Here is a 41,017-nt window from a genome sequence, read left to right on the forward strand (position 1 = left end):
TCCTGTAAGGGCGAAGCATTCGGGCGATAAATTATCAATTTTTATCACAGGTTATTTTCCTGTAAGGGCGAAGCATTCGGGCGATAAATTATCAATTTTTATCACAGGTTATTTTCCTGTAAGGGCGTTCGCGAAGCGTGCTGGAAGCATCAGCATTCGGGCGATAAATTATCAATTTTTATCACAGGTTATTTTCCGAATGCTTCGCCCCTACTTCGCCCGACTGCTACACCCTTACATAAGTCAGAATATTTGATAACTTCGTATCTTATCAATTGGTTATTTTAAGAATAACCTGTAAATAACTGACTGCTGACTAATGATAGCTAAATACTAACATTAAACTAACTGCTAAACACTTCCACTGGTAAACGACTAAAAGCTAGACGTTCATTTTGCACATCAACAAAAATTGTATCACCGTCATTAAATTCACCCCGCAAAATAGCTTTAGCAATTTGGGTTTCTAACTCTCTTTGAATGGCACGTTTTAATGGTCTGGCACCAAATACAGGATCATAACCAACTTCTGCTAAAAAGTCTAGTGCAGATGCAGCAAGTCGCAGGGACATTTTTTTATCAGTTAATCTTTGTCTGAGTCTATCTACTTGCAGTTGCACAATTTCTCGCAGTTCTGATTTTTGTAAACCGTGGAAGATGATAATTTCATCAATACGGTTCAAGAACTCAGGACGGAAACTATTCCGCATTGTTTCCATCACTCGATGACGCATTTCATCATACCTTGAATCATCCCCAGCAACATCCAGAATATATTGAGAACCGATGTTACTAGTCATGATGATAATGGCATTCTTGAAGTCTACCGTTCTTCCTTGGGAGTCAGTGACACGACCATCATCTAAAATTTGCAGGAAAATGTTAAATACATCCGGGTGCGCTTTTTCAATTTCGTCGAATAAAATTACTGCGTAAGGACGACGACGAATAGCTTCTGTTAATTGTCCACCTTCTTCATAACCAACATAACCTGGAGGCGCACCAATTAACCGAGAAACTGCGTGTTTCTCCATGTATTCTGACATATCAATTCTGACTAAAGCTTCTTCTGTGTCAAACATATAAGCAGCTAAAGCTTTAGCTAATTCTGTTTTACCAACTCCCGTAGGTCCAAGGAAAATAAAACTAGCAATGGGGCGGTTAGGATCAGCAAGTCCAGCGCGAGAACGTTGAATGGCATCAGCTACCGCAGTCACAGCTTCACTTTGTCCCACTACTCGCTGATGTAATTCATCTTCTAAATGCAGTAATTTTTCTTTTTCTGATTCCACTAATTTACTAATAGGAATACCTGTCCATTTAGAAATGATTTCGGCAATGTCCGCTTCGGTGACTTCTTCTCTTAATAATGATTTTCCTGTTCCTTGGGCGTTAGCTAGTTCCCTTTCTACGGTTTCTAATTGTCGATGTAATTCTGTGAGTTTACCATATTTCAACTCAGCAGCGCGGTTAAGATCATAGTTTCTTTCTGCTTGTTGAATTTCTAAGTTAACTCGATCAATTTCTTCTTTGATAGATTGAATTTTTGTGATAATATCTTTTTCAGATTGCCATTGGGCGCTGAGTGCGCGTTGTTCTTCTTTAAAGTCGGCAAGTTCTTTTTCTAGTCTTTCCAAACGTTCGCGGGAAGCTAAATCACTTTCTTTTTGTAAGGACAGTTTCTCCATTTCTAATTGGAGAATTTTCCGATCAATTTCGTCTAGTTCTTCTGGTTTGGATGTAATTTCCATTTTCAGTCTAGCAGCAGCTTCATCTACCAAGTCAATAGCTTTATCTGGCAGGAAGCGATCGCTAATATATCTACTCGATAAAGTCGCAGCAGCAACTAAGGAACTATCCGAAATTTTTACCCCGTGATGCACTTCATACCGTTCCTTTAAACCCCGCAAAATAGAAATCGTATCTTGTACATCTGGTTGGTCTACATAAACTTGTTGGAAACGTCTTTCTAAAGCAGCATCTTTTTCTATATATTTACGATATTCATCTAAAGTTGTCGCTCCAATACAACGCAGTTCACCCCGTGCTAACATGGGTTTTAATAAGTTACCCGCATCCATAGCTCCTTGGGTTGCACCAGCACCGACAACGGTATGAATTTCATCTATAAATAATACAATATTTCCACCAGATTCGGTAACTTCTTTTAATACAGCTTTGAGTCTTTCTTCAAATTCTCCTCTAAATTTTGCACCAGCAATTAACGCTCCCATATCTAAAGCAATTAATTTTCTATCTTTCAAAGATTGGGGAACGTCACCCGCAACTATTCGCTGTGCTAAACCTTCCGCAATGGCAGTTTTTCCAACTCCAGGTTCACCAATTAATACAGGATTATTTTTGGTTCTCCGAGAAAGAATTTGAATGGTTCTTCTAATTTCATCATCCCGACCAATTACCGGATCTAATTTTCCTTGACGCGCTGCTTCTGTTAAGTCACGTCCGTATTTTTCTAAAGACTGATATTTTCCTTCTGGACTTTGATCTGTCACTTTCTGACTCCCACGAATTTGTTTAATAGTATTCTTTAATTTGCCTTCGTCTAAACCAATTTCTTGCAGTAGACTTTTACCAAATCTGTCATCTTTAGCATATCCTAATAATATATGTTCAACGGAAATATATTCATCTTTAAATTCTTGGCGATATTTTTCCGATCTGTCTAATAATGTATCTAAACTTTTACCCAAATATACAGATGTGCTACTTCCTGATACTTTGGGTTGACGGAAAATAAATTGTTCTGTGTAATCTCTGATTTTTGGGATGTTTGCACCGGCTTTCGTGAAAATAGCGTTAGCAAGTCCATCCTGCTCCAGCAGTGCTTTCATTAAATGTTCACTTTCTAGTTGCTGTTGTTGGTACTGTTTAGCTATTTCGGGAGTTTGCGCGATCGCTTCCCAGGCTTTTTCTGTAAATTGGTTCGGATTAGTCGGTTGCATAGTTTTTTTGATATTTGACTTTCATATCGTCATTGTAAAAATACCCTAGCCTTTTTCTGGATCGGTCTTCCCATCCTCATTATGTAGTATTATCCCAAGTTATCAGTTATTTAGTTTAAGCCGATCATGAGTAATTGATAATTAATTATTTACTGTCACCTGTCACCTGTCACCTGTCACCTGTCACCTCAATAATATATAAGTTTTTTAAATCTCTGATCTATAAAAAAAGTGTGCGATGTGGTTTATTGAGAATTAGCCCCCTTTATTCTCAATAATCTTGAGAATTACTATCAATTATCAACGAGTTTCCGTCGTTTCAGGATTGATATTGACACACAAGATTTTTGTGGTATGATATGTGTACGATCCAAGGGTAAATTATGATTTAAAAAAGAATTAAAAAATATGTAAAACCTTGGTGAAAGTTTTTCTTTTTTGTCTAATTTTGCTTAATGCTTTTTGTTGCACGCAGAGGCGCAGAGTCGCAGAGAAGAGAGTCTATAAATAGAAGTATGTGTTTACCATATTATTGGTATTGGGTTTGAATAACAAAAATATAGTCATATATGATGTTTGGGTGTTCGAGAAATTATATTAATTTAATTTTTACCAATCACCAATCACCAATCACCAATTACCAATGCCGAAAAAACAAAAGTTTCCTCATTTACTGGGTTCTAAGTGGACAGCACAGCAAAAAGTTGATGGTTGGCGACATTTTCAAGTTGTTAACCGTAAAAATCAGGGTAAATGGGTCTATGCTGAAATGGTAGCCGCTTGTGACCCTAATGTACGTTTTTGGATCAATGCCAAATTATTACAGGATAACTCTCAATGGCACGCCGGCTGGCAATCTTTACAGGAAATTAATGATCTGGAAAAAATTAATAACATTACATGATCATACATAAAATTTAACTATTTCATGATTTGATTAACTTTTCTCAGATATTTGAATATTTAATATTAATTAACAACAATGATCGCAGATACTCAGAGATCAAAGATAGATGCAGATTACTTTTGTGTTCCTCCAGTCCCAAAAACCCTAAATTTACCCTAAATTTATATCCTCTCTCAAATCTCAAGTCTATTCTCCTGGTATGCACTGACGATAGTTATGCTCATCATTAATAACATCTTATTTGCTGCTTAATAAACTTGAGCAATGATTGGATAATTCTATGGAAACCATTAATAAAATACTATTTTAGCTAATTTGTCTTTTGTAACTATTTTTATATAAAAAATTTAAAAATAGTAATAAATCAATTTTTTAAGATTTTTTAGAGATTTTAGAGTTTATTTTACGATTAAATATCAAAATATCTTTCTAATAAATCAATTATCTTTGATTTTATGATTTTTAGACCCTTTGCTTTTCTAGGAATTTGCACAATAATGGCACTCACAGACCTCACACATCTCCATAACTGGTTGAGTGCTGGGTAAAGGTACAAGCTAAGAAAAGAAACTATTAGAGGTAAAGAAAAATGAAATTAGCAGTGTATGGAAAAGGCGGTATCGGTAAATCCACAACCAGCTGTAATATATCCGTAGCCCTAGCTAAACGGGGTAAAAAAGTGCTGCAAATTGGTTGTGACCCTAAACACGACAGTACCTTTACCCTGACCGGGTTTTTAATTCCTACCATCATCGACACCCTACAAGAGAAAGACTATCACTACGAAGATGTTTGGCCAGAGGATGTGATTTATAAAGGTTATGGTGGAGTTGATTGTGTTGAAGCTGGAGGTCCCCCAGCCGGTGCGGGGTGTGGTGGTTATGTCGTAGGTGAAACAGTCAAACTCTTAAAAGAACTTAACGCTTTTGATGAATATGACGTAATTTTATTTGACGTTCTCGGTGATGTGGTTTGTGGTGGTTTTGCAGCACCTTTGAACTATGCCGACTACTGTATGATCGTTACAGACAACGGTTTTGATGCCTTATTTGCTGCTAACCGCATCGCTGCTTCCGTCCGTGAAAAAGCCAGAACTCACCCCCTGAGACTAGCGGGGTTAATCGGTAATCGTACTGCTAAACGTGACTTAATTGAAAAATACGTAGAAGCCGTACCGATGCCAGTTTTGGAAGTATTGCCTTTAATAGAAGATATCCGTGTTTCCCGCGTTAAAGGAAAAACGCTGTTTGAGATGGCTGAGTCAGATCCTTCCCTGAGATACGTTTGCGACTATTATTTAAGTATAGCTGATCAGATATTAGCGCGTCCTGAAGGTGTCGTTCCGAACGATGCCCCTGATCGTGAACTTTTTTCACTTTTGTCAGATTTTTATTTAAATCCGAGTAAACCACAGGTAACAAATCCGGAAGAGGAATTAGACTTGATGATTGTATAAAACAATTTACCTCTTCAGGATGGGGGAAATTATGGCCTTCTTTGATAGTTTTACGGATTCAATCAAACAAAAGTGGTTACAGTTCTTTCAAGTCAACCGTGACTGGATTACCTTGCAAATGGCAGTGGAATCGGTTTCTACCCCCGATGGCGGGAAGCGTCCTTCCTCTTACCTCATTCTGGGAGTAGTAAATGCCCTAGAACCTAAATTAGCCCAGTTGATGTTTCCTTTTGCCAAATTAAATCCTGATGCTGATACTCTAATTGACGTGCTAGGGCTGCATTTTGATCCAGATATTGTCCTTGGTAATCGGTTGAGTCCTACCCAAGAACCAAAAATGTATTCTCATGCTTCCCAAGAGGTTACAGAAGACATTTCTGAAGATCAACCATCAGCAGTTGATGATTTCAGCGTTGTTGAGGAAAAAAACTCTGTTCAAGAGTTAACAATGGACGTAAGTGAACATCAATGGCAAGAAGAAGATTCACTGGTAAGTGAAGATGCGTTTGATTCAATTTCTTTATCTGAAGAAAACATCACAGATGAGTTTAAATCAGCACCTGATTTAGAAACAGAAAAAGACTTTAGCGGGATGTCTTTTGAGACTGTCAATTTAACAGCAGATAACGAACATCAAGCTTTAGATGATTTCAATCTATCCGATGAAAATGGATTTGATGATTTAAATCAACCAGATGAAAGTGAATTTCGTGATGTGATTTCTGATGTTTGGGGAGATGATTCATCTCTTCTGGAAGAGGGTGAAGAAAATAATAACCTTTTAGGTGAAGAATTACCTTCTGAGGTTTTTGATGAGTCAGAAATGGCTCGTCTCTTCCCCAACAATTAAATCAGTGAATAGGGGAATGGGGACTGGGAACAGGGAACAAATAGGTAATGGGTAATATTTATCTTTTTCCTGCCTCCTGCCTCTCCTGCCTCCTGATAACTACCTTGTACGCCTTAAAATTAAGGGGAGAAGATTACAATGACTATCGCTACAGAAAATACCGCTTTAAATTTTGAATGTGAAACTGGTAATTATCATACTTTTTGTCCTATTAGTTGTGTGGCTTGGTTATATCAAAAAATTGAAGATAGTTTCTTTTTAGTTATTGGTACAAAAACCTGCGGTTATTTTCTACAAAATGCGATGGGGGTGATGATTTTTGCTGAACCCCGTTATGCAATGGCTGAGTTAGAAGAAGGTGATATTTCGGCTCAGTTAAATGATTATCAAGAATTGAAAAGATTGTGTGAGCAAATTAAACGCGATCGCAATCCTAGTGTTATCGTTTGGATTGGTACTTGTACCACGGAAATTATTAAAATGGACTTGGAAGGTTTAGCCCCCAAGTTAGAAGCGGAAATTGGTATTCCTATTGTTGTCGCTCGTGCTAATGGTTTAGATTATGCTTTTACTCAGGGAGAAGATACGGTTTTAGCTGCAATGGCTAACCGTTGTCCTGATAAAGCACCAGTTTCAGAAACAGAAAAAAATGAACGGAATGCAATTCAAAAGTTATTACATTTCGGGAAGAAAAAGGAAGATGTTGTACAAGAAGAATCAGAATATGTAGATCATCCACCTTTGGTTTTATTTGGTTCTTTACCTGATCCAGTTGTTACCCAATTAACTTTAGAATTAAAGAAACAAGGTGTTAAAGTTTCTGGTTGGCTACCTGCAAAAAGATTTACAGAATTACCTGTGTTAGAAGAAGGTTATTATGTTGCAGGTGTGAATCCTTTTTTAAGTCGCACTGCTACAACTTTAATGAGACGCAGGAAATGTAAATTAATTGGCGCACCTTTTCCCATTGGTCCAGATGGAACTCGCGCATGGGTAGAAAAAATCTGTTCTGTTTTTGGCATTACACCCAAAGGTTTAGATGAAAGAGAAGCGCAGATTTGGGAAAATTTAGAAGATTACGTGCAATTAATTCGCGGTAAATCTGTATTTTTCATGGGTGATAATTTGTTAGAAATTTCTTTAGCTCGGTTTTTGGTGCGTTGTGGAATGACTGTTCCAGAAATCGGTATTCCTTACATGGATAAACGCTATCAAGCTGCGGAGTTAGCTTTGTTAGAAAAGACTTGTCAGGAAATGAATGTTCCTTTACCAAGGATAGTTGAAAAGCCGGATAATTATAATCAGGTACAAAGAATTTATGAGTTAAAACCTGATTTGGTAATTACTGGTATGTCTCATGCAAATCCTTTGGAAGCGCGGGGTATTAATACTAAATGGTCTGTGGAATTTACGTTTGCACAGATTCATGGTTTTGGTAATGCGCGGGATATTTTGGAGTTGGTAACTCGTCCTTTAAGAAGGAATAATAATCTAAAAGATTTGGGTTGGGATAAGTTGGTAAGGGAGGAAGCTAAGGTTTAAAACCTAGATAAGTTTTAAAGTTTGCGTGTTCTTTGGCAATTTTCGGGCGGATCTTTTGGGGTTCGTCCTTTTTTTTGTTTTCTCACGCAGAAGCGCAGAGGACGCAGAGGAAGAGAATATGTTAAAATATGATGATTACAAGAAATATAGTATCAGGTGATGGAATGCCGGAAGTTTGCCGTTTTTTAGGAATTATTATTACCATGTATTATAATGATCATCCTCCACCACATTTTCACGTCCGTTATAATCAACAAAAGGCAATTATTGATATAGAAACATTATCAATTTTAGAAGGTAAACTTAGTCCTAGAGTTTTAGGTTTAGTAATTGAATGGGCAGCAATGCACAAGTCAGAACTTCTCAATAACTGGAACTTGGCTAGACAAAATAATTCTTTAGAGAAAATCGAACCATTGGAATAAATTATGCTGCAAGATATTATAGAAGTCATTCCTCAAAATAACTATAAACTCTATCTGAAATTTGAAGATGGAAAAGAAGGTATTGTTGATGTTAGTCAGTTAATTGAATTTACTGGTGTTTTTCAACCTTTACAAGATTTAGAATTTTTTAAAACCGTGAAAGTTAAACCTGAATGGGGAACAATTTATTGGGATAATGGCGCAGATTTAGATCCTGATGTTCTTTATTCCGTAATTACTGGTGAACCTATTTCTAGCTATCATGGAAATCAATATGTGGAAATTTCTCACTAAGTTAGAATTTATCGCCACAAAACCAGCCTTATTAAAAACTAAAAAGCCTTTTGTAGTAACTAAGTTTCACTTTTTCAAAATGTCTGAAATTATCACCCTCCAACTACCAGAAACACTGGCACAAAAAGCCAAAGAAATAGCCGCTTTCACCCATCGCAGTCTGGAAGATGTATTAATAGAATGGATAAACCGCGCTAGTCATGAATTACCTGTAGAATCATTACCAGATGAGCAGGTTTTAAACTTATGTGATTTGCAAATGGAAAGTCAACAACAAGAATTTCTCAGCGACCTTTTAGCACGTCAAAGAGAAGGACTGTTAAATGAGATAGAAAATAGTCAACTTGACGAACTAATGCAAGTTTACCGACGTGGTTTAGTACGTAAAGCACAAGCCTTAAAAGTGGCTGTTGAACGTGGTTTAATACCTGCAATCAATTAACAGTCATGGCTAGATTTTACATTCCTGTCGAAATAGAACGCCGCGTTAGAAAAGATGCTCAAAATCGTTGTGGATATTGTTTAAGTCCCCAACGTTTAGTAATGGCACGGTTGGAAATAGAACATATTATTCCCATAGCTAAAGGTGGTAGTAATGAAGAGTCAAATTTATGGTTATCTTGTCCTATTTGCAATAGATATAAAATTGATAAAACTACAGGTGTTGACCCAGAAACAGGAGAAACAGTCAAATTATTTAACCCACGTACTCAAGTTTGGAGTGAGCATTTTTATTGGACAGAAGATGGCATACAAATTGTAGGTAAAACGCCGACTGGTAGAGCTACTGTAAAAGCTTTACATTTAAGTGATGATGCAGATACTTTGGAAGTTCGCAGTTATTGGGTTCTTGCTGGTTGGCATCCTCCAAAAGATTAGATAGGGGATATGAATGGGGATAAATGATACTAATTTTATGGGAGTTTACAATTTATTTATGTGTTATAAGTAAGGAATAAAATTTATGAAATCTATGAAAGTGTGGTCTTATTTAAATGAAAATGTTGATTAGGTTGATTCAGTAATTAAGGTATTAATATTTTCATTACCGCCTGTTTTTTTAGTGATTCAAACTGCATTATATTTCTTTTTAAAGGATTTTTTTCTATTCTGAATTTGTGGGGAGTTACTAGGGCATCTAGTGGTAATTATATAGCAATATTTACGCACATTTTTATAATCTTGGGATATAAGTTTAATTGTATTTTCAATTTGTGTAAATGCGTGTTCTACATCAGAACCTTTTAATTCTATATATATTTCAAGATAAGGTTCATTGATAATTAATAACCAATCACATTTAACACCTTGAATATCTAAACAGCCATCTACTTGAATCTTCGTAACTTCTATTAATTTTTCATTGCTGAAAATTATTTTACTACTTTTCTTTTCTTCTATTAAAATATTTTTATGGGTAATCTTTTCAGAACATTTATCTAAATCCACAAATTTTATTCTCCAAATTCCAGGTCTATTAATTTTTCAAAAATCATACTAAATTCGTTGGATACATCATCAATAATATTTGTATCAATTAAGTGGTTTTCTTCATTAATTAAACTTTCAATCATGCCATTTTTGATAGTGTAAGCAGCAATATCATTAATATCTAACATCTGATTTGCGGGAACTATTTTAAATAATTCTCTGAGTAAATCATTTTGTTCAGGTTTTTCTTTTAATGCTTTAAAGGTATTTCCTGCTTGAATGAGGTTATTAAAAGCTGTTAATATGTAAGGACTGTGAGTAGTAATAATAAATTTATGTTTTCTTTCGGTGGTATTGAAAACTTGACTAATTAAACTAACAATCTGTTTTTGTGATGTAGGAAATAAATGTGCTTCAGGTTCTTCAATGATAAAGATGCGATGAGATGAAGTGAAAAAAGGTAAAATTGCTAATATAAGTGCCATAGGTAAAGCCTCTTGTTGTCCAGATGAAGAATGAGACAAGTTTATTTTCCTGTCATCGTCAGTGTATATCCAGTCTTCTCCTTTTTCACGAATATATTTTCCAACAATTATTTTATTTACTAATTCATCAATATCATCTTTATATTCTAATAAATTGATATCTTTTCTGGCTTGATACAAGTTTTTAGCTCTTTCATAGGCTGAACCAAATTCTTTAAGAAAATAGTCAATGGTAATATTTTCTGATAAAAAAGAAAACACATTACTTTGTAAAACGGCAAAAAATGATCTACCTGCGGGAATAAAAGTTAATAAATCAAGATTGCTGATATTTTTTCCTGATAGAATGTATTTTGAAAATATCTCATCTATAAATTCTCCTATATTTAATTTGCTAATACTGGAGGAATTATGTTGAGTTTTATCTGTATCATCAATAATTGTTTTTGTATATTCAGAAAGTAATTTTCTACGAATATTAATTAGATGTTCTGAATATTCTAAAATTAGAGTATATTTGTTTTTGGTGGATTGCTTGGTATACAAGCGAATATAATAATTTTGAAACTCGTAACTTATGTGATATGTGATATCAAATTGTTGAAAATTCCAAGAATATTCAGGAAATATTTCTTTGAAATTCTTAATAATGCTTTTATCAAATTCACTTTTTTTGCGGCTTTTAAAAATGGAATTTCTATATTCAATTAAGAAGTTTTTAAAAAAATAAACTAATTTGGCAATTACGCTTTTACCACTGGCTTCTTGTCCAATAATAATATTTATCTTGGATAAATTAAATTCAATATCATTGATGTTAAGAAAGTTTTTAATTGTTAATTTTTCCATAAGTAAAATTGGAGAATTACTAATATGTTTGTATTTTTTAATATATAAATTCGCAATATATAGCGTTTCCCAATCTGGTGAATTACAAAACCATCTGCGTCTATTTGTATTTAATTATTACTACTTGCACATCACTTGAATGGGAATTTTAATATTATACATAATATTTTGCAAATTTAAAATCCGTAAAAATATCATCATTTAATGTATCATCAAATAGTATAAGCAGGTATCATTCTTAATCATGAAAGCCTTTTCCAGTAACTAAATTGCAGGATGTTGCAGGTTGTTTAAAATATGATGGTGAACCTGCAACCCTGGAAGATATGGAAGATGCTATTCGTCAAAGTGTTGAGGAAATACAGTTTTAAACAGGTAATTCTAAAGTATGAAGAAGCGAAAAGGCTGCTTGAGGATGAATATGAGCGTGTGGAAGGTCGAGTTTTAGCGGAACAGGTAGCTTAATTTTTTTCTAACTTTACTTTGATGTTTTTCAGGTTAGCTTAGTTATATGTTATTATATCAACCATTGACTTTTTATAATTTACCAAATCTTCCCATACATGAAACGTCTTTACTACGGTGATAATCTCCAAGTTCTCAGAGAAAATATTCCTGATGAATCTATTGATTTAATTTACCTTGATCCGCCTTTTAATTCTAAAGCTAACTATAATATTATCTTTAAAAATGCTACTGGTGAAAAATCAGATGCACAAATTACCGCTTTTGAAGATACCTGGAGTTGGGGAATAGAATCAGAAAGATTTTTAGATGAAATTCAAGATAAAAAAGGTGAATTATATCAATTTTTAGATTTATTAGTAAGAACATTAGGTAAAAATTCATTATCAGCTTATTTGGTAATGATGGCAATCAGATTAATAGAATTACATCGGGTTCTTAAATCTACAGGTAGTTTATATTTACATTGTGATACTACCGCTAGTCATTATTTAAAAATGATTTTAGATTTAATATTTGATGCCAGAAATTATCGGAATCAAATTACTTGGAAACGTACTAGCAGTCATAGTGATGCTAAAAAGTATGCGAGAATTACAGATATTATTTTCTACTATGTCAAATCTAACAAATTTACTTGGAATCCTCAACGGTTGAGTTATTCAGATGAATATATCAAACAATATTATTGTAATATTGATAGCGACGGGAGAAGATTTCAATTTGGTGATTTATCAAATACAAAAACTAGCAAAGGTTATTTCTATAAACTGTTAGATTGTGATCCTCCTGAGAATGGTTGGAGAATGCCAGAATCTCGCGCTCAAGAGTGGCTAAGTCAAGGTAAAATTGCCATACCACCAACAGGAAAAACACCACGTTATAAACGTTATTTAGATGAGGTTCAAGGTAAAGTTATCCCTGATATTTGGGATGATATACCACCTATTAATTCTCAAGCTAAGGAAGCTTTAGGATATCCTACCCAAAAACCTTTAACATTATTAGAAAGAATCATTCAAATTAGTAGTAATGAAAATGATATCATTCTTGATCCATTCTGTGGATGTGGTACAGCTATCCATGCAGCAGAAAATTTAGGCAGAAATTGGATCGGTATTGATATTACCCATTTAGCAATTTCTTTAATAGAAAAACGTTTAAAAGATGCTTTTCCGAGTAAATTTGTTGAAGATGAAAATAAAAATCAAAAGTTAGTACCAGGGATAGAATTTGAAGTAGAAGGTACACCACAAGATTTAGCCGCAGCCATAGATTTATTTAACAGAGACGCTTATCAATTTCAATGGTGGGCGTGTTCTTTGGTGAATGCACAACCTTATAAAGATAAAAAGAAAGGTGCAGATGGGGGAATAGATGGTTTAATCTTTTTTGAAGATGTTATAGATATTAAAAAATTAAATAAAACAGCAGTTAAAAAAATCATTGTGAGTGTGAAAGGTGGGAAAAATATTAACGCATCTATGATTAGAGATTTGCGCGGTACTATGGAAACAAATAAAGCAGAAATTGGATTATTTGTTACCCTCACACCTCCCACCCAACCAATGATTAAAGAAGCTGCATCTTCCGGTTTTTATAAAGCTGGAAATGGTAGAAATTACGCTAAAATTCAGATTTTAACGATTGAGGAATTATTAACAGGAGAAAAACGACCGGAATTTTTTGATATGAAGCAGGGAGAATTGACATTTAAAAAAGCACAACGCGAAAATCAAGATATAGGAGAACAGGGGGAATTGTTTTAGATGATTTTTATGGAGATATTAACTAACAACAAAAACTAACAACAAAAACTCATGACTTACGCAAAAGGGAACGAAAGTAGGGGTAATTCATGAATTACCCCTACGCAAGAATAAGGTTTTCAGTCACATCTTGCGTAAGTCCTAAAACTGTATATCTACGCAGGTATATTTATCTAGATACAGCAGATTTCAGATCAATCAAGATCAATCAGTTATAGAATCTAAATTGAAACCTATACAGAAAGAGAGTTTTACTCCTGACTCCTGACTCCTGTTGTATTTAGATAAAGCACGAGGTACATCTGAGGTACATCTTGAGCTTCCTTGTCAGTGGGAAATTTGATTTTTTCTTCAGGATTAAGTTTATTATGTAATAATACCTGTTGACAAAGTGCTAAACCTTGATTCCAAGCGTGTCTAGCTACTCCTGCGTGTTGCGCCAGTAGTAGTCGTTGTTGCTTGTTAACTTTGAGTTGGGTTTTGAATCCTAGTAGCATACAGTGATTTTACTGTAATTCTGTCACAAAGCCAAAAGATAACAGGAAATTTTCAGCAAATGTGAGTATTTGTTATTATTGGTTAAGAAAACAGTAACTAGCTACTAACCCTCTCTACTATCCAGAAACAACTTCTCAACTCGAACCCCAGAAAAAGTTTTAGACTGATAAAGACACAAGCTTTAATGGGAGTGTCAACTGCTCAATTAGGACTCAAGAATCCCGATGTTAACAGGTACAATTTTGCAGAGTGGAAAATATACCATTATCCAAGAAATAGGGAGAGGTGGATTTGGTATTACTTTCAAAGCTACGCATCATTACTTAGGTCAAGAAGTAGTGATGAAAACTATTAACGAACGGCTCAGGCAACATCCTGATTTTCCTAAATTCGAGCGTCAATTTCAAGATGAAGCTAGAAGATTAGCCGCTTGTGTCCATCCTAACATTGTCCGAGTCAGTGACTTTTTTGAGGAAAATGGTTTACCTTACATGGTGATGGAATATATTCCAGGGGAAACTTTAGGTCAAGCTTTTGTGTCACCAGGAATACCTTTATCAGAAGCAACCGCAATTCATTATATTCGCCAAATTGGGGCAGCATTGCAGGTGGTACATAATAACAGTTTGCTGCACCGAGATATTAAACCTGATAATATTATTCTCCGCCAAGGCACTCAGGAAGTTATACTGATTGATTTTGGCATAGCTAGAGAATTTAATAGCGGTGTTAAACAAACTCACACTGGTTTAGTGAGTGAAGGCTATGCACCTATTGAACAGTATTTAAGCCAAGCAACACGCACCCCAGCTACCGATGTTTATGGTTTAGCTGCTACTTTGTATGCACTTTTAACCGGACAAGTTCCCATACCAGCATTATTACGAGATAGACAACCAATGCCTTCTCCCCGTGAACTGCAACCCTACCTGAGTGCAGCTATTAATCAAGCAGTTATGCGCGGTATGGCTGTGGAGTCTCGGTTTCGTCCGGCGACAGTAGCAGAATGGTTACAATTGTTACCTGGAAGCGGTTTGGAGATGACACCGCAATTACTTACTCAACCCGCACCAACGATTAATGTATCAGCACTAGAAGCAGAAAATCGGCAAAAACAACCAGCACCTATTCCTGCTCCTATATCATCACCAGTAAGTAAAGTTACAGTATTACTAAACAAAATTGTTACATCTAAGGCATTTCTTAGCGTGGGTGTAGCTTTGGTAGCTATGACAGCAGGATTTACTGTGACAAGAATGTTACCGAAATCTCAATCACAAGCCCCCAAGCCACTTTTTGAACAACCTCTTCAAGAACCTACTACACCACAACCGGTAGTTGAAACTACACCTTCACCGGAAAATCAAGATCATCAAACTCAATCTTCTAGTGAGTCGGCATCATTTTCTACTTCAGAACGACGCAAGCGCAAACGTAATTTTTCCCCAGAACCAACTCCCACTAACGAGAGTGTTTCTCCAGAAACTGCGCCTGAACAAGAAAATTCTTCTGAACTTACACCCGGCAAAAATCAGCAAACTACATCTACACCAGTGGTTACTCCCACACCTTCATTAGTGGAGAAGCTACGGGAAGCTAAATCATCTCCTCAACCTACCCCATCTCCAGAAAAAGAACAAGAAAATATCTCACCCCCTGCTATTGAAAATAACGATTCTGCTCAACCGGAAAAACCAGAAGCACCTGTAGTTATACCAACAGCACCGCCACAACCGAAAAATTCTGTGGTTGTACCCACAACACCACCTAAGCAATCTGAGAGTAAAGATTCTTCTACTGTGGTTGTACCAACACAAGAAACAAATTCAAAAGAAAAAAATGCAAATGCACCTGCTAATAATAATTAGGGAATGCTATTGAAAGTCTTCTCGTGGAGGCCGGTAAGAGTTTGGTTTATCTGTTGGTAACAAAATTTTTTCATCTTTCCTAATCTCCTAGCAGATAGAGGAGTATATAAAAAATTATGCTCCATTAGCTAGAAGTTAGAAAATATTCAGGTTTTTATAATTTGAAGTCATTACGCAGTCTGCTTAAAAAACGTCATACACTCATCCTCTGAAATAGGAGAAATAATTATGACAATGACAGGATTAGATACTTTTGATGCTACTGTACAAAAAACAATTCCTTGGATTAATGAGTTAGCAAAAGAGTTAGGTTGGGAAAATAAACACCAGGTTTTTCAAGGTTTGCGAGCTACATTACACGCATTGCGCGATCGCTTGACTGTGGAAGAAGCTGCCCATTTGGGAGCGCAATTACCCATTCTTCTAGGTGGATTTTATTACGAAAATTGGCGACCAGGTGCAAAACAAACTAAAGATAGAACAAAGGAGGAATTTTTACAGCATATTCGGGATTATTTCCGCAATGTTAATGCTGATATTGATCCAGAAACTTTGGTGCGTGCTGTCTTCAAAGTTCTTGCTCAAAGAGTTTCCCCAGGAGAAGTTGAGGATGTTATTCACATGATGCCCCCTGCTTTGCGAGAACTTTGGCCGGAAACTGTGCGTACTTAATTTACTAATTAAAATGGGGCATTTTCATCTTTGTTGAGTTGCCCCAAAACACATTTCAATGGTGACAAATAAATAATCCTGTACTGAGCTAGTTTCTAAGTTTTTTATTAATTAACCGCAAAGTACGCAAAGTACACAAAGGAAGAGAAGGAAGAGAAGGAAGATAATTAGTAATCTTTTGGGGGAAAGGGAGTAAAATCAATATTTTCAGGGTATTTTGTTATTTACGATTGATTGAGAATTAGTATATAATATTTTCGCACCTTTATCATAAAAACAGATGACACAGGGGAAAATATTACTCGAACCAGGGACTTTATGGAAGAGGGTAAAACAAACTACAACACACGCTTTAGAATGTGAAGCTTTAAAATCTATTCCCACAGAATTTGAATTTGTGGAACAAGATGGGGTTAAATTTTTAGTGAGAATTTTAGCAAATCTCAACCGTAAAAAAGCCGCAAAAGAACAACAAGAAAAACAAACTGCTAAGACAGGTAAAGAATTTAATCCTTTTTTACCTTATGAACAAGATTTATTTGTAACTGACATTTCCGAAACTCATGTTTGTATTTTAAATAAGTTCAATGTTGTTGATTATCACCTATTAATTATTACCCGTGCTTTTGAGGAACAGGAAAATTTATTAACTCTCGAAGATTTTACGGCAATGTCGGCTTGTTTGGTTGACTTTGATGGGTTAGTATTTTATAATGGTGGTAAAATTGCTGGTGCAAGTCAGCGACATAAACATTTACAAATAGTACCAATTTCTGGAAAAGAAATACCCATTGCACCATTAATAGAAACAGTTAAATTTACAGAAGGTATCACAACTATACCCGGACTGCCTTTTTTACACGCTTTTACAACTTTTGCACCTAATGAAACAGCAGGGGTGACGTTAGCGAAATATTATGCTTTACTAGAGATGGTAGGCATTCAGGCAGTTGATAATAATCAACAATCGGGAGCATATAATTTTTTAGCAACGCGAGAATGGATGTTAATTATACCACGTTTGCAGGAGGAATTTGAGTCAATTTCTATTAATTCTTTGGGCTTTGCTGGTGCTTTGTTGGTGAGAAATACTGAACAAATGCAGCTAGTTAAAGATATTGGTCCAATGAATATTTTAAGGAAGGTTGCTTTGAGAATTTAGATCCCCGACTTCTGAGAGCAATTGATAATTTTATACAGAAGACAAAAAAGAAGTCGGGGATCTGGTATTACAAATCAATGAAAATTATCTGCGTTTATCTGCGTTTATCTGCGTTCATCTGCATTAAAAAATCTGTTTTCTCTCCATGAGGAAATTAATTTATGGAATCTCTAGATATAAAATGGATTAGATCGCAATTTCCCGCATTAAACCAAACCATTAACGGAAAACCGGCGATATTTTTTGATGGACCTGGAGGAACTCAAGTTCCGGGTGCAGTTTTGGATAATATCAATGATTATTTAGTTAGGTCTAATGCTAACGCTCATGGTTATTTTACCACCAGTGCGCGAACAGATGCGGTAATTAATTCAGCCAGAGCAGCGATCGCCGATTTTTTAGGATGCGATCATGATGAAGTTGTATTTGGTGCAAATATGACTTCTCTCGCTTTTAGTGTCAGTCGTGCGATCGCTAGAGAATTACAACCAGGTGATGAAATTATTGTCACAAAATTAGATCACGCTGCTAATATTTCTCCCTGGGTTGCTTTAGAAGAAAAAGGTGTAAATGTTCAATTTGTTGATATCAATATTTCAGATTGTACCCTAGATTTAAATGATTTAGAAACCAAAATTAATGAAAAAACAAAATTAGTTGCTGTCACCTATGCTTCTAATGCTGTGGGAACAATTAATGATATTGCAAAAATAGTCAAATTAGCCCATAGTTTTGGGGCTTTAGTTTTTGTTGATGCTGTACATTATGCGCCCCATGCACCGATAAACGTCCATCATTTAGATTGTGATTTTCTCGCTTGTTCAGCTTATAAATTCTTTGCGCCCCATCTTGGTATTTTATACGCAAAAAAAGAACATTTAACCCGATTTTCTCCCTATAAAGTTAGACCTGCATCTAATGAAGTTCCATCGAGATGGGAAACAGGAACATTAAATCATGAAGGTTTAGCGGGATTAGTAGCAACAATTAATTACTTAGCTAAATTAGGTTGTCATGTTTCCCCAACTTTAGATAATGAATTACTGGAATCTTTAATAGCAGCAGATAGAGAAGGTTTAACGAGTTTTCATTGTCCCCGGTTTTTAACTTCAGAAACACAAGAAAACCATGAATTAGCATCAGCTTATCATAGTCGTCGTGCAGCTTTGTTAGCAGCAATGACAGCGATTCAACAATATGAAAGAGAATTAAGTAAAAAATTGATTGATGGGTTGTTAGAAATTCCTGGAATTAAGGTTTATGGAATTACAGAACCGGAAAAATTTAATTGGAGAACTCCCACAGTTTCCATCACAATTGACAATAAAACATCGGCAGAAATAGCGAAGTTTTTAGGAGAACAGGGAATATTTACTTGGCATGGAAATTTCTATGCTATTGAACTGACAGAAAAGTTAGGTGTAGAAACATCAGGAGGGTTATTAAGAATTGGATTAGCACACTATAATACTGTAGATGAAATTGGGCAACTTTTGCAAGTTTTAAACTGTTAATAACTCAAATATCCCCCTTAATAAGGGGAGCATCCCAATTTTGAAAAAATAAACACAGCCACACTAAAAAATCTCTTAAACTCTCTTACCTTTGTGTCCTTTGCGCCCTTTGCGGTTCAATCATATTAAACCTAGTATAATTTTCTGCCGTTAGATAAAAATAAATTTACACATTTAGGATGATTTTCTTATTTATTCTTCACCCTGATTTTGACGATGGTTAGCAGCTTGCAATAACAAAGATTCAGCAAAAGCGATCGCCTGATTTGCAGATTTTCCACCCGCTAATTGTGCTAATTCATCCCGACGGGTGTTTAAATTATCTAAACTGGTAACTCTGACAACTGTCCTTTGTTCAGTGTTACCATTTTTATTAATTACTTGTTTATCAACTCGAAAATGACGATCTGCCATTGCCGCAACTAAAGGTTGATGAGTCACACATAAAACTTGTTGATTTTGACTTAATTGATGTAATTTTTCCGCAATAGCTTGGGCAACTCTACCAGATACACCCACATCAATTTCATCAAATATCATTGTTTCCGCCCCATCTTGTTGATTAAAACAAGCTTTTAAAGCTAGTAAAAATCGGCTCATTTCCCCACCAGAAGCAATTTCTGTTAACGGTTGGATGGGTTCACCAGGGTTAGGACTAAACATAAAAGTGATTTTATCTGCACCCATAGCAGTGGGAGAAGTTGGTGTAATTTCCACTTGAAATTTGACCTTTTCCATTGCTAAAGGTTTGAGTTCAGCTAATAAATGAGATGCTAAATTAGCCGCAGTTTGCCGACGTAGTTGGGTTAATTGTTGACTGATTTGGTTAAGATATTGTAAACCAACTTGTTCTTGTTGTTCTAAACTTTCTATAGATTGTTCTTGGTTATTAAGTTCAGCTAATTCTATTTGAATGCGTTGATAATATTCAATAGCTTCTGTGAGAGTTGGTCCATATTTTCGACAAATTTGTTTTAATTCTCGGATGCGTTCTTCTACTTCTTCTAATCTTTGCGGATCAGCTTCTAAACTTTCGCCATAAATGCTAATTTGTCTACCCACTTCCATCACGGTAGCGACTGCATCCCGCACTAATTCTAAAATCGGTTGCAGTTGGGAATCAAATTCAACAATATGATTTAATATAGTTTCACTATCACCTAATAAATCAGCAGCAGTGGGAGATTCGGCATCATTTTGATATAAAGATTGATAAATTTTATAACTCATTTGTTGCAAATCAACAACATGATTTAACCTCTCTCTTTCCTGGGTTAATAATTCCATTTCCTGCGGATCATCAAGATTTGCTGCACTTAATTCCTGAACTTGATAGGTCAGTAAATCGAGTTGTTGTAAGCGTTCTCTTTCCGAAGTGCGGCGTTTTTCTAAAGTTTGGTATGTTTGTTGATAGGCACTATAAGCAACAGAAACCTGTTGACGTTTTTGAATTAAATTATCACCACCATATAAATCTAACCAATCTCGCACCTGTGCAGATTGTCCCACTTGTACAGTTTGACCTTGGGCAGTAATTTCTACTAGGCGATCGCGCAAATTTCCCATCATTTGCCGATTTACCAACACCCCATTTACCCGTGATCGACTGCGGATATTATTGTTATTTGCGGTAATTTCTCGACTAATAATTATTGAATTATCATCAATTAAATCAATTTCTTGTTCACTTAACCAAGCCGATAAAATTGCATTAATACTAAAAGTCCCTTCTACTAAAGCGCGACTTGTTCCAGTGCGAATCACACGACTAGAAATTTTACCACCTAAAATCGCATCAATCGCATCTAAAATGATTGACTTTCCCGCGCCGGTTTCACCGGTTAAAACATTCAAACCAGCACCAAATTCTAGTTCTAACTGGTCAATGAGGGCAAAATTTTCAATTCTGAGACACAGCAACATCAGGCCACAATCTCCGTGAAGGTAAATGCCGGATTTTTAGAATACTTCTTAATTTTATCCCGATCCAGTCGGTAATGTATAGATGGTGATGCTTTGAGTAGTAAGTGAAGTAACTAATGTTACTAAGTTAAGCTGAATAGGATTTACAGGATTAAAGGATAAAAATAATTTAAAATGATTTTAAATAATTTAAAATGATTTAAAATGATTTAAACTTTACCTAATCTTTATCCTCTAATCATACTGATAAATGAAATTTTAGTTAATAGTTAATAAACCATCTATATCTGTTGGAAAAGGACAATCTTCCGGGAATTGATGATCATATTCCTTATTCATGTTTTTCACTGCATCTTGATAACATTCATCAACCACTGTTAAATAATAATTACGCAAGCTGGGAGAATCTCTAAAAATCCGTTTTAGTTCCTGTTGGGTACGACTAATAGTGACATCCCAACCACGATAGCATTCAGGCAAATTTACATAGCGTCTTTTGAGTAAATGTTCAAATAAAGTAGTTAATCTACTTTCTAATTCTCTTCTATCTCTTCCCCCCAAAGCTTCTATCTCCTCAATTAAATTTTCCCAGTCTACATGAATATAATCTTGAGATTTTAATTTGCTGATTGTGTTTTCAACCCACAAAGCAAAGTCCGTTTGATAAAGATTTTGCACTGATAATTTAGTCATAGTGTTGATTTTGATGATACAGGAATTTTGTGTGTCAAATCTAGGATTTACAGGATTATCAGATAAACAGGATCAAATTAACATTCCATAAAATCAATTATAACCTGATGCCTTCAATAATGGATAATTAACAATGAAAAATTGACAATTACCTCTTCCTTAAAGTCAGAAGCTTGAAAAAGCATAATTTCTGGCTTTTTACCTTAAAAGGGGAGGTTTTAAACCTATAATTAAACAATTATCAATTATCAATTATCAATTATCAATTGATAAATCCTGATTCTGATAACTACAAACCCAAAGTCCTACCCAGAAAACCCGCAACATCAAAGTAACGAGTATCACCCACAGTCTGATATTTTAACACCGTCTTTAAGCCATTTTCTGCTGGTGCAGATTCTAAAACATGAGATTTAAAATTTACCTGATTTACACCACCACGTAAAGCTTCATTTAACACCCTTCCCACCAGCTTACCCTGACTAGGCACTTTTAAATTTAACACTTTTGCCAGAGTTACAGCCACATCTGCATTACTCACTGGTGCTTCATCTACATATTGCGTTTTAAAGTCTGGTCCGATGGCAGTCATGTTATTAAAAGTATCCGCACGGCTAAAACTTCCGTGCATTCCCTGTCCTTGTTGTAAAGTAGTATCAGCTACAACCACACCGCAAGCTGTGGGTACACCACAACCCGTATCAAAAGAACGGAAATTAACAACTATTGAAGGTGTAGGAGTGCGTGATTTTCCTTGTAATTTGATTGCACTTAAAGGTAATGTACCGGGGATTTTTCCTAAAGTATCATTGACAAACAAACCACTTACATAATCTTGTTTGAGGAGAGAATTAACAATTTTTTGGGCGTAATATTTTTGATTTTCATTGTTTGGTAAATCAGGTAAATAAATTAAATCAGAACCACCATTCCCAGCAATAACTATCTCTGGATTTTGCGAATCTTTACCTAAAATACTATTAGTAGTATTAGTAGAAAATTGTCCTTGTGTCGGTTCAACTATTGAATTTTCCTGATCTGGGTTAAATAAAGCAAGTTCTAAATCATGTGCTAAATCATGTGCTAAATCAATTCCTAAAAACCCAGGAGGTAAAAAACCAGCAGGGACATTTTCATAACTGAGACTTGCTGCATAACTAGTTTTACTTTCTTTACTAATGGTAGAAAAACCATGATCCGCAGTCACAAATATATTTGTGTTTTTTGCCAAATCTAATTTTTTTAAAGTAGCGATAATCTGCGCTAAATTATTATCTACATTGCGTTTTGCAGCTTGAACAGTAGAACCATTGATACCAGGAACAAGTTGATTTAAACTATCACCGTGATTGTGTTGTGTTCCATCTGGATCACGTGACCAATAAACCAAAACAAAAGGTTTTTTTCGTTGTTTAAATAGAGGTAAAATCACCTTAGTTGTCGCATCTACAAAATATTGCTGTTGTTTAATATTGGCAACTTTTGCACCGGGATTTTGACTATCACCAGCTTTACCATTTTCACCCCGTGGTGGTGTAATTAAAGGTAGGGAATTTTGGGTTAATAATTTGCTAATTTCCTCACTCAGAGGTATTCCTGTTGATGTACCAGTAGCGTCATCAATAATAATTGTCGGTTTACCCGTTTCTTGAGTGATATCTTGAATTAAAACAGGACCTAATTTACCTACCGCAGCAGTGCTAAAACCTGAATTTTTCGCTATCGCTAAAAGACTAATTTCATTTAAGAAATTATTACCAAATTGTTGGTTAACTTCTCTGAGAACTGCGTCATTTTCTAAAAATGGAACTATGGTATTTTTCGCGCTTTTAACTGGTACATTAACTTTAATATTATTGCTAAAATCTCCTGTATCACCTAAATAATGACCTGTAGCAATCACAGAAGCATTAGCTGTGGTAAAAGTAGGAAATAGAGAATGAGAGTTAACAAAATTCACACCCTGTTCTTTAATTGACTGTAAAGTGGGTGTGTCCGTAGCATTTACAGTCATAGGACGTAAACCATCAGTCACAAAAATAACCGCATTGTGTGGTTGAGGTGGTTTAGCAAATACTTGAAAACCAATAAAAACAGCAATTAAACAAACTAATAAAATAACCCAACGATCACCTTGTGTAAAAATCCTCATTATCTTAGTGATTTTTAGGACATGAAGATTTTACAACTTATAGCATCAAATAATACTTAAATTTCTGTAAAGAATCATAAGATTAAATAATATTAAGATCCCCGACTTCTTTAAGAAGTTGAGGATCTGAGGAATTACGCAAGATTAAAAATTAATAATAAGAAAAAACCGCAAATCACAAGTTTAAAAAATTAACAAACAGTTTGGCGAGTCTTTTCTGTATTGATAGGTTTAACGAGGTAAAGCTTCAACATATACCACACAATATTCATCACCAAAGGAATTTTTTGGAAGAACTTCTCAATTACAGATTTGTTACTGTTTTTGAGATCAATCAATTTCTGATTATTGATCGCACATTGTTCCAAATTCCAGAAGAAATAGGGATGATTTGTATTGAGAATCACAGGAAAAGCCCTAGCTGCGGTTTTGTTGGTTTCTGTGATCACTTGACTATTGTATTTACGGGGATGAATTCCTAAAATTTCATAAAAATTCGCCCGTTCAAAAACTGTCATAGTATGGGTGACAAACACTGTTAAGAGGAAAAAACGCACCCATAAACGTGCTTTCCAATTATTCCATAAATGAGGTTGAGAACGTAACAAAGCCTTGAAAAAGTCACCATGTCTATTCTCATCCTGACACCAGCTTTCAAACTTCCTAAATAAAGGATAAAATTGAAATTCTGGATTTTGTGCCATGTGGCGAAATACTAAAATATAACGCCAATAACCAATTTTCTCCGATAGGTAAACTGTATAAATTACCCATTCTGGAGGGAAGAAAGTATAAGTCCGTTTTTTAGTCATGTAACTCAAGTCAAGGGATAAATTAAAATCCGCCATTGACTTGTTTAAAAAACCCGCATGACGGGCTTCATCCCGTGCTAAATATTCAAATGCTTCAGAGAGTAAAGGGTTACTGTTTTTGATACGACGAGATAATTCTTTAAACAGTAAAAAACCGGAAAATTCCGAAGTACAAGACCTTTCTAAAAAGTCAATAAAGGCAAGTCTTTTTTCTCCCTGAATGTGATCCCAAGACTGTTTAAATTCATCATCTCTGATAAAATGATGACGGTTATAATCTGCCTTGAGTTCATCAACTACAGCCCTGATTTCTTCTTCATAACCGGAAATATCCATTTTCGCCACAGCATCAAAATCTGTGGTATAAAATCGGGGTGTTAATAATGTTTCTTGAACAGGTGCTTTGACACCTGGTTTCAACAACTCAACTGGGGGAGTTTCCAAAGACTTAACCATGATACTCCTTTTGCTATTTTATCCTTGTAGAATTATCTAAACATAAATAGTAATGAGTAGTCATCAGTTAAATTATTGAAAGTAATTTGTACAAAATCATCTGAGATAATTTAGCAATTACAGAAAATTTTTATGGCATTTTTTCTATATTTAATTAGGGGTTGCTGAGAAAGTCTTTCCGTGAGGGCATAGGAGTCAGGAGTCAGGAGTCAGGAGTCAGGAGTCAGGAGTCAGGAGTCAGGAGGAGATTTGAAAATTTCTTTGCCATCTCTTGAAATCCCAAAAAATGCACACTTTTTCCGGTATACCCTTCAAAACCCTTGCACTAATTTCTGTGTTTATCAGCCTCTAACCTTTAATATATCAAGGTTTTAGGTTTATTCAGCAAACCCTAATTACTCATTTTTGCTTTTGCGGCTAGTGATGGATACTTACCAACTTCTATTAAAAACTGTCTTTCTTGAATCCGATCATCATTGTTAAAATCTAAAATACGTGCTGTTACTTCACCAATATCTGTTAATGGTTGAATCACAGCTTCCTCAAGTCGAAAATGATCACCCCAAAAGTCTCGACGGGGATTAAAAAATCTCACCAGTTCACCATTTCGCCAATTAATTGAACCTAAATCTGTACCTTTTTGCAAATTACAAAAAACACACGCATAACAAAGATTATCCTCTGTACTTGTTCCACCGTGTTTAACACTAATAATATGGTCAACTTGACAACCAGATGATCTATCTACTGCTGAAATAAGACAGTATTCACAGATATTTCCAGCACGTTCCACAACTAACCGTCTTGTTTCTAAATTAATGTAAGGACGAGACATTTTATTTATCCTCTGTATTGATATATTTATAAGCCTTAGCTTTAGCTAAAGTAATAATGTGTTCTAGATTCAAAAAAATATCTAACTCCCGTTTTTCTTCTTTGGTGAGTTGATTATTTTTCGCTTTGTCAATTAAATCTTCTAAACGGTTTTGTGCTGTTTCTGAAAGGTGGAAATTAATTAGACTTTCGGGAGTAGTACCAGCAGCGAGAAAATCTATAAATTCGTCGTAGACTGTAATGATTTTGACAGATGTACTCATAGTTGTATTCTTTTTTATTATTTTAACTGTTATTTACAAGTATATACATAAAATTCAGTAATTATTTTAAATCCCAGTAAATTTATTTGTCAATACAAAAAATAGAGTAATTTTACTCAATAAAATATAAAATATCATCAAATCCTGAATCTCGTTATATTTAAAAGTCTAAAGAAATATGAATATCTTTATATTAATAAGAAGATTGATAGTTAAATATTTTGTAAGAGTAAAAATAACCCTGATCTTTAGCAGCAGTGGTATTTGCTGGATAGATTAGTGGATCACCCCATAAACCCAGAATAGTCATTTTTTCCTGTTGACATCGACTGTGAACTGGTAAACGAGTCGATGACTATTGAGCAAATTTGGCGCTTGAAAATGAAGGAAGCAACAATGAGTAATAATTTAGCCATCAAACTGCGTTCTGGTACTCAACAAGCTCATACAGATGCAGAAAATGTCGGTTTTATGAAATGTTTTGTTCAAGGAGTTGTAGACAGAGAATGCTTTAGTAAATTTTTGAGTAATCTGTATTTTGTTTACAGTGAACTAGAAACAGCAATTGAGAAGCATAAACAACATCCTGTAATTAGTGTAATGTATTTTCCCGAACTAAATCGCCAAGCATCTCTAGAACAAGATATGTTATTTTATCATGGTAATCTCTGGCGGAATTTCATTACACCATCCACAGCAACTCAAAAATACCTGGCGCGTATTCACCAACTTTCTACCCATGAACCTGCTTTATTATTAGGTCATGCCTATACTCGTTATATGGGTGATCTTTCCGGTGGACAAATGCTACAAAAAGTGGCTCAGTCAGCTTTGAAATTGTCTGGTTATGAAGGAACTGAGTTTTATAACTTTGCCCAAATTCCCGATAAACAGGCATTCAAAAATAAGTATCGGCAAGCATTGGATAATGTGCCTGTTGATGATGTGATGGCTGATAAAATTGTAGCAGAAGCTAACCATGCTTTCTACTTAAATATGGAGATAATTAAAGAGTTAGAACCAATTTTAATGCAAGCATTAGGTCGAGCTACATATAACGACCTAGTTTGATATTTTCACTCTGTAAATTACCTGTAAACTAACAAAAACCCTCTCCTACTCTTCTTACTTCGCGTACTTTGCGTACTTTGCGTACTTTGCGGTTTATTGCCAACAATAGTATTCACCACCAAACAAGTTTGTGTAGTCGTGAATATACCCCACAAAAGCAGATCGTATTTTACAGCTATTTTCAGGTAAATAAACCACATTTTGATTTAGGTTAAAGACATGAAAACTGCTGTAAATCAAAACCGGGTTTCTTGCAGTAAGTCCTAGCTATTTAGTTTCACTTTAGTTTCATTATTTGAAGCTAAACATACAAATGTTTTGGCAATTGGTAACAAAAGATAAATATCAACCTATTGCCAATCTACAAATTCCCACCCAACTCAAACCCAACTCAAACCCAATTCAAACCCAATTCAAACTTAGTGCAACTACTAGGCATTCAATTAACAGTAACTCGGAGGTTTTGATGGTCTTTCTATTACCTGGTGTCAAATTCGATTTGGACCTGATCAAAAAGTATGACACCCGCGCACCCAGATACACTAGCTACCCACCCGCTACAGAATTAACTGAAACATTTACCGCCCAAGACTTTGAAAGAGCCATCATTAATTCTAATCAACGTCAAACGCCCCTATCTTTATATTTCCACATTCCTTTTTGCCAGAGTGCTTGTTATTTCTGTGGCTGTAATACGGTGATTTCTGGCAATAAGAATATTGCCAAACCTTATCTACAAAATTTAGCGCAGGAAATCCAAAATACCAGCGAATTAATAGATACCAACCGCAAAGTTTTGCAAATTCACTGGGGTGGTGGAACACCAAATTATTTGGAAATGCAGCAAGTTGAATTTTTGTGGGATAAGATTAATCGTTATTTCACTATTGATGAAAATGCAGAAGTTTCTATTGAAATTAACCCCCGTTATATCAGTAGAGAATATATTCTATTTCTCAGAAATATTGGCTTTAATCGCATTAGTTTTGGTATCCAAGACTTTAACCCAGAAGTACAAAAAGCCGTTAACCGTATCCAACCAGAAAAAATGCTGTTTGAGGCAATGGATTGGATTAGAGAGGCTAATTTCGCTAGTGTAAATGTAGATTTAATTTATGGTTTACCCTACCAAAATCTACATACTTTTAGAGAAACTGTCACAAAGACAATTGCTCTAGATCCTGATCGAGTTGTGGTGTTTAATTTTGCCTATGTACCTTGGATGAAACCTGTACAAAAAAGAATTGATCCGGCTACATTACCCGGCGCTCAGGAAAAGTTAGATATCCTGAAAATGACCATTGAAGAATTAACAAATAACGAGTATTTGTTTATCGGTATGGATCATTTTGCGAAAACTAATAATGAATTAGCGATCGCTCAACAAAATGGTACTCTCAAACGCAACTTCCAAGGTTATACAACTCACGCAGAAACCGAACTTTTTGGTTTTGGTTCTACATCTATTAGTATGTTAGAAGATGCCTATGCTCAAAACCATAAAGGTTTAAAGGACTATTATCAAGCTGTAACAGCAGGTATTCTTCCCACCAGTAAAGGCATTAAATTAACCCAAGATGATATCATCAGACGGGATGTAATTATGTCTATTATGTCTCACTTCCAGTTACATAAATCAGACATTGAAAAGAAATATCACATCAATTTTGATGGATATTTTGCCCAGGAACTAGAAGAATTAAAACCTCTGGAAGATGATGGACTGGTCAATTTATTAGCCGACGAAATCCAAATTACCGATACTGGTAGATTATTAGTGAGAAATATCGCCGTTAACTTTGATACTCATAGCAGAATTAAAGAAACAAAATTCTCTCGTGCTATTTGAGTATGGTAATTAGTGATTGGTGATTGGTAATTGGTAATTGGTAATTGGTAATTGGTAATTGGTGATTGGTGATTGGTGATTGGTTAAATACCCTAATTATCTAATAATTGGGGTATATTTTTATGTTTATGGAATTAACAGGAATTAACAGGAATTAACAATTATGATAGCTTGAATCCTTTATCTACAACTTTTGATTTAAATAAATATATCATCAGGTAGAAAAAATTATCTTTCAATACTAATAAATTTGATACAGTATAAACTATAGAGGTAATCGGCAATGATTAATATTATTGCTTGGATAATTTTAGGACTATTAGCTGGTGCGCTTGCCAAAGCTGTTTATCCTGGTCATCAAGGCGGTGGCATTGTCTCAACAATAATTTTAGGTATTGTTGGTGCTTTTATCGGTGGAACTTTATTTACACTCCTCCGCACTGGTACTCTACAATTTGCGTCTGCAACTTTAAGTATTCCCGGTCTTTTGGTGTCAATAATTGGCGCGATACTTGCGATTTATTTATGGACGCTATTCCAAAGAAGTAGCCGAGCATAAATTCAATTTTAGATTTTAGATTTTAGATTTTAGATTTTGGATTTTGGATTTTGGATTTTGGATTCGGGATTTTAGATTTTGGGTTTTGAAGTTGGAAATTTGAATTAATTGTATTGTATGTTTTTTCACAAAAAAGAACCGATTCATTTTGTCAAAGTTGATGAACCTAACCCCCGCTTTGCTCAATTACTTCTAGAGCAATTTGGCGGTGCAACTGGAGAACTCACAGCCGCTTTGCAATATTGGGTGCAATCTTTTCATGTAGAAAATCCTGGTATTCGGGATATGCTCCAAGATATTGCCATTGAAGAATTTGGTCATTTAGAAATGGTTGGTAAACTCATAGAATCTCATACAAAAAATACCGACCAAACCGAAGTTTACAACAGCACTCTTTTTGCTATTCGCGGAATAGGACCTCATTTTCTTGATAGTCAAGGTCAAGCTTGGACTGCAAATTACTTGAATGAAGGTGGTGATGTCGTCCGCGATTTACGGGCGAATATTGCCGCAGAAGCTGGCGCTAGGCAAACTTATGAGGAGTTAATTAAACTGGCAACAGATAAAGGAACTAAAAATACTTTAGTGCATTTGTTAACAAGAGAAATTTCGCATACCCAAATGTTTATGAAAGCTTTGGATTCTTTGGGTAAGTTGACTGATCCTATGTTTGGTAATGTTCAACCAGATGAAACTGTTTCTCTTTATTACAACTTATCTACCAATGGAACTGAGCCAGATCAACGAGGTCCTTGGAACTCTGAACCAGCATTTAATTATGTCGCTAATCCTTTAGAACGTCGAGCTTAATAAATAGTTGGCAAATTGTAATTTAGAGCAGGAGTCAGGAGTCGTAGGGGCGAAGCATTCGGGCGACTAATGATAAATTTTTGTCCAAGGCTATTTTCCTGTAAGGGCGAAGCATTCGGGCAACCAATTATCAATTTTATGAAAAGGCTATTTTCCGAATGCTTCGCCCCTACTTCGCCCGTACAGGAATCAGGATTCAGGATAAAGACCTAGTTTTTCTCACCTAGTCACCAGTCCCCAATCACCAGTCACCTCTCACCTCTCAACTACTGACTTTGCTATTACCCCTAACTGCAAACCAGGGGGAAAAGTCCCTTCTTCTTTAATCCGCTTTATTTCCCCTTCGCTAATTTGCAAACTTAACTTTTGTGCTAAACACTTGACAGTATCTCCCCTATCAATCACACCAGCTACCGCACCTGCGGGAGAAAGTACGGTGATTTGGGGTAGCTGCTCGTTTTCTAGTTTGTTGATAACGTCTGCTAAAGAAGTTGATTCGCTGACAGTGGGTATTGTGTTCAGAGGATGAACAATAGTTTGCAAAGTTTCAGTTTCCCACTGACTTCTTTCCGTGATCCGCAAATCATCAATTTTCACTAAACCCCGATAACGTCCATCCGATGCAGCAAAATAAGTATGTGCAATGTGTGATGTATGGGGAAAAGATGTATCTAAAAGATATAAATCCGCAAACTCCCGTAATGTTTTATTTGCGTCAACTACGCGAAAATCACGAGTCATTGCGTCAACCGCTTGGAGTTTAATCAGAGTTTCTTGCAGGGTGGTAACATTGTCATAGGTATTAGCGTTACGAATTGCAAACCAACCTAATAATACAATCCACAAACCTGTTACCAATTCCTGGGTAAAGAAATCTAGAGCAAATCCGCAAGCGATCGCACAATAACCTAAAATTTGTCCAGACTTAGCCGCCCAATGTACTGCTTGAAAGCGATCGCCTGTAATTTTCCACAGAGCTGCTTTTAATACCTGTCCCCCATCCAAAGGTAAACCAGGAATCAAGTTAAATAAAGCCACAACGCAGTTAATTCTTGCTAAATCCCTGACCATAACATTTAGTAATGTCGTATCAGGAATCACTTGATAACCTAGAGTTAACAACACAAACAGGATAATACTTACCGCAGGACCAGCGATCGCCACTTGAAAAGCTTTACCTGGAGTTTTTGACTCTTCCTCTATCGCTGCAATACCACCAAAGAAAAACAGCGTAATGGAATTAACTTTAATTCCTTGGGACTGCGCCACCAAACTATGCCCCAACTCATGCAACAGCACAGAAGTAAATAACAGCAGTGCCATTACCAGTCCTGCACTCCAAGCTGTGACAGTTCCCCATCCTTGGTAAGCAACCCCAAAATTTAAAGTTGCCAACCCAACAATTACAAACCATAGGGAGTCCAAAAACAGAGGAATGCCAAATAAAGATCCAATTTGCCAATTTTTTTGCATTACATCAATTTATTTATATATTTCTTATATTTCCCACCATAGCAGAAGGCAGGGGAACTAGGAGAGGTAGGGGAGGCTGACAAGGGTAGGTATTTTACATTGTCGTGAGGGCAAGACTTGGGGGACAAGGAAGGACAGTGGACAAGGGGGGAAAACCGTACAAAATCATATTCTCTTGGTAACAAAAAGACTATTGTGCGGATAAAATCTTCCTTGTCTACTTTCCCTCCTTGTCTTCCTAGTCCTGCCTTAATAGATAATATTAAAAACCTACCCCTGTGAGGGTAGGGGAGGTAGAAGTTATTAATTATCAATTATCAATTATCAATTATCAATTATCAATTATCAATTATCTAGGACTTACGCACTGTACAAATTCACCATGATGTGCATGAACGAAAATCCGTCGTTTCAGGCTTTTGTCGATTAACTTCCGATCAATAGCGAACTGCTTGCAGCAGCGCTTCGCTATCGCTCAAAAATCATTAAAAAATCACGTTAAAAAGCCTGAAATCCATACCTCATATTTGGTTGATCCTGGCGTAAGTCCTATTATCAATTATCAATTATCAATTATCAATTAGTCTCCAGACATAAAAAAGCGGTAAGTAAGTTAATGTTTACCTACCGCCGAATTTTTAAGTTACTCTCTCGTAAAAGAGCATTAAATTAAACTTATAAACGACCGATGTTAGTCAGTCCTAAAACAATACCAATACCAATTACATGACCAAAAGCCATTGCACCAATAAAACCTGCTACACTTACGGGAAGTAAAGGCATTTGGGGTCCTACCTTGGGCGCTTTACTTGCCAAACTGAGTAAAAGTACCACCAAACAACTAGCACTGATAATAATACCAACTGTAGGACTCCACTCAGGTGTAGCGGGTACGGATGCTGCTGCTAATAAAATAGATGATAACAAGATGTATTCTCCTACGGTGAAAAATGAATCCAAACCTACAAAATTATAGAATTAGCTAGGACAAAGCAAAAGTTTTTCCTTTAAATTAATGTACTTTTGTAATTATTTTTAATTTCCCCCGTCATTTATTACACTTATCTCACACTTAAATGCGAGTTAAAATTTGCGGAATTACTCAACCACAGCAGTCTTTAGCTATAGCTAACTTAGGTGCAACCGCACTAGGTTTTATCTGTGTACCAACTTCACCACGCTACGTTACCATAGAACAGATACAAGCAGCAGTAGTACCACTACCAGATCATCTTGATAAAATTGGCGTTTTTGCCAACAGCAGCATTTTACAAATTAGTGAAACTGTACAAACATCTAACTTAACTGGTGTACAGTTACACGGAGATGAAACACCAGAATTTTGTGATCAATTACGTCAGATTTTACCAAACATAGAAATTATTAAAGCCTTGCGAGTGAGAAATTTACAACAATTAGAAACCACAACTAACTATATTGACTATGTAGATACTTTACTATTAGATGCTTACCATCCCCAACAATTAGGAGGAACAGGAAAAACATTAGATTGGGAAATGTTACAAGCTTATAAACCTAGTCGTCCTTGGTTTTTAGCAGGAGGACTAACACCAGATAATATATTAACAGCTTTAAATCAAATTCATCCCAATGGAATTGACTTATCTAGTGGTGTAGAACGTTCACCAGGAGATAAAGATTTAGATAAAGTAGAGTTATTATTTGCTAGGTTAAAATCCGTAGATATTTGAATCAAGATTTTTAGGATGTGATTCAATGTTGATTTTTTTGTCTGAATCAGGATGTCCAGGATTTAAGGATTTACAGGATGTAAGAAAAATTAAAAATTAAAAATTAAAAATTAAAAATTAAAAATTAAAAATTAAAAATCCGCGTTTATCCGCGTTCATCTGCGTTCAAATTTTGTCATAATCAGGATATCCAGGATTTAAGGATAGATTACATCAGGTTTTATGCTAGTTGTTTTTTGTGTTTGATTTGTTGTATATTGAGAATAGGCGATCGCTCAAATCTTGAGGTAGTGATAAAATAGAAAAATCAGGACAAAAATCAGGACGAAAATAAAGATAACGGTGTTTAATTTTTAGCTTAGGAGTTAATGATGGAAACAATTACTATTAATGTTGAGCATGAAGTAGCGAAAGCTTATCGAGAAGCAGAAGTTAACAAACAACAAAAACTCAGTCTCATAGTTAAATTATTCTTTCAACCTGATTTTGCTAATAAAACTTTGAGTCAAGTGATGGAAGAAATTGCTGATAAAGCTGAAAAGAGAGGTTTAACACCAGAGATATTACAAGCAATTCTAGATGATGAAGATGAATAATGATAAATAAGCGTTTTGTCTTAGATAATAATATTTTAGTTAGTGCATTACTAATTATCCATTGTTGAATTATATGATGTTTATTATTTTATTTGTCTGAATCAGGATTTACAGGATTTGAGGATGTACAGGATGTTATTTACTAATTATCCATTGTTGAATGATATGATGTTTATTATTTTATTTGTCTGAATCAGGATAACCAGGATTTGAGGATGTACGGGATGTTATTTACTAATTATCCATTGTTGAATAATATTATGTTTATCATCTTCTGAATTGAGATGATCAAAATCATTTTACATTCTATCCTGTCAATCCTTAAATCCTGGACATCCTGATTCAGACAAAATTAAACATCCTGTCAATCCTTAAATCCTGGACATCCTGATTCAGACAAACGCTTCCCTTAACACTGTTTGCATCAGTTCTTCCGCTAGTTGTTTCCGGTGTTTTATTTGTGCTTCTAGTTCCTCTATTTGTTTCATTAAATAATCTACTTTTTCTACTATTGCTTTTTGTTCTGCAAGAGGAGGAAGGGGGAAAATAAAACTTCTTAATTTAGTAGCATTAATATTAGATTGTCCTATTGCATCACTCTTTACTGTATTACACCATTCTCTATGCAGTTGAGAGTTCATAACATAATTAGTATAGTAAAAATTTATTTTTCCAATCATCCTATAACGCACTAAATAACCTGCATAAATTGTTTTTTTATTATAAAGAAATAAAGATGTTTTCCCTACTAATTCTCTGCTGTTAGTTCTATTAAAAAGTAAATCACCATAGGATAATTTATATTGTTCTATTTCTTCTTCATTATCTGTATATACTAAATCTGTTAAATCAATAACTCCATTTTGTAAATTTCCCATTCTTAAAACTGGGACTTTTCCAATTTTAAGTGATTTAGAACTTGTTCCATATTCAAATCCTTCAGCAATGTCTACTAAACGACACCAAACCCAACCATCAGGTAAAGAAAAGGGAACTTCATCACTAGAAATAGGAGGTAAAGGTTTTTCTTTTTTCAGTTTACCCTCAGTAATTAATTGTTGTTTTTCCGCCTTGATTTTATCCAGAAGTGCAACAGCATCCGTATCAGGATTACCTTTTTGCATCGGGTTTTGTTTACGCCATTCTGCTGTTAATTTACCAGATATCGCTTCTTGTAAAATCGCTTGTTTTAGTTGGGTGATGTATTTTTCTTGGTTATTTAATTCATTATTCAAACTATTGATTAATTGAGATTTATGGTTATTTAACAATAAAATTTCTGATTGTTCATCAAGGGAAGGAATAAATAGCTCATGATTAAGAAAAATTTGTTCATTTAAATATCTTCTATGAGTAATACCACTACTTGCTCTTTCACAAAGATCATAGAACGCAGGGGAATTTGTATATTGATTGATCCATTCTGCGGTTGTTAAAGAATGATTAATGTCATAAGCCCAAAAATTACCTGTTATTATTGCACCATCAACATCATCTCCAGCAATTCCAAAAGCTCCATATCTAGCATCAATTTTAGACATTACAAATTGTCCAGACTTGAGGATAAATTGTTTTTTTGTTCCAATTTTTTTACCAATTTCCTTATCTCTTACATAAACTCCTTGGTGTTTACTTCTTATCGTTATACGCTTGTATTCTTTGTGTTCTTCTATGTCAATTGGTATTTTTGAGCGAATTAGGAGATCACCAATTTTCAATTTTTGCCATTTACTCATTAAAAATACCTTCCTTTAATAAATCCAAAATTATATCACTTTCCTTTAAAGAATCATGCAACATCCCCAACAACTCCACCGAAGTATAACCCCTCTCCACCTCCTGAACATGGGGATTTTTCACATCCAAATTAAAACCATTCTTCTCCAACTCCTCAAAACTTACCCGCCATGCTTGATCATTTTCCTCTCTTTTATCCCACCATTTCTTTAAATCATTAAACTCATTTTTATGAATCGGTTTCGTCTTAGAATACGCCTTCACACCCTCCGGTAATTGATGTTCCCAATACCAAACTTCCTTAGTCGGTTCACCCTTACTAAAAAACAACAAATTAGTCGCCACCGAAGCATAAGGTTGAAACACAGAATTAGGTAAACGGACAATAGTATGCAAATTACAAGACTCTAATAAATGCTGACGAATACGCGCCTTTACCCCATCCCCCGTTAACGAACCATCAGGTAAAATAATACCAGCCCGTCCCCCATCATGTAAATACCTAACCATTAATAATAAAAACAAATCTGCACTTTCCGTAGTGCGATAATTCATAGGAAAATTATCCTCTACCCCATCAGTAACCGAAGCACCAAAAGGAGGGTTAGCTAAAATCACATCTACCCGATCTTTATGATTAATAGAAGTATATTCACGATTTAAACTATCTGTATATTCAATATTCGGAACTTCAATTTCATGTAAAAATAAATTTGTCACCGCTAACATAAAGGGTAAAGGTTTAAATTCCATCCCCTTAATCGTTTTTTCTAAAGTTTGCAAATCGCGCACATTATCAACACCTTGCAGACGTAAATGATTAATTGCACAAGTTAAAAAACCACCCGTACCACAAGCAGGATCGAGAACAATTTCCCCTAACATCGGGTTAACCATTTCCGTCATCAATTCAGTTAAAGCGCGGGGTGTGTAAAATTCCCCATAAGCGCCCGCAGTTTGTAATTCCCGCAAAATCGTTTCATAAATATCACCGAACAAATGACGATCTTCCGAACTTTCAAAATCAATTTCATTGAGACTATTTAACACCTGACGGATAATAGTCCCATTTTTCATATAATTATTAGTACCTTGAAAAATCTCTTTAATAATTACTGCGCGTTTATTCCCCGTGCTAGTATCTAAATTTTGCAGTGTGGGAAATAATTCTTTATCAATAAAATCCCGTAACTCATCACCTGTTAAAGACTTTTTCCCATTAGTCATTCCCTGTTCAGAAACCGCCCAATTACACCAGCGTAAATGTTCAGGAATAGGGGAAACAAAATCATCTTTAATTAATTCCAACTCCTGATCACTTGCATCTAAAATCTTGAGAAACAGTAACCAACCTAACTGTTCAATTCTTTGTCCATCACCAGAAACACCTGGATCTTTCCGCATGAAATTACGTAAACTTTTAATACTACCGCCGAGATTTTTCATTGTGAATTATGGGAAAGGTAAATAAAAATGTATAATGTAAGAGAATAACATAAAATAGTTACATTTTGTCAGAATCAGGATAGCCAGGATTTAAGGATTTACAGGATGTAAGAGAAATTAAAAATTAAAACTTAAAAATTAAAATCCGCGTTTATCCGCGTTTATCCGCGTTAATCTGCGTTCAACTTTTATTCAATCACTAATCAAGCTGCTATTTTATATAACTCAGAAGTTAAATCTCGTAAAGCAGAAATATATTGAGACTTACCACCAAAAATTTTCACAATTTCTGAAGGAGAACCAAATTGTTTTAAAGGTGCTAATTTCAGTACAGACAAATCCTCAATATTTTCAATTCTGGATATTTTTGAAATTTATCCTAGTAACCGTTTTAATCTTTTATAAACATCATCATCATTACGTTTACCTACTAAAATTACTTCAACTAAATCTTGATCTGGAAAATATCTATAAACAATTCGATATTCACCACTATCTACTCGATAAAAACCCTGATAACCAGATAGTTGTTCACTATCATTTGGTAAAGGTTCAACATTTAAGGATAAAACCTTTTTTGCTATTTGTGCCGCTATTTTAGGTTGTAATCCGTTCAAAAAATCTAAAACATTTGATAAACCATCAAGTTTCACCATTAGCTAAAATCTCCAGCGCAGATGTAAAAACCTCCGTACCAACCATTTCCGATTCACTAATAGCAGTTTTAGCTTTTTCTAGCAAAATTTGATCTTCTAATTCTTGTATTCGATTGATCATCTTTTCATATAATTCTGCGGAAAAAATCACATAACTAGGTTGTGATTCTTGAATAAGTAATACTGGTTCAATAGCTGCTTGATCAAAAATTTCACCATGTTTATCGGGAGCATCTATAAGATTATAAGTTTGCATAGTTTCCATAGTTTCCATAGTTTCCATAGTTTAAACATTTCCACACCATTATAACACAAATGTTAATCAAGGTTAATCAAGGTTAATCAAGCTGCTATTTTATATAACTCAGAAGTTAACTCTCGTAAAGCAGAAATATATTGAGACTTACCACCAAAAATGTTCACAATTTCTGGAGGAGAACCAAATTTTTTTAAAGGTGCTAATTTCAGTACAGATAAATCCTCAATATTTTCAATTCCCTCATTCGCGTATTTTTCCAAAAGTGCATTTAAAACGTCCCTGGCTTTTTCACCATATTTAGTAAAATAATCTCGTTTTTTCACATTTTCCGCTCTTTGCTTACGAGTTAAAGGTGGACGATTCCAAGCAACATAACAAATTAAATCAAACAAATCTAAATCTTTCTTAATTTCCTGTTCTAACTCCTCAGCAATAATATCATGATTTCGTAATTCAGCAATCAAAGCAGCTTTTTTATCAGCTTCATTCCAGCGTGTTAAAAACTCATCTAAACTGCTAAATTTTTGCAATACATTTTGTTTAGTATAATCCCGTAAACTACTAGTAACTAACTCTCCTGCTTCATTCAAATATTGTACTCTTTCATTCAGAACAGCAATAGAAACCCCTGTAATATAAATCTTATCACGTTTCTCAGAAACAATATTACCACCTTGAATAATTTTCGGTTTTTTGTCAGTAAAATTTTCAGCACTTGCACTAAAATCAATCACTTCCCCAGTATCTTGATCAATAATAGCTTCCGTTAAATTGCCATTAATATCTTCTATAGTTAACGGTTGATTTGTACCGAGTTCTTTAATCATAACTGGATGATGATTAAAATTCGGATCAGCAAATTGATCGGTAACATTTCTAAAATCCATGATTGTAAAAAACTGCTTATTAAATTGTTCATTGATTCTCGTACCTCTACCAATAATCTGCTTAAATTCCGTAGGGGATTCAATATTAGTATCAAGAACAATTAATTTACAAGTTTGTGCATCAACTCCAGTCGTCATTAACTTAGAAGTTGTTGCAATCACGGGATAACGTTCTTCGGGATTAATAAAATTATCAAGTTCCCGTTTTCCTTCCTTATCTTCTCCAGTAATACGCATCACATATTTATGATTTTTTAAAGCTAAATTACCCGCTTCATTGATAATAGCTTGACGCATTCTTTCCGCGTGTTCTGTATCTGTACAGAAAATAATTGTCTTTCCATAAACATCGGTTTTCCTTAAATATTCCATCACCCTTTTAGCAACGGTTTTTGTTCTTTCATCAATTACTAAATGTCTATCAAAATCTTTAAGATTATAAATTCTATCTTCCACAAAATAACCTGATTTATCTCGTTTTCCCATTTCAGGACGATAACCTTCTAAATCCACATTTAAACCCACCCGAATCACTTTATAAGGTGCAAGAAAACCATCATCAATTCCCTGTTTCAGCGAATAAGTATAAATCGGTTCGCCGAAATATTCAGTATTAGAAATTTCCTTTGTTTCCTTGGGAGTTGCAGTTAAACCGATTTGGGTAGCACCACTAAAATATTCTAAAATTTCTCGCCATTTACTATCATCAGCAGCACTACCCCGATGACATTCATCAACTATAATTAAATCAAAAAATTCTGGATTGAATTGTTTATAAGCATCCAAAATATCATCATCATAATTAACCAAACCTTGATATAATGCTAGATAGATTTCAAAAGCATCATCAATAGTTTTGTTTTTAATCACCGTCATTTTATCTTTAAAATGTCTAAAATCACCGCGTTTTGTTTGACTAATTAAAGCATGACGATCCGCTAAAAATAAGACTCTTTGCTTAATACCATTTTTCCACAACCGATAAATAATTTGAAAAGCAGTGTAAGTTTTCCCTGCACCAGTGGCCATGACTAAAAGTAACCGATTTTGACCTTTAGCAATTGCTTCTACTGTACGATTAATAGCAATTTGTTGATAATATCTTGGTTGACGACCTTGAGGATCAAAAAAGTAATCAAAACTAGCTATTTTTTCCGCTTCTGGGGTTTCAATTCCTCTATATTTTTTATATTTCTGCCAAAGTTGCTCAGGAGTGGGGAAATTATCAAGACTTAATTCTTGTTCAATTAAATTAGCAAAACCCGATCTATCATGTTCTAAAAAACCATCACCATTGGAACTAAAAGCTACAGGTAAATCTAATATTTCTGCATAATTTAAAGCTTGTTGCATTCCAGCACCAACAGGGTAAATATTTTTTTTAGCTTCAATTACAGCAATAGCAATATTCGGTTTATAGTAAAGAATATAATCAGCTTTTTTTCCTTTTCCCCGTTTTGCCTGATTACCTTTAACATAAATTCGACCATCGGTAAAATATACCTGTTCTCGCACTTGTTTGGTAATATCCCAACCAGCACGAACCAAGGCAGGTAAAATATACTTTGTACAAATATCTTGTTCTGAAAGTTCTCGTTTATCAGTCATCTGTACAATCACTTATATAATTAGGGTTTATTATATCATTATATAACAGGTGACTGGGGACTGGGGACTGG

Annotated in this window: 38 protein-coding genes and 1 pseudogene; 20 read left to right on the top strand and 19 right to left on the bottom strand. The window is 35.0% G+C overall.

All coding sequences use genetic code 11. The features are described 5' to 3' along the window. On the top strand, window positions 1–256 hold a 256-nt coding region (locus H5968_RS16330), incomplete at its 5' end, for a hypothetical protein (RefSeq protein ID WP_187040789.1). Between the two features lie 88 nt (window positions 257–344). Here H5968_RS16330 and clpB read toward each other — a convergent pair. Then, window positions 345–2,963 (bottom strand): ATP-dependent chaperone ClpB, encoded by a 2,619-nt coding sequence (gene clpB / locus H5968_RS16335; protein ID WP_187040790.1) that lies wholly within the window; start codon window positions 2,961–2,963, stop codon window positions 345–347. Between the two features lie 643 nt (window positions 2,964–3,606). Between clpB and H5968_RS16340 the strand changes: the two genes are divergently transcribed. The 8 genes from H5968_RS16340 (at window position 3,607) to H5968_RS16375 (ending at window position 9,316) form a co-directional block, all read left to right on the top strand. Next, entirely contained in the window at window positions 3,607–3,867 is a 261-nt protein-coding gene (locus H5968_RS16340) for a TIGR02450 family Trp-rich protein (protein ID WP_137668222.1), read from the top strand. Between the two features lie 592 nt (window positions 3,868–4,459). Beyond that, window positions 4,460–5,326, top strand: a complete 867-nt coding sequence (gene bchL, locus H5968_RS16345) for a ferredoxin:protochlorophyllide reductase (ATP-dependent) iron-sulfur ATP-binding protein (protein WP_096572308.1) — start codon at window positions 4,460–4,462, stop codon at window positions 5,324–5,326. Between the two features lie 31 nt (window positions 5,327–5,357). Further along, on the top strand, window positions 5,358–6,176 hold the full coding sequence (locus H5968_RS16350; protein WP_187040791.1) for a DUF5331 domain-containing protein: 819 nt from the start codon (window positions 5,358–5,360) through the stop codon (window positions 6,174–6,176). A gap of 138 nt (window positions 6,177–6,314) precedes the next feature. Then, the gene (locus H5968_RS16355; protein ID WP_096572310.1) at window positions 6,315–7,718 is read left to right on the top strand and encodes a ferredoxin:protochlorophyllide reductase (ATP-dependent) subunit N; all 1,404 of its coding nucleotides are present in this window, start codon (window positions 6,315–6,317) and stop codon (window positions 7,716–7,718) included. Between the two features lie 128 nt (window positions 7,719–7,846). After that, window positions 7,847–8,143: a DUF4160 domain-containing protein gene (locus H5968_RS16360; protein WP_255427161.1), complete on the top strand. Its 297-nt coding sequence runs from the start codon at window positions 7,847–7,849 to the stop codon at window positions 8,141–8,143. 3 nt (window positions 8,144–8,146) lie between these two features. Continuing rightward, a complete protein-coding gene (locus H5968_RS16365) occupies window positions 8,147–8,437 on the top strand; it encodes a DUF2442 domain-containing protein (protein ID WP_187040792.1) in 291 nt (96 codons plus the stop codon). Continuing rightward, entirely contained in the window at window positions 8,418–8,879 is a 462-nt protein-coding gene (locus H5968_RS16370; protein WP_255427162.1) for a hypothetical protein, read from the top strand. The genes H5968_RS16365 and H5968_RS16370 overlap by 20 nt, the downstream gene beginning before the upstream one ends. Window positions 8,880–8,884: 5 nt before the next feature. Beyond that, window positions 8,885–9,316, top strand: a complete 432-nt coding sequence (locus H5968_RS16375; protein ID WP_187040793.1) for an HNH endonuclease — start codon at window positions 8,885–8,887, stop codon at window positions 9,314–9,316. 189 nt (window positions 9,317–9,505) lie between these two features. On the opposite strand, the gene H5968_RS16380 is transcribed toward H5968_RS16375, so the two are convergent. Beyond that, window positions 9,506–9,886, bottom strand: a complete 381-nt coding sequence (locus H5968_RS16380) for a hypothetical protein (RefSeq protein WP_187040794.1) — start codon at window positions 9,884–9,886, stop codon at window positions 9,506–9,508. Between the two features lie 5 nt (window positions 9,887–9,891). After that, window positions 9,892–11,202 carry an ATP-binding protein gene (locus tag H5968_RS16385; protein WP_187040795.1) on the bottom strand — a complete coding sequence of 437 codons (1,311 nt, stop codon included), beginning with the start codon at window positions 11,200–11,202 and terminating at the stop codon, window positions 9,892–9,894. A 563-nt stretch (window positions 11,203–11,765) separates the two neighbouring features. Here H5968_RS16385 and H5968_RS16395 point away from each other — a divergent pair. Next, complete coding sequence (locus tag H5968_RS16395; RefSeq protein ID WP_187040796.1) at window positions 11,766–13,436, top strand: DNA methyltransferase; 1,671 nt, start codon at window positions 11,766–11,768, stop codon at window positions 13,434–13,436. Between the two features lie 251 nt (window positions 13,437–13,687). Here H5968_RS16395 and H5968_RS16400 read toward each other — a convergent pair whose 3' ends face one another. Then, a complete protein-coding gene (locus H5968_RS16400; protein WP_242052590.1) occupies window positions 13,688–13,933 on the bottom strand; it encodes a helix-turn-helix domain-containing protein in 246 nt (81 codons plus the stop codon). A 225-nt stretch (window positions 13,934–14,158) separates the two neighbouring features. On the opposite strand from H5968_RS16400, the gene H5968_RS16405 reads away from it, so the two are divergent. The 4 genes from H5968_RS16405 (at window position 14,159) to H5968_RS16420 (ending at window position 19,150) form a co-directional block, all read left to right on the top strand. After that, window positions 14,159–15,802, top strand: a complete 1,644-nt coding sequence (locus tag H5968_RS16405) for a serine/threonine-protein kinase (protein ID WP_187040797.1) — start codon at window positions 14,159–14,161, stop codon at window positions 15,800–15,802. A 228-nt stretch (window positions 15,803–16,030) separates the two neighbouring features. Continuing rightward, window positions 16,031–16,474: a DUF2267 domain-containing protein gene (locus H5968_RS16410; protein ID WP_096572335.1), complete on the top strand. Its 444-nt coding sequence runs from the start codon at window positions 16,031–16,033 to the stop codon at window positions 16,472–16,474. A 280-nt stretch (window positions 16,475–16,754) separates the two neighbouring features. After that, window positions 16,755–17,636 carry a DUF4922 domain-containing protein gene (locus H5968_RS16415; protein WP_187040798.1) on the top strand — a complete coding sequence of 294 codons (882 nt, stop codon included), beginning with the start codon at window positions 16,755–16,757 and terminating at the stop codon, window positions 17,634–17,636. 161 nt (window positions 17,637–17,797) lie between these two features. Next, window positions 17,798–19,150 carry a cysteine desulfurase-like protein gene (locus tag H5968_RS16420; RefSeq protein ID WP_187040799.1) on the top strand — a complete coding sequence of 451 codons (1,353 nt, stop codon included), beginning with the start codon at window positions 17,798–17,800 and terminating at the stop codon, window positions 19,148–19,150. Window positions 19,151–19,342: 192 nt separating this feature from the next. On the opposite strand, the gene recN is transcribed toward H5968_RS16420, so the two are convergent. From recN to H5968_RS16450, 6 genes are all read right to left on the bottom strand, one after another. Then, a complete protein-coding gene (recN, locus tag H5968_RS16425) occupies window positions 19,343–21,073 on the bottom strand; it encodes a DNA repair protein RecN (protein WP_187040800.1) in 1,731 nt (576 codons plus the stop codon). A 258-nt stretch (window positions 21,074–21,331) separates the two neighbouring features. Further along, window positions 21,332–21,766 (bottom strand): DUF29 domain-containing protein, encoded by a 435-nt coding sequence (locus H5968_RS16430; protein WP_187040801.1) that lies wholly within the window; start codon window positions 21,764–21,766, stop codon window positions 21,332–21,334. 289 nt (window positions 21,767–22,055) lie between these two features. Further along, entirely contained in the window at window positions 22,056–23,918 is a 1,863-nt protein-coding gene (locus H5968_RS16435; protein WP_187040802.1) for an alkaline phosphatase family protein, read from the bottom strand. A 191-nt stretch (window positions 23,919–24,109) separates the two neighbouring features. Next, window positions 24,110–25,186: a magnesium-protoporphyrin IX monomethyl ester (oxidative) cyclase gene (gene acsF / locus H5968_RS16440; protein WP_187040803.1), complete on the bottom strand. Its 1,077-nt coding sequence runs from the start codon at window positions 25,184–25,186 to the stop codon at window positions 24,110–24,112. A 391-nt stretch (window positions 25,187–25,577) separates the two neighbouring features. Next, on the bottom strand, window positions 25,578–26,021 hold the full coding sequence (locus tag H5968_RS16445) for an HNH endonuclease (protein WP_187040804.1): 444 nt from the start codon (window positions 26,019–26,021) through the stop codon (window positions 25,578–25,580). A gap of 1 nt (window position 26,022) precedes the next feature. Beyond that, complete coding sequence (locus H5968_RS16450; protein ID WP_187040805.1) at window positions 26,023–26,283, bottom strand: hypothetical protein; 261 nt, start codon at window positions 26,281–26,283, stop codon at window positions 26,023–26,025. Between the two features lie 396 nt (window positions 26,284–26,679). On the opposite strand from H5968_RS16450, the gene H5968_RS16455 reads away from it, so the two are divergent. The 4 genes from H5968_RS16455 (at window position 26,680) to H5968_RS16470 (ending at window position 30,572) form a co-directional block, all read left to right on the top strand. Continuing rightward, window positions 26,680–27,354: a heme oxygenase (biliverdin-producing) gene (locus tag H5968_RS16455; protein WP_187040816.1), complete on the top strand. Its 675-nt coding sequence runs from the start codon at window positions 26,680–26,682 to the stop codon at window positions 27,352–27,354. A 466-nt stretch (window positions 27,355–27,820) separates the two neighbouring features. Further along, window positions 27,821–29,203, top strand: coding sequence for an oxygen-independent coproporphyrinogen III oxidase (hemN, locus tag H5968_RS16460; RefSeq protein ID WP_187040817.1), 1,383 nt, complete (start codon window positions 27,821–27,823; stop codon window positions 29,201–29,203). A 286-nt stretch (window positions 29,204–29,489) separates the two neighbouring features. Further along, on the top strand, window positions 29,490–29,762 hold the full coding sequence (locus H5968_RS16465) for a GlsB/YeaQ/YmgE family stress response membrane protein (protein ID WP_187040818.1): 273 nt from the start codon (window positions 29,490–29,492) through the stop codon (window positions 29,760–29,762). A 117-nt stretch (window positions 29,763–29,879) separates the two neighbouring features. After that, on the top strand, window positions 29,880–30,572 hold the full coding sequence (locus tag H5968_RS16470) for a manganese catalase family protein (protein ID WP_187040806.1): 693 nt from the start codon (window positions 29,880–29,882) through the stop codon (window positions 30,570–30,572). On the opposite strand, the gene H5968_RS16475 is transcribed toward H5968_RS16470, so the two are convergent. The 3 genes from H5968_RS16475 to psaK all read right to left on the bottom strand — a co-directional run bounded on the left by H5968_RS16475 (window position 30,569) and on the right by psaK (window position 32,972). Next, complete coding sequence (locus tag H5968_RS16475) at window positions 30,569–30,706, bottom strand: hypothetical protein (protein WP_187040807.1); 138 nt, start codon at window positions 30,704–30,706, stop codon at window positions 30,569–30,571. The genes H5968_RS16470 and H5968_RS16475 overlap by 4 nt on opposite strands. 121 nt (window positions 30,707–30,827) lie before the next feature. Further along, the gene (locus H5968_RS16480) at window positions 30,828–32,045 is read right to left on the bottom strand and encodes a site-2 protease family protein (RefSeq protein ID WP_187040808.1); all 1,218 of its coding nucleotides are present in this window, start codon (window positions 32,043–32,045) and stop codon (window positions 30,828–30,830) included. A 675-nt stretch (window positions 32,046–32,720) separates the two neighbouring features. Further along, entirely contained in the window at window positions 32,721–32,972 is a 252-nt protein-coding gene (psaK, locus tag H5968_RS16485; protein WP_096572347.1) for a photosystem I reaction center subunit PsaK, read from the bottom strand. A 149-nt stretch (window positions 32,973–33,121) separates the two neighbouring features. On the opposite strand from psaK, the gene H5968_RS16490 reads away from it, so the two are divergent. Then, entirely contained in the window at window positions 33,122–33,757 is a 636-nt protein-coding gene (locus tag H5968_RS16490; RefSeq protein ID WP_187040809.1) for a phosphoribosylanthranilate isomerase, read from the top strand. 368 nt (window positions 33,758–34,125) lie between these two features. Further along, a complete protein-coding gene (locus tag H5968_RS16495) occupies window positions 34,126–34,353 on the top strand; it encodes a hypothetical protein (protein WP_222620703.1) in 228 nt (75 codons plus the stop codon). A 392-nt stretch (window positions 34,354–34,745) separates the two neighbouring features. Here the strand turns inward: H5968_RS16495 and H5968_RS16500 are convergent, their stop codons facing one another. From H5968_RS16500 to hsdR, 6 genes and pseudogenes are all read right to left on the bottom strand, one after another. Then, window positions 34,746–36,071 (bottom strand): restriction endonuclease subunit S, encoded by a 1,326-nt coding sequence (locus H5968_RS16500; protein ID WP_187040810.1) that lies wholly within the window; start codon window positions 36,069–36,071, stop codon window positions 34,746–34,748. Between the two features lie 10 nt (window positions 36,072–36,081). Continuing rightward, window positions 36,082–37,536, bottom strand: coding sequence for a class I SAM-dependent DNA methyltransferase (locus tag H5968_RS16505; protein WP_187040811.1), 1,455 nt, complete (start codon window positions 37,534–37,536; stop codon window positions 36,082–36,084). A gap of 203 nt (window positions 37,537–37,739) precedes the next feature. Beyond that, window positions 37,740–37,892: pseudogene (locus H5968_RS16510) on the bottom strand (type I restriction-modification enzyme R subunit C-terminal domain-containing protein); the annotation flags it as partial. A gap of 18 nt (window positions 37,893–37,910) precedes the next feature. Further along, the gene (locus H5968_RS16515) at window positions 37,911–38,192 is read right to left on the bottom strand and encodes a type II toxin-antitoxin system RelE/ParE family toxin (RefSeq protein ID WP_187040812.1); all 282 of its coding nucleotides are present in this window, start codon (window positions 38,190–38,192) and stop codon (window positions 37,911–37,913) included. Further along, complete coding sequence (locus H5968_RS16520; RefSeq protein WP_255427163.1) at window positions 38,179–38,475, bottom strand: prevent-host-death protein; 297 nt, start codon at window positions 38,473–38,475, stop codon at window positions 38,179–38,181. Before H5968_RS16520 ends, H5968_RS16515 begins: the two co-directional genes overlap by 14 nt. Window positions 38,476–38,534: 59 nt before the next feature. After that, the gene (hsdR, locus tag H5968_RS16525) at window positions 38,535–40,946 is read right to left on the bottom strand and encodes an EcoAI/FtnUII family type I restriction enzme subunit R (protein ID WP_187040813.1); all 2,412 of its coding nucleotides are present in this window, start codon (window positions 40,944–40,946) and stop codon (window positions 38,535–38,537) included. Window positions 40,947–41,017: the final 71 nt, after the last annotated feature.

Source organism: Sphaerospermopsis sp. LEGE 00249 (genome assembly GCF_014299995.1).
Taxonomy (GTDB): domain Bacteria; phylum Cyanobacteriota; class Cyanobacteriia; order Cyanobacteriales; family Nostocaceae; genus Sphaerospermopsis; species Sphaerospermopsis kisseleviana.

Coding starts and splice junctions, on each gene's coding strand:
- clpB (WP_187040790.1), bottom strand. CDS start 2,963: ATGCAACCGACTAATCCGAACCAATTTACAGAAAAAGCCTGGGAAGCG.
- H5968_RS16340 (WP_137668222.1), top strand. CDS start 3,607: ATGCCGAAAAAACAAAAGTTTCCTCATTTACTGGGTTCTAAGTGGACA.
- bchL (WP_096572308.1), top strand. CDS start 4,460: ATGAAATTAGCAGTGTATGGAAAAGGCGGTATCGGTAAATCCACAACC.
- H5968_RS16350 (WP_187040791.1), top strand. CDS start 5,358: ATGGCCTTCTTTGATAGTTTTACGGATTCAATCAAACAAAAGTGGTTA.
- H5968_RS16355 (WP_096572310.1), top strand. CDS start 6,315: ATGACTATCGCTACAGAAAATACCGCTTTAAATTTTGAATGTGAAACT.
- H5968_RS16360 (WP_255427161.1), top strand. CDS start 7,847: ATGATGATTACAAGAAATATAGTATCAGGTGATGGAATGCCGGAAGTT.
- H5968_RS16365 (WP_187040792.1), top strand. CDS start 8,147: ATGCTGCAAGATATTATAGAAGTCATTCCTCAAAATAACTATAAACTC.
- H5968_RS16370 (WP_255427162.1), top strand. CDS start 8,418: ATGTGGAAATTTCTCACTAAGTTAGAATTTATCGCCACAAAACCAGCC.
- H5968_RS16375 (WP_187040793.1), top strand. CDS start 8,885: ATGGCTAGATTTTACATTCCTGTCGAAATAGAACGCCGCGTTAGAAAA.
- H5968_RS16385 (WP_187040795.1), bottom strand. CDS start 11,202: ATGGAAAAATTAACAATTAAAAACTTTCTTAACATCAATGATATTGAA.
- H5968_RS16395 (WP_187040796.1), top strand. CDS start 11,766: ATGAAACGTCTTTACTACGGTGATAATCTCCAAGTTCTCAGAGAAAAT.
- H5968_RS16400 (WP_242052590.1), bottom strand. CDS start 13,933: ATGCTACTAGGATTCAAAACCCAACTCAAAGTTAACAAGCAACAACGA.
- H5968_RS16405 (WP_187040797.1), top strand. CDS start 14,159: ATGTTAACAGGTACAATTTTGCAGAGTGGAAAATATACCATTATCCAA.
- H5968_RS16410 (WP_096572335.1), top strand. CDS start 16,031: ATGACAATGACAGGATTAGATACTTTTGATGCTACTGTACAAAAAACA.
- H5968_RS16415 (WP_187040798.1), top strand. CDS start 16,755: ATGACACAGGGGAAAATATTACTCGAACCAGGGACTTTATGGAAGAGG.
- H5968_RS16420 (WP_187040799.1), top strand. CDS start 17,798: ATGGAATCTCTAGATATAAAATGGATTAGATCGCAATTTCCCGCATTA.
- recN (WP_187040800.1), bottom strand. CDS start 21,073: ATGTTGCTGTGTCTCAGAATTGAAAATTTTGCCCTCATTGACCAGTTA.
- H5968_RS16430 (WP_187040801.1), bottom strand. CDS start 21,766: ATGACTAAATTATCAGTGCAAAATCTTTATCAAACGGACTTTGCTTTG.
- H5968_RS16435 (WP_187040802.1), bottom strand. CDS start 23,918: ATGAGGATTTTTACACAAGGTGATCGTTGGGTTATTTTATTAGTTTGT.
- acsF (WP_187040803.1), bottom strand. CDS start 25,186: ATGGTTAAGTCTTTGGAAACTCCCCCAGTTGAGTTGTTGAAACCAGGT.
- H5968_RS16445 (WP_187040804.1), bottom strand. CDS start 26,021: ATGTCTCGTCCTTACATTAATTTAGAAACAAGACGGTTAGTTGTGGAA.
- H5968_RS16450 (WP_187040805.1), bottom strand. CDS start 26,283: ATGAGTACATCTGTCAAAATCATTACAGTCTACGACGAATTTATAGAT.
- H5968_RS16455 (WP_187040816.1), top strand. CDS start 26,680: ATGAGTAATAATTTAGCCATCAAACTGCGTTCTGGTACTCAACAAGCT.
- hemN (WP_187040817.1), top strand. CDS start 27,821: ATGGTCTTTCTATTACCTGGTGTCAAATTCGATTTGGACCTGATCAAA.
- H5968_RS16470 (WP_187040806.1), top strand. CDS start 29,880: ATGTTTTTTCACAAAAAAGAACCGATTCATTTTGTCAAAGTTGATGAA.
- H5968_RS16480 (WP_187040808.1), bottom strand. CDS start 32,045: ATGCAAAAAAATTGGCAAATTGGATCTTTATTTGGCATTCCTCTGTTT.
- H5968_RS16490 (WP_187040809.1), top strand. CDS start 33,122: ATGCGAGTTAAAATTTGCGGAATTACTCAACCACAGCAGTCTTTAGCT.
- H5968_RS16495 (WP_222620703.1), top strand. CDS start 34,126: ATGATGGAAACAATTACTATTAATGTTGAGCATGAAGTAGCGAAAGCT.
- H5968_RS16505 (WP_187040811.1), bottom strand. CDS start 37,536: ATGAAAAATCTCGGCGGTAGTATTAAAAGTTTACGTAATTTCATGCGG.
- H5968_RS16515 (WP_187040812.1), bottom strand. CDS start 38,192: ATGGTGAAACTTGATGGTTTATCAAATGTTTTAGATTTTTTGAACGGA.
- H5968_RS16520 (WP_255427163.1), bottom strand. CDS start 38,475: ATGGAAACTATGGAAACTATGGAAACTATGCAAACTTATAATCTTATA.
- hsdR (WP_187040813.1), bottom strand. CDS start 40,946: ATGACTGATAAACGAGAACTTTCAGAACAAGATATTTGTACAAAGTAT.